The organism is Holzapfeliella saturejae, from assembly GCF_037546065.1.
GTDB classification, from domain to species: domain Bacteria; phylum Bacillota; class Bacilli; order Lactobacillales; family Lactobacillaceae; genus Holzapfeliella; species Holzapfeliella saturejae.
This window is the reverse complement of the sequence record NZ_JAWMWG010000001.1, coordinates 641,201-698,871: the sequence shown is the minus strand read 5'-3', so window position 1 is coordinate 698,871 and position 57,671 is coordinate 641,201. Positions and strand designations below refer to the sequence as shown.

At 34.9% G+C, this 57,671-nt stretch carries 57 protein-coding genes, 1 tRNA gene, 1 other RNA gene and 2 riboswitches (2 of these 61 running past the window's edge); of the genes, 9 read left to right on the top strand and 50 right to left on the bottom strand.

The features are described 5' to 3' along the window. On the bottom strand, nt 1-86 hold the beginning of the coding sequence (gene dapD, locus R4Y45_RS03410) for a 2,3,4,5-tetrahydropyridine-2,6-dicarboxylate N-acetyltransferase (protein ID WP_339969299.1). It extends 625 nt beyond the left edge of the window; 86 of the gene's 711 nt are visible here — the first part of the coding sequence; it begins with the start codon at nt 84-86; its stop codon lies off the left edge, out of view. 24 nt (nt 87-110) lie between these two features. Beyond that, nucleotides 111-1,415, bottom strand: a complete 1,305-nt coding sequence (lysA, locus tag R4Y45_RS03405) for a diaminopimelate decarboxylase (protein ID WP_339969296.1) — start codon at nt 1,413-1,415, stop codon at nt 111-113. Between the two features lie 98 nt (nt 1,416-1,513). Further along, nucleotides 1,514-1,689: riboswitch (Lysine riboswitch) on the bottom strand. A gap of 203 nt (nt 1,690-1,892) precedes the next feature. Here lysA and R4Y45_RS03400 point away from each other — a divergent pair. After that, nucleotides 1,893-3,245 carry an aspartate kinase gene (locus R4Y45_RS03400; RefSeq protein WP_339969295.1) on the top strand — a complete coding sequence of 451 codons (1,353 nt, stop codon included), beginning with the start codon at nt 1,893-1,895 and terminating at the stop codon, nt 3,243-3,245. A gap of 10 nt (nt 3,246-3,255) precedes the next feature. Beyond that, nucleotides 3,256-4,224 (top strand): diaminopimelate epimerase, encoded by a 969-nt coding sequence (gene dapF / locus R4Y45_RS03395; RefSeq protein WP_339969293.1) that lies wholly within the window; start codon nt 3,256-3,258, stop codon nt 4,222-4,224. Here the strand turns inward: dapF and R4Y45_RS03390 are convergent. From R4Y45_RS03390 to R4Y45_RS03355, 8 genes are all read right to left on the bottom strand, one after another. Further along, nucleotides 4,221-5,402 (bottom strand): cation:proton antiporter, encoded by a 1,182-nt coding sequence (locus tag R4Y45_RS03390; RefSeq protein WP_339969291.1) that lies wholly within the window; start codon nt 5,400-5,402, stop codon nt 4,221-4,223. The two genes, dapF and R4Y45_RS03390, sit on opposite strands and share 4 nt — an antisense overlap. 85 nt (nt 5,403-5,487) lie before the next feature. After that, nucleotides 5,488-5,964 carry a nucleoside deaminase gene (locus tag R4Y45_RS03385; RefSeq protein ID WP_339969289.1) on the bottom strand — a complete coding sequence of 159 codons (477 nt, stop codon included), beginning with the start codon at nt 5,962-5,964 and terminating at the stop codon, nt 5,488-5,490. Between the two features lie 108 nt (nt 5,965-6,072). Next, nucleotides 6,073-7,413: a glucose-6-phosphate isomerase gene (locus R4Y45_RS03380; RefSeq protein WP_339969287.1), complete on the bottom strand. Its 1,341-nt coding sequence runs from the start codon at nt 7,411-7,413 to the stop codon at nt 6,073-6,075. A 150-nt stretch (nt 7,414-7,563) separates the two neighbouring features. Next, a complete protein-coding gene (locus R4Y45_RS03375) occupies nt 7,564-8,433 on the bottom strand; it encodes a class II fructose-bisphosphate aldolase (protein ID WP_339969285.1) in 870 nt (289 codons plus the stop codon). A gap of 65 nt (nt 8,434-8,498) precedes the next feature. Then, the gene (locus R4Y45_RS03370; protein ID WP_339969283.1) at nt 8,499-9,128 is read right to left on the bottom strand and encodes a VanZ family protein; all 630 of its coding nucleotides are present in this window, start codon (nt 9,126-9,128) and stop codon (nt 8,499-8,501) included. Nucleotides 9,129-9,132: 4 nt separating this feature from the next. Next, on the bottom strand, nt 9,133-10,596 hold the full coding sequence (locus tag R4Y45_RS03365; RefSeq protein ID WP_339969281.1) for a HAMP domain-containing sensor histidine kinase: 1,464 nt from the start codon (nt 10,594-10,596) through the stop codon (nt 9,133-9,135). Next, nucleotides 10,596-11,303: a response regulator transcription factor gene (locus R4Y45_RS03360; protein WP_339969279.1), complete on the bottom strand. Its 708-nt coding sequence runs from the start codon at nt 11,301-11,303 to the stop codon at nt 10,596-10,598. The genes R4Y45_RS03365 and R4Y45_RS03360 overlap by 1 nt, the downstream gene beginning before the upstream one ends. Nucleotides 11,304-11,315: 12 nt before the next feature. After that, nucleotides 11,316-11,717 carry a hypothetical protein gene (locus R4Y45_RS03355; protein WP_339969277.1) on the bottom strand — a complete coding sequence of 134 codons (402 nt, stop codon included), beginning with the start codon at nt 11,715-11,717 and terminating at the stop codon, nt 11,316-11,318. A 234-nt stretch (nt 11,718-11,951) separates the two neighbouring features. Between R4Y45_RS03355 and R4Y45_RS03350 the strand changes: the two genes are divergently transcribed. Beyond that, nucleotides 11,952-12,836 carry a GRP family sugar transporter gene (locus R4Y45_RS03350; RefSeq protein WP_339969275.1) on the top strand — a complete coding sequence of 295 codons (885 nt, stop codon included), beginning with the start codon at nt 11,952-11,954 and terminating at the stop codon, nt 12,834-12,836. A 61-nt stretch (nt 12,837-12,897) separates the two neighbouring features. Here R4Y45_RS03350 and ssrA read toward each other — a convergent pair. The 11 genes from ssrA to R4Y45_RS03295 all read right to left on the bottom strand — a co-directional run bounded on the left by ssrA (nt 12,898) and on the right by R4Y45_RS03295 (nt 20,354). After that, nucleotides 12,898-13,263, bottom strand: a transfer-messenger RNA (tmRNA) gene (gene ssrA, locus R4Y45_RS03345). A 32-nt stretch (nt 13,264-13,295) separates the two neighbouring features. Then, nucleotides 13,296-13,718: a hypothetical protein gene (locus R4Y45_RS03340; protein WP_339969273.1), complete on the bottom strand. Its 423-nt coding sequence runs from the start codon at nt 13,716-13,718 to the stop codon at nt 13,296-13,298. 68 nt (nt 13,719-13,786) lie between these two features. Next, nucleotides 13,787-14,974 (bottom strand): acetate/propionate family kinase, encoded by a 1,188-nt coding sequence (locus tag R4Y45_RS03335; RefSeq protein WP_339969272.1) that lies wholly within the window; start codon nt 14,972-14,974, stop codon nt 13,787-13,789. A 13-nt stretch (nt 14,975-14,987) separates the two neighbouring features. Beyond that, nucleotides 14,988-15,992 (bottom strand): class I SAM-dependent methyltransferase, encoded by a 1,005-nt coding sequence (locus tag R4Y45_RS03330; protein ID WP_339969271.1) that lies wholly within the window; start codon nt 15,990-15,992, stop codon nt 14,988-14,990. A 216-nt stretch (nt 15,993-16,208) separates the two neighbouring features. After that, complete coding sequence (locus R4Y45_RS03325) at nt 16,209-16,649, bottom strand: competence type IV pilus minor pilin ComGF (protein WP_339969270.1); 441 nt, start codon at nt 16,647-16,649, stop codon at nt 16,209-16,211. Then, nucleotides 16,639-16,905 carry a hypothetical protein gene (locus tag R4Y45_RS03320; RefSeq protein ID WP_339969268.1) on the bottom strand — a complete coding sequence of 89 codons (267 nt, stop codon included), beginning with the start codon at nt 16,903-16,905 and terminating at the stop codon, nt 16,639-16,641. Before R4Y45_RS03320 ends, R4Y45_RS03325 begins: the two co-directional genes overlap by 11 nt. Next, nucleotides 16,895-17,296, bottom strand: a complete 402-nt coding sequence (locus tag R4Y45_RS03315; protein ID WP_339969266.1) for a hypothetical protein — start codon at nt 17,294-17,296, stop codon at nt 16,895-16,897. The genes R4Y45_RS03320 and R4Y45_RS03315 overlap by 11 nt, the downstream gene beginning before the upstream one ends. 7 nt (nt 17,297-17,303) lie before the next feature. Then, nucleotides 17,304-17,591 carry a competence type IV pilus major pilin ComGC gene (locus R4Y45_RS03310; protein WP_339969264.1) on the bottom strand — a complete coding sequence of 96 codons (288 nt, stop codon included), beginning with the start codon at nt 17,589-17,591 and terminating at the stop codon, nt 17,304-17,306. Further along, complete coding sequence (locus tag R4Y45_RS03305) at nt 17,591-18,595, bottom strand: type II secretion system F family protein (protein ID WP_339969262.1); 1,005 nt, start codon at nt 18,593-18,595, stop codon at nt 17,591-17,593. Before R4Y45_RS03305 ends, R4Y45_RS03310 begins: the two co-directional genes overlap by 1 nt. After that, entirely contained in the window at nt 18,561-19,529 is a 969-nt protein-coding gene (gene comGA / locus R4Y45_RS03300; protein WP_339969259.1) for a competence type IV pilus ATPase ComGA, read from the bottom strand. The genes R4Y45_RS03305 and comGA overlap by 35 nt, the downstream gene beginning before the upstream one ends. A gap of 90 nt (nt 19,530-19,619) precedes the next feature. Beyond that, the gene (locus R4Y45_RS03295; protein WP_339969257.1) at nt 19,620-20,354 is read right to left on the bottom strand and encodes a YebC/PmpR family DNA-binding transcriptional regulator; all 735 of its coding nucleotides are present in this window, start codon (nt 20,352-20,354) and stop codon (nt 19,620-19,622) included. Nucleotides 20,355-20,483: 129 nt separating this feature from the next. Beyond that, a riboswitch (PreQ1 riboswitch) is annotated at nt 20,484-20,528 on the top strand. An 8-nt stretch (nt 20,529-20,536) separates the two neighbouring features. Between R4Y45_RS03295 and R4Y45_RS03290 the strand changes: the two genes are divergently transcribed. Continuing rightward, nucleotides 20,537-21,049 carry a QueT transporter family protein gene (locus tag R4Y45_RS03290; RefSeq protein ID WP_339969255.1) on the top strand — a complete coding sequence of 171 codons (513 nt, stop codon included), beginning with the start codon at nt 20,537-20,539 and terminating at the stop codon, nt 21,047-21,049. A 53-nt stretch (nt 21,050-21,102) separates the two neighbouring features. On the opposite strand, the gene glmS is transcribed toward R4Y45_RS03290, so the two are convergent. The 9 genes from glmS to murB form a co-directional block, all read right to left on the bottom strand. Then, the gene (gene glmS / locus R4Y45_RS03285) at nt 21,103-22,917 is read right to left on the bottom strand and encodes a glutamine--fructose-6-phosphate transaminase (isomerizing) (RefSeq protein WP_339969253.1); all 1,815 of its coding nucleotides are present in this window, start codon (nt 22,915-22,917) and stop codon (nt 21,103-21,105) included. A gap of 190 nt (nt 22,918-23,107) precedes the next feature. Beyond that, nucleotides 23,108-24,463, bottom strand: a complete 1,356-nt coding sequence (gene glmM, locus R4Y45_RS03280) for a phosphoglucosamine mutase (RefSeq protein ID WP_339969251.1) — start codon at nt 24,461-24,463, stop codon at nt 23,108-23,110. A 47-nt stretch (nt 24,464-24,510) separates the two neighbouring features. Further along, nucleotides 24,511-25,464, bottom strand: a complete 954-nt coding sequence (locus R4Y45_RS03275; protein WP_339969249.1) for a CdaR family protein — start codon at nt 25,462-25,464, stop codon at nt 24,511-24,513. Next, the gene (cdaA, locus tag R4Y45_RS03270; RefSeq protein WP_339969246.1) at nt 25,464-26,306 is read right to left on the bottom strand and encodes a diadenylate cyclase CdaA; all 843 of its coding nucleotides are present in this window, start codon (nt 26,304-26,306) and stop codon (nt 25,464-25,466) included. Before cdaA ends, R4Y45_RS03275 begins: the two co-directional genes overlap by 1 nt. A gap of 49 nt (nt 26,307-26,355) precedes the next feature. Beyond that, nucleotides 26,356-27,426: an ABC transporter substrate-binding protein gene (locus tag R4Y45_RS03265; protein WP_339969244.1), complete on the bottom strand. Its 1,071-nt coding sequence runs from the start codon at nt 27,424-27,426 to the stop codon at nt 26,356-26,358. Beyond that, the gene (locus R4Y45_RS03260) at nt 27,423-28,217 is read right to left on the bottom strand and encodes an ABC transporter permease (protein ID WP_339969242.1); all 795 of its coding nucleotides are present in this window, start codon (nt 28,215-28,217) and stop codon (nt 27,423-27,425) included. Before R4Y45_RS03260 ends, R4Y45_RS03265 begins: the two co-directional genes overlap by 4 nt. A gap of 14 nt (nt 28,218-28,231) precedes the next feature. Further along, a complete protein-coding gene (locus tag R4Y45_RS03255; protein ID WP_339969240.1) occupies nt 28,232-29,023 on the bottom strand; it encodes an ABC transporter permease in 792 nt (263 codons plus the stop codon). Nucleotides 29,024-29,025: 2 nt separating this feature from the next. Then, nucleotides 29,026-30,111, bottom strand: a complete 1,086-nt coding sequence (locus R4Y45_RS03250; RefSeq protein WP_339969238.1) for an ABC transporter ATP-binding protein — start codon at nt 30,109-30,111, stop codon at nt 29,026-29,028. A gap of 10 nt (nt 30,112-30,121) precedes the next feature. Continuing rightward, complete coding sequence (gene murB, locus R4Y45_RS03245) at nt 30,122-31,021, bottom strand: UDP-N-acetylmuramate dehydrogenase (RefSeq protein ID WP_339969235.1); 900 nt, start codon at nt 31,019-31,021, stop codon at nt 30,122-30,124. Nucleotides 31,022-31,119: 98 nt separating this feature from the next. On the opposite strand from murB, the gene R4Y45_RS03240 reads away from it, so the two are divergent. Then, nucleotides 31,120-31,653: a 3'-5' exonuclease gene (locus R4Y45_RS03240; RefSeq protein ID WP_339969233.1), complete on the top strand. Its 534-nt coding sequence runs from the start codon at nt 31,120-31,122 to the stop codon at nt 31,651-31,653. On the opposite strand, the gene tsaE is transcribed toward R4Y45_RS03240, so the two are convergent. From tsaE to R4Y45_RS03225, 3 genes are read right to left on the bottom strand one after another with little or no spacing between them, the layout of a single operon-like run. Next, nucleotides 31,650-32,129, bottom strand: coding sequence for a tRNA (adenosine(37)-N6)-threonylcarbamoyltransferase complex ATPase subunit type 1 TsaE (gene tsaE / locus R4Y45_RS03235; protein ID WP_339969231.1), 480 nt, complete (start codon nt 32,127-32,129; stop codon nt 31,650-31,652). The genes R4Y45_RS03240 and tsaE overlap by 4 nt on opposite strands. A 13-nt stretch (nt 32,130-32,142) precedes the next feature. Next, entirely contained in the window at nt 32,143-33,111 is a 969-nt protein-coding gene (gene pta, locus R4Y45_RS03230) for a phosphate acetyltransferase (protein WP_339969229.1), read from the bottom strand. Between the two features lie 21 nt (nt 33,112-33,132). After that, nucleotides 33,133-33,810: a uracil-DNA glycosylase gene (locus tag R4Y45_RS03225; RefSeq protein WP_339969227.1), complete on the bottom strand. Its 678-nt coding sequence runs from the start codon at nt 33,808-33,810 to the stop codon at nt 33,133-33,135. 62 nt (nt 33,811-33,872) lie between these two features. On the opposite strand from R4Y45_RS03225, the gene R4Y45_RS03220 reads away from it, so the two are divergent. Continuing rightward, the gene (locus R4Y45_RS03220; RefSeq protein WP_412747364.1) at nt 33,873-34,748 is read left to right on the top strand and encodes a Cof-type HAD-IIB family hydrolase; all 876 of its coding nucleotides are present in this window, start codon (nt 33,873-33,875) and stop codon (nt 34,746-34,748) included. Between the two features lie 35 nt (nt 34,749-34,783). Here the strand turns inward: R4Y45_RS03220 and R4Y45_RS03215 are convergent, their stop codons facing one another. The 9 genes from R4Y45_RS03215 to R4Y45_RS03175 all read right to left on the bottom strand — a co-directional run bounded on the left by R4Y45_RS03215 (nt 34,784) and on the right by R4Y45_RS03175 (nt 44,277). Then, nucleotides 34,784-35,287: a hypothetical protein gene (locus R4Y45_RS03215; RefSeq protein ID WP_339969224.1), complete on the bottom strand. Its 504-nt coding sequence runs from the start codon at nt 35,285-35,287 to the stop codon at nt 34,784-34,786. Nucleotides 35,288-35,416: 129 nt separating this feature from the next. Next, a complete protein-coding gene (smpB, locus tag R4Y45_RS03210) occupies nt 35,417-35,881 on the bottom strand; it encodes an SsrA-binding protein SmpB (protein ID WP_339969222.1) in 465 nt (154 codons plus the stop codon). A gap of 22 nt (nt 35,882-35,903) precedes the next feature. Continuing rightward, nucleotides 35,904-38,288 (bottom strand): ribonuclease R, encoded by a 2,385-nt coding sequence (gene rnr, locus R4Y45_RS03205; protein WP_339969220.1) that lies wholly within the window; start codon nt 38,286-38,288, stop codon nt 35,904-35,906. Nucleotides 38,289-38,361: 73 nt separating this feature from the next. Next, nucleotides 38,362-38,598: a preprotein translocase subunit SecG gene (secG, locus tag R4Y45_RS03200; protein ID WP_339969217.1), complete on the bottom strand. Its 237-nt coding sequence runs from the start codon at nt 38,596-38,598 to the stop codon at nt 38,362-38,364. 130 nt (nt 38,599-38,728) lie between these two features. Further along, the gene (gene eno, locus R4Y45_RS03195) at nt 38,729-40,021 is read right to left on the bottom strand and encodes a phosphopyruvate hydratase (RefSeq protein WP_339969215.1); all 1,293 of its coding nucleotides are present in this window, start codon (nt 40,019-40,021) and stop codon (nt 38,729-38,731) included. 76 nt (nt 40,022-40,097) lie between these two features. After that, nucleotides 40,098-40,853, bottom strand: coding sequence for a triose-phosphate isomerase (gene tpiA, locus R4Y45_RS03190; RefSeq protein WP_339969211.1), 756 nt, complete (start codon nt 40,851-40,853; stop codon nt 40,098-40,100). A gap of 24 nt (nt 40,854-40,877) precedes the next feature. Beyond that, complete coding sequence (locus R4Y45_RS03185; RefSeq protein WP_339969209.1) at nt 40,878-42,089, bottom strand: phosphoglycerate kinase; 1,212 nt, start codon at nt 42,087-42,089, stop codon at nt 40,878-40,880. A gap of 94 nt (nt 42,090-42,183) precedes the next feature. Then, nucleotides 42,184-43,200 carry a type I glyceraldehyde-3-phosphate dehydrogenase gene (gene gap / locus R4Y45_RS03180; RefSeq protein WP_339969207.1) on the bottom strand — a complete coding sequence of 339 codons (1,017 nt, stop codon included), beginning with the start codon at nt 43,198-43,200 and terminating at the stop codon, nt 42,184-42,186. A gap of 45 nt (nt 43,201-43,245) precedes the next feature. Then, a complete protein-coding gene (locus R4Y45_RS03175; protein WP_339969205.1) occupies nt 43,246-44,277 on the bottom strand; it encodes a sugar-binding transcriptional regulator in 1,032 nt (343 codons plus the stop codon). A 206-nt stretch (nt 44,278-44,483) separates the two neighbouring features. Here R4Y45_RS03175 and R4Y45_RS03170 point away from each other — a divergent pair. Next, nucleotides 44,484-44,555 (top strand) — tRNA-Arg (locus R4Y45_RS03170). A 110-nt stretch (nt 44,556-44,665) separates the two neighbouring features. After that, nucleotides 44,666-46,477 (top strand): FAD/NAD(P)-binding protein, encoded by a 1,812-nt coding sequence (locus R4Y45_RS03165; RefSeq protein WP_339969202.1) that lies wholly within the window; start codon nt 44,666-44,668, stop codon nt 46,475-46,477. A gap of 44 nt (nt 46,478-46,521) precedes the next feature. On the opposite strand, the gene R4Y45_RS03160 is transcribed toward R4Y45_RS03165, so the two are convergent. Continuing rightward, nucleotides 46,522-47,265, bottom strand: coding sequence for an amino acid ABC transporter ATP-binding protein (locus tag R4Y45_RS03160; RefSeq protein WP_339969200.1), 744 nt, complete (start codon nt 47,263-47,265; stop codon nt 46,522-46,524). Then, entirely contained in the window at nt 47,265-48,725 is a 1,461-nt protein-coding gene (locus R4Y45_RS03155) for an ABC transporter substrate-binding protein/permease (RefSeq protein ID WP_412747363.1), read from the bottom strand. The genes R4Y45_RS03160 and R4Y45_RS03155 overlap by 1 nt, the downstream gene beginning before the upstream one ends. A gap of 213 nt (nt 48,726-48,938) precedes the next feature. Between R4Y45_RS03155 and clpP the strand changes: the two genes are divergently transcribed. Next, complete coding sequence (gene clpP / locus R4Y45_RS03150) at nt 48,939-49,520, top strand: ATP-dependent Clp endopeptidase proteolytic subunit ClpP (protein WP_339969197.1); 582 nt, start codon at nt 48,939-48,941, stop codon at nt 49,518-49,520. Nucleotides 49,521-49,571: 51 nt separating this feature from the next. On the opposite strand, the gene R4Y45_RS03145 is transcribed toward clpP, so the two are convergent. From R4Y45_RS03145 to uvrB, 6 genes are all read right to left on the bottom strand, one after another. Beyond that, nucleotides 49,572-50,015, bottom strand: coding sequence for a MarR family winged helix-turn-helix transcriptional regulator (locus R4Y45_RS03145; RefSeq protein ID WP_339969195.1), 444 nt, complete (start codon nt 50,013-50,015; stop codon nt 49,572-49,574). A gap of 17 nt (nt 50,016-50,032) precedes the next feature. Continuing rightward, complete coding sequence (gene whiA, locus R4Y45_RS03140; protein ID WP_339969193.1) at nt 50,033-50,974, bottom strand: DNA-binding protein WhiA; 942 nt, start codon at nt 50,972-50,974, stop codon at nt 50,033-50,035. 12 nt (nt 50,975-50,986) lie between these two features. Beyond that, nucleotides 50,987-51,952 (bottom strand): gluconeogenesis factor YvcK family protein, encoded by a 966-nt coding sequence (locus R4Y45_RS03135; RefSeq protein ID WP_339969191.1) that lies wholly within the window; start codon nt 51,950-51,952, stop codon nt 50,987-50,989. Further along, nucleotides 51,949-52,833 carry an RNase adapter RapZ gene (gene rapZ / locus R4Y45_RS03130; protein ID WP_339969188.1) on the bottom strand — a complete coding sequence of 295 codons (885 nt, stop codon included), beginning with the start codon at nt 52,831-52,833 and terminating at the stop codon, nt 51,949-51,951. The genes R4Y45_RS03135 and rapZ overlap by 4 nt, the downstream gene beginning before the upstream one ends. Nucleotides 52,834-52,905: 72 nt before the next feature. After that, entirely contained in the window at nt 52,906-55,734 is a 2,829-nt protein-coding gene (uvrA, locus tag R4Y45_RS03125; RefSeq protein ID WP_339969186.1) for an excinuclease ABC subunit UvrA, read from the bottom strand. Nucleotides 55,735-55,740: 6 nt separating this feature from the next. Beyond that, a protein-coding gene (gene uvrB, locus R4Y45_RS03120; RefSeq protein WP_339969183.1) for an excinuclease ABC subunit UvrB crosses the window boundary here: on the bottom strand, nt 55,741-57,671 show its 3' portion. The gene runs 70 nt beyond the window's last position; only the last 1,931 of its 2,001 coding nucleotides appear in the window; the start codon falls outside the window, past its right edge — the gene reads right to left on this strand; its stop codon occupies nt 55,741-55,743.

The window sequence follows — 57,671 nt, the reverse complement described above, 5'->3', positions numbered from 1 at the left end:
TGACCTTTGATATAAACCTTCACTGGGGTTTGTTTTTCAGCGTTTCCAATAAAATTAATGATTTCTTGTGCACTTTTTCTTTCCATTATATAGTCTCCTTTTTTACACTTTTAATATAATTGACTTTCTAATTCGATTAAATCTTGATAAGTTTGTCTTTTGATAGCCAGTTTATCTTGTCCATTTTCAACAAAAACAACAGCTGGTTTTAAATTACGATTATAATTTGATGCCATTGAATAACCATAAGCTCCGGTATTAAGCATCGCTATAATATCGCCAGATTGTGTTTTAGGGAGAGCTGCTTGTTGAATCAAAATATCACCTGACTCGCAGTATTTACCAGCGATACGAACTGTTTCAACGGGTTCTTGATTCATTTTGTTAGCAACAACCGCTTCATATTCTGCTTGATAAAGAGCAGGTCTAATATTATCTCCCATCCCGCCGTCAACACTGACATAGGCATTTTTTCCTGGTACTTCTTTTCTTGAACCGACTGTATAGAGGTTGTATCCCGCAGGTCCGACAATTGAACGACCAGGTTCAATCCAAATAGCAGGCATCTGCAATCCATATTCGGTAGTCTTTTCTTTTATTTTTTTAATAATAGCATCCACAAAAACTTCGGGAGCCAGTGGTTTATCTTCATTGGTGTAAGCAATTCCAAATCCACCACCAACATTGATAACTTCGGGTTGATAGTCATATTTTTGGTGCCAATCATGAGCTAAATCAACCAATTTTTCAGCAGCCATTTCAAACCCGTTAACTTCAAATATTTGTGATCCAATATGTGAATGGAAGCCTTTCATTATTAAATTTGGATTAGCTAAAACAATTTTTAATGCTTTTTCTGCTTGACCAGAATTTAAATCAAATCCAAATTTACTATCTTCTTGACCTGTTTGAATGTAATCATGCGTATGTGCTGATATTCCAGGTGTAATTCTCATCATCACATTAACTTGTTGATGTGTATCAGCTAGATAATTTGCTAGTAAATCAATTTCATCAAAATTATCTAAAACAATAACACCAACACCAGCTTCAACAGCCATTTCAATTTCAGCTAAAGATTTATTATTACCATGAAAACTCACTTTTGATAAATCAAATCCCGCTTGTTGTGCTGTAAAGAGTTCGCCACCTGAGACTACATCAAGATGCAAATTCTCTTTTTGCATTAACTGATATAACCCTAAACAAGAAAAAGCTTTACTAGCATAACTGATTTCATAATCAACATCATTTTGTTCAAAAACGGTTTTGAATCCGGAAATCTGCTGTTTAATTTTAGAAACATCGTAAACAACTAAGGGTGTTTGATATTTCTGCACTAATTCAACAGTATCTAATCCGCCAATTTCTAAATGATATCGATCATTAGTCACTAAATTAAAATTATGTTCCATAACGAAAATTCCTCCAAAGACTATATAAAAAAGGGTTTTTTTGCTATCTAAGTAACAAAAGAACCCTTTGAAAGTTTCACATTCATCATGATTGTTCGTTTGTCGATAGCTCTCCGCAATTACTGCGACAGTCCATGACTTATTCAATCATGTCCCAGCCAACACTTAGCTGTTTAAGTGCCAACTTCGGCAACTTCCCCTTTCAAAATAACGTCATGGTCTTAACAGCAGACTAGTTATTTTTATTGATGTCAGTTGCGACCTCTTCGATGTGATTAAAATATTATAATAAAGTCTGACAAAAGTCAAACCCTTAGTCTAATTATTTTTTCAAAAGTTTTTTATTTTTATTTATTTCCATATATTGACCACTAAAACGACACTTATCAATCGGTTTTGGGTATTGAATTTTAAAATAAGCATGTTAAATTTAATTTACTTATCATTTGAAAACAAATTTAAAGGGGAATGAATTTTATGAAAGTTGTTAAATTTGGTGGAAGTTCACTTGCTTCAGGCCAACAATTTGAAAAAGTAATTAACATTTTAAGACAAGATCCAAATCGAAAAGTTGTTGTTACTTCAGCTCCGGGAAAAAGAGATAAAAACGATACCAAAGTAACTGATTTACTCATCAACTATGCGACTCTAACAATTGAAAACAAGCCGACAAAACCAGTGACAGAGCAACTATTTAACCGTTATCTTGAAATCGCAAACCATTTTGGTTTAGAAGAAGGTAAATTGCAAACCATTAAAGAAAAAATCGAAAACCTTCAACATGAAAAATTCAAAAACAATGACTATCTAATGGCTTGTTTTAAAGCTCATGGTGAAAGACTAAACGCTAAATTAATGACGCTTATTTTAAATCATTTAGGGATTAGTGCCAGATTTTTGGATCCAGAAAAATTTGGATTTTATGTAAGTGATTCGGCCAATAATGCTCAAGTTTTAGATGAAACTTATGCAAATATTGAAGCTCTCAAGCTCACAAATGAATTACTAATCGTTCCTGGATTTTTCGGGATTACTAAAGACCATAAAATTACTACTTTTTCACGTGGTGGATCTGACATCACAGGTGCCATTTTATCAAAGGGATTTCATGCTAGTTGCTACGAAAACTTCACTGATGTTGATGCAATTTATGCAGCTAATCCTAACACGGTCAAAAATCCTTATGCTATTACTAAAATGACCTATCGTGAATTACGAGAATTATCATACGCTGGTTTTTCGGTTTTTCATGATGAAGCGATTATCCCAGCTATTGAAGCCAATATCACAATCAATGTCAAAAACACTAACCATCCTGAACTACCCGGAACTTTAATCGTTCCTGAAACCAATTTTGAACCTGAGAACTTAGTTACTGGTGTTGCGAGTTCAGACCGATTCGCTGCACTTTACTTGCACCGCTATCTTTTAAACAAAGAAGTTGGCTTCACATTAAAGCTACTCGAAATTCTTTATCGCTACAATGTCTCCTATGAACATATGCCATCAGGTATTGATGATTTGACTATTATTTTTGATAAAAGCCAACTGACCGACCTAAAAATTAAACAGCTCTGCCAAGATATTAAAGCTACACTGCAACCTGATGAAATGCAATGGATTAATGATTATGCCATTATTATGGTTGTTGGTGAGGGCATGCGTGATAATATCGGCGTTTTAGACCGTGTCATTTCACCTCTTGCCCAAAACAATATTGGCATTCACATGATCAACCAAGGTGCTTCTCGAATTTCTGTTATGCTCGGAACTCGACAGGCTGATGCTGATTTAGCTATTGAACATATTTATCATAATTTTTTTAGTTAGGAGTTTAATAATGATTACATTACAAAAAGTCCACGGTTCTTCAAACCAATTTTTTATCTTGGACTTAGACCAACTTTCTTTTACACCTTCAGATGAGCAAATTGTTGCTCTAACACAACAACTGACAGCGTCCTTTTTAGCAGGTGCTGATGGCTTACTTGTGGTTTCAAAATCCGATGCTACAGACTGCTTAGGCAAAATGCGTGTTATCAATGCTGATGGTAGTGAAGCCTCAATGTGTGGTAATGGTCTACGAACAGTTGCCCGTTACTTATCTGAAAAACATCAACAGTCAGAGTTTAAAGTCGAAACACTCAATGCTCATTTGACTGTTAAAAAACAAGCTGATTTAGCTCAAAACGTTCCTGCTTTTGGTGTTGAAATTTCACCGATACATTTTGACAATGAGTATTTTCCTTTCAACAATTTAAATACAAAAAAACTCATTAACTCACCCATCGAAGCATTTAGCGACCACCTCAATTTTTATGCTATTGCTGTCCCCAACCCCCATTTAATTAGCTTCGTAGAAAAAGATGATGATCTTAATGAAACATTGGAGACATTAGGCACTAAGTTGAATCAACCTAATGATTACTTCCCAGATGGTGTTAATGTTAACTTTGCTAAAATTTTAGGACAAAATGAACTGTTTGTTCGAACATTTGAACGTGGTGTTGGTTTTACTAATGCTTGTGGTACTGGTATGTCAGCTACTTCTTTAGCGTATACACTACACCAAAATCGCGGTACTTTTCCTTCAGATGAAATTACTGTTTATAATCCTGGCGGTGTCGTAAAAACGATTGTTCACGAAAATTGGATTGAACTCATCGGAAACGCTACACATACACATACGATTACTATTTCAGAAAGTCAACTATTCAACTACCAGTTTGACGAAGCAACGGTTGATCAAACTAATGAACAACAAAGTTACGAACACTTTATTGCCAATTTAAAAAAGCAAGCTGATTAATCAGCTTGCTTTTTTTGTGGATATATTTTCGAGAACAAGATAGGGTCGACAATCGTTGTAATAACCGCTGCCAAAATAAAAGCGCCACCTTGTTTAGCATCAATAATATTAGCACTTTGTCCTAACGTTACATTAGGCACAATTAAAGTAATCGTCGTAGTTGTTAACATCATCCCTGCTAATGCTTGTCTAAATGAATAACGTTGCATCAAAATTGGAACAACTAATAAACGCGTTAACATAAAGCCAAAGAAGAAAATTGGAATTAAAATTAGCGTATTAGGATCGCTAACTAAACTCTTTAAATCTAGCTTTAGTCCTGTCGAAATAAAAAAGATTGGAATAAAAAAACCATAACCAATAGAGGTTAACTTTTCTTTTGTTTCATCGCTTGGATTAAGTGATTTCATTACTAATCCTGCCAAGAAACATCCCAGAATATTTTCAACACCTGTTTTTTCAGCAATTGTTACTAAAACAATGATCAAGAAGAAAGCTAGTCGAATATCAAGTTGTGTCGTTGATTTATCAATTTTTTCAAAGAATTGATGAATCTTTTTGACATTCAGCAATAATAAAGCCACGATAAACACTAACGGGAATAGCCAAAGAACTGCACCTCTAGCTCCTTTAAATGTCATATAAAACGTGATTTCAATTAATGGAACCACCACACCTAAAATCGCAATTAAAAGAATCGTTTGCCCATACTTTGTATATTCAATCTTCTTATCTTTCAAAGCCACCAACATCATCCCAATAGTCATTGTACTGAATAAGATGGTTGCAAATAAAACTTCAGAAAAAATATTAAAGTAGCTTAAAATCAAGCTATAACCAAAAGCGAGTAAACTAATTGAAATCATTACCATCAACGCCATCCCAAGTGGCATCTTAAAAAATGATTCCTCTTTTTTTTCAATTTTTGTACGTCTTTTAAAAATGGATAAATCGACTTCCATCCCACTCAAGAACAGTAATATCATCAAACCTAGAGATGATAACTGGTTTAAAGTCGGTGTCATCTGGACAATATTTAATAATCCTTTACCAAGAACGATTCCTATCAGTATTTCAGCAACAGGAACGGGAACATTATGAATTTTGAATCTTCCCATAAGAATGGGAACAATCAGTGCCATCGATAAAACAATTAGTAATTCTAAATTAGTATGCATATTTATTTCCTAACTATAAAAATTCTCGATAAAGTTTACCACAATTTTGAATCTAAAAAAACAATAAATTTAAAATTAGTTAAATTTAATAGATTGTTTTATCTTGATTGGCCGCAAATTCCTCAAAACTTTTAATAGTTAAGTCCCTATCATGTTGTTGTAAATCCATCACGCTTTTATCCGTTGTTCCACCCTCAATAAACTTGTAGATATAATCGTCACGGAATCCAATATTAGCTGCATCTACTGCTGTATTACCATAGTAAACCGTTTTAATATTAGCCCAAATAATTGCACTTAAACACATTGGACAAGGCTCACTAGATGTATACAACTCACAGCCACTTAAATCAAAAGTACCTAATTCTTGGCCCGCATTACGAATAGCAGTTACTTCACCATGAGCTGTTGGATCATTATTAATTAAAACTTTATTGTGTCCTGTTGCTACAATTTTGTCATCTTTGACAATGACACATCCAAAGGGACCACCTTCATTTGTTTGATTATTTGAATGAGCTTCTTTCGCTGCTAATTCCATATATTTTTTGTTATAAGACATTTAATATTCTCCTTTTGTTTTTTTATAACTTAATCATACACTAAAAAAACAATATAAAAAAGGATTTCACGAACATTACGCAAAATCCTTTTTTCTTCGTCAAAAATATTATAGACGTTTGTTTAATTCTTCTGTTAATTCTTCAAAACCAGGTTTACCTAGTAAAGCAAACATGTTTTTCTTGTAAGCTTCAACACCAGGTTGGTTAAATGGATTAATACCATTTAGGTAACCTGAGATTCCAACTGCGATTTCAAAGAAGTAAATCATGTAACCTAATGTGTATTCTGTTTGATCTGCAATAGAAACAGTCATAACTGGAACACCACCGTCAGTATGAGCTAAAACAACACCTTCGTATGCTTTTTCATTAGCATGGTTCATTGTTTTACCTTCTAAGAATGAAAGACCGTCTAAGTTTTGTTCGTCGCTTGGAACAGCAACATCAAAACGAGGTTTTTCAACTTTAATAACAGTTTCCATTAAATCACGACGACCTTCTTGAATGTATTGTCCAAGTGAGTGCAAGTCTGTTGAGAAGTTGGCTGATGAAGGGTAAATACCTTTTTGATCTTTACCTTCTGATTCACCCATTAATTGTTTCCACCATTCACCAAAGTATTGTAGTGTTGGTTCATAGTTTTCAAGCAATTCAACAGTGTAACCTTTACGGTATAAGATGTTTCTTAATGCCGCATATTTGTAGGCTTCATTTTTGTTAAGGTCTGTTTCTGTATATTCTGAACGAGCATCTGCTGCACCTTTCATCAATTGATCGATGTCAGCACCTGCTACAGCAATTGGTAATAAACCAACAGCAGATAGTACAGAGAAACGTCCACCAATGTCATCAGGAACAACGAATGTTTCGTATCCTTCTGCATCAGCTTCTGATTTTAGCGCACCTTTTTCACGGTCAGTTGTTGCGTAAATACGTTTTGCAGCTTCTTCTTTACCGTATTTTTTAACTAATTTGTCTTTCAAAACACGGAAAGCAATAGAAGGTTCCATTGTTGTTCCTGATTTTGAAATCACGTTTAAACTAAAGTCACGATCACCGATTTGTTCGATTAGGTCGTGTAAGTAACTACCACTGATTGAGTTACCTGCAAAGTAGATTTCAGGAACTTTACGATCAGGTGCGTAGTTATAAAACGCATTATTTAAGAAATCAATTGCTGCACGTGCACCTAAGTATGAACCACCAATTCCGATAGCTACGAAAACTTCTGAATCTGATTGAACTTTTTTAGCCACGTCTTTAATACGTGCAAACTCATCTTTGTCATAGTCAACAGGTAGGTCAATGAAACCTCTGAAATCGCTTCCAGCACCTGTTCCTTTTCTTAATTGTTCGTCTGCAGTATTCACCATTGCCTGCATTTCGTTTAACTCATTGTCTTGAACAAATGGAGTTAATTTTGAAGCATCAAACTTAACTTGTGCCATTGTTTGCCTCCTATAATCTATTTATCTACCCTACTTACTTTAAGCGTATTTAACTAAAAAAGCAAGATTAAAAACGGGATAATTCTTATTTTGATATTAAAAAAAGTCACGACCAAATGGCGTGACTTTTTTGTGAAAGGAAACTAATAATTAGTTGTTACCTTTTTGTGAACCAAACCAGTCGATACGTTCTTCAACTGTTTCTTGGATAGCTTGTGTACCTGGTGCAAGAACTTTACGAGGGTCAAATCCTTTTTCTGCTTCATCTTTGTTAGCAGCGTAGTAAGCTTTAACAGCTTTTGACCAAGCGATTTGTTGTTCTGTGTTAACGTTAATTTTAGCAACACCTAAGTCGATAGCTTTTTGAATTTGGTCTTTAGGAATCCCTGAACCACCGTGTAATACTAATGGTGTGTCAACTGCATCAGCAATTTCTGAAAGACGGTCATAGTTAAGACCTTCCCAGTTTTCAGGGTATACACCGTGAATGTTACCGATACCAGCAGCTAAGAAGTCGATACCTGTTGCAGCTAATTGTTTAGCTTCTTCAACTGATGCAAGTTCACCTGCACCAACAACACCGTCTTCTTCACCACCAATTGAACCAACTTCAGCTTCAACTGAAATACCTTTAGGGTGAGCTAAAGCAACGATTTCTTTTGTTTTAGCTAAGTTTTCTTCGAAAGGTAAGTCGTGACCATCGAACATAACTGATGAGTAACCAGCTTCGATAGCTTCTTTAGCAGCTTCAAAGTTACCGTGGTCTAAGTGCATTACAACTGGAACTGTGATGTTCATTGATTCAACTAATCCTTCAACTAGTTGACGAACAACTTTGTATCCACCCATGTACTTAGCAGCACCCATTGAGCTTTGCACGATTGCTGGAACACCTTTAGCTTGGGCAGCGGCTAAAATAGCTTTTGTCCATTCTAAGTTGTTTGTGTTGTAAGCACCGTGTGCGTATCCGCCTTTACGGGCAGCTTGCATAATTTCTGTACCGTGAATAAATGATGACATGAGTCATTCCTCCTAAAATTTCTTTTAAAAAATTCAACAATGTGATTTTAACATATTTTTGTGTATTAGTCAGACCTTTTGGTAAAATTATTAAATATTTGTTGAAATATCAACCCTAAAATAGCTCCTAAAAAGCCACCTATCGTATTGAATATGACATCATCAATATCTGCAACACCCGTCCACAAAATAAACTGCATCCCTTCAATACTCATTGAAAATAAAATAGAAATTAACGTAATCGTTAATATCGATAGTCTTTTTTTGGATAATAATTTTGCAATGAACCCTAATGGCATAAACCACAAAATATTTCCAAAAGAATTATAAAAGAAGTCTAATCGTGACTTGGCAAACGACAATTTCATTGTCTCATCAAGAATCTGCAAATTTATTTGGTTGACTGGTCGGTTGAAGTAGAACTTAATATCGCTTGGAAAATAAATCCCTCTAAATACTGTTAATGATAGTAACAAAATAAGATAGAAGACTAATACCAAAATAAGCGTGATATGCCGTTTAGTCTGCTTTTTTTTAAATAATTTTAAGTAACCTAGATAAAGAACTGTAAAAATCAAAAAATAAAAAATAGTTTTATCTAAACTATAAAACACGAGTTCAACTAAAGGAAAATGATTAATCTTATCAGCAAAATGATTAACTATAAATTGATATATCGGATTTAAAAAGATCATCTAACTACTCACTATCTACTTCTTTTTCTGGTTTAGGGTCAAAGAAAGTCAATGTAAATGTTGTCCCTTTGTTTTCTTGACTATCGACTTCGATTTTACCGTGATGCTGATTAACTAGAGAATAAACGATAGCTAATCCGAGTCCCGATTCACCTGTTCCGACGTTATTACGAGAAGGATCTGCTTTGTAAAAACGTTCAAAAATAAATCGTTTTTGTTCATCACTCATACCTATACCAGTATCCTTTATTTTAACACGTGTCGCATGATCTACACGATAAATTGTTAAATCAACATTACCATTTTCAGTGAATTGAATGGCATTTTGTGTAATATTAAAAATAATTTGAGTAAATCGATCGTGATCAGCATAAATTGAGACAGGTTCTTGGGATAAAAGTTTCAATTTATTATTTTTCTTTTTAGCATTGTTAGATAACTGCTCCACGACATTTTCAAGTACAAGAGTCCCGTTAAATTCTGTTTTAAACAATTTAATTTGGTTATTTCGAATCTTTTCATAGTCTAAGTTTTCATTGACCAGTCTGATTAAACGATTCGTTTCACTTTGCATCAACTGGATACTTTTATCTTTTGAATCAATTGGGATGGCATCATATCTTAGACCTTCAAGAATCCCATTAATAGTCGTTAAAGGGGTTCGCATTTCATGAGCAACATCGGCCATAAATTGATTTCGTCTAGCTTCTTGGCGCTTGATTTCTTCATCTGATAGCTTTAATGATTCAACCATCTTATTGAAATCGCTAGCTAAGTCATCAATTTCATCATTGTCTTTATGCTCAATTCTGACAGAAAAATCACCTTCACCAACTTTTTTAGTTGCTCGTGATAGTTTTTTGATTCTTGATAAGTTGAACCAAACAATAATCAAACTAATAACCATCCCAGCAAATACACTAGCTAAAAGTGCCACAATAGAGTTTCTTTGAGCTTGCTTAATTGTTGTTTCAACTGAAGACACTTTAGATCCTAACCAAACAACTGCTTTCAATTTTGATCCATCAAACCAAGGAACCATAATTGAAGAATAAGGCTCTTTAGCTGATAATTTTGGTTGGTTATTCATAAAATCATTTTGTATTCGAAAGCTCTTACCCGATTGTAACTCCTGCCAAACATCTTCTCTCAAGGAGTAAGGGGTCAAAGAGGCATCTGGATAAATTTGTTCATTATCTTCATCAAATACACGTATCGTCACATTTTGTGCCTGCATTACTTGTTGAAATTCATCCAAAAAAGCGGGTTTAATTTGCTGATATCTTCCTGTTATAGGATCTTTTTTTAGTGCAATGTGACCCATCGAATCAGCATACCCTTCTAACTGGGAAAATGTATTATCATAAGTTTGTTTTGTGATGAAGTTCATCATGGAAAATCCAATAATTGACAGTGTAATTACAATAACTAATAAAAAAGATAGCACTTGTTGATAAAATAACTTCATTATTTACCCACATCCGAATCATCAAATTTGTAGCCCACACCCCAGACAGTTTGAATAATTTGAGGAGCCAGTTTTTCAATTTTTTGACGTAGTTTTTTGATGTGAGCATCCACTGTTCGCTCTTCACCGAAGTATTCATAGCCCCAAACAATCTCAAGTAACTTCTCTCTTGAAAACACTTGTTTTGGATTTTTAGCCATAGTTAGTAATAAATCAAACTCCTTAGGTGTTAAGCCTTGAACTTTTTGATCATCAATATAAACTTCTCGGGTTTTTTCATTAATTTTAAGATGGGGTGTTTCAACCATATCTTTTGAATCTTCAGGTCGAGACGTTTGATTCATTAATGATCGACGATGCAACGCTTTAATTCTAGCAATTAATGTCAGTGGACTAAATGGTTTAGTGACATAATCATCAGCTCCAAGCTCAAGTCCTAAAACTTGATCAGATTCTGAATCACGTGCTGTTAACATGATAATTGGTACATCAGATATCGTTCTAATTTCTCGAGCCACTTCCATCCCATCTTTTCCGGGCAAGTTCAAATCTAATGTAACAATATCATAATACTCTTGATTGGCTTTAAACTTTTCAACGGCTTCATTTCCATCTACAGCTAAATCCATTACCCATTGTTCTTTTTCAAAAAACATTTCCATCATTTGAGCGACTGAAACATTATCCTCTACCATTAATAATCTCATTATAAAATCCTCCTAAAGGTCTTTAAATCCTTTGACCTTTTCTTTGGTTTGGTGGGTATTATCGTATTTTTTAATCTCTTCCTTACTTACAATACCATTCTTAACTAAAAGTTTTCTTAAACGTGTTTCAGTTATGGCATACACGAAGATAATTGATAAATAAAAAGTTAATAGCCAAATTAAGAAATAATGATCCCAATTCAACCATTTAATTACACTACCCAAAACGATTTGAATCGATCCAACTATTAAACACGTTCTTCGATAAATCGTTTGTGCCTTTTGTTCAAATTTATCATTCATTTTAGAGAAATACGACCGATAGCCAAATAAAAATCCTGGTTTTTGATACCTCATTAAGAAACTAATCAAACTCATTAATACGAGTAAACAGCCCATGTAAATATAAATCACAATCTAGCTCTCCTAACCCTTTTTTTCTAAGTTTAACACGAATTATTTTATCTCCATAAAAAAAGTAATATTAGATTGAAAAAAGAAAAAAGAAAGCGTTTACATTTTTTTGTTGCTTTTTTGATTTGGACTTGTTATATTATGAATGTAAACGTTTTCTTTTTTGAAAAGAAGACTTCTGATTTTTAAATATTTCAAATATAGACTATGATTATCACGAGAGGTGGATATAAAATGAATTTACTTATTGCAGTATTACCAGCTATACTTTGGGGCTGTATGCCAATCTTCACATCAAAAATTGGTGGACGTACAGTTAACCAAATTCTTGGAACAACTTTTGGGGCTTTATTAACAGCTATCGTGCTGTTTATTGCTATGAGACCTACTATGACAACTGAAATTTTCTTATTTAGTTTCCTAAGTGGGCTATCTTGGTCATTAGGACAAGTTCTACAATATGAATCATTTAAAGCAATTGGTGTATCAAAAGCAATGCCAATTTCTACTGGACTTCAAATTGTAGGAACTTCTTTCAGTGGTGTGTTGTTATTTAGCGAATGGGCTTCAGCAACAGCAAAAATTGCAGGAATCATCGCTATTGTAATCATTATCGGTGGAATTTACTTAACAACAGTTAGTGAAAAAACTGCCGAAAGTGCTTCAAATGCTCCTAAAGTTAAAACTTCAACTATCTTTTGGATTTTCTTCTTCTCAACAATTGGTTATGTTGGATTTTCAATCTTCCCAAGATATGCTGATGTACAAGGATTTGATGGTTTCTTACCTCAAACAATTGGTATGGTATTAGGTGCTTTGATTTGCATGTTCCTACCACAAAACAAAGATGTTCGCCCATTAAAAGAAGCTGTAACTTACAAAAACATGCTTGTTGGTGTGATTTTTGCTGGTGGTTCATTGAGCTACTTGATTTCAGCTGGCTTAAATGGTGTGGCAACAGGGTTTACAATTTCACAAATGAACGTTGTATTCTCAACACTTGGCGGTGTTTACATTCTTAAAGAAGCTAAAACTAAAAAAGAATTAACCTTCACTTTAATTGGATTACTACTCGTTATTGCTGGTGGAATTATGATTAGCTTTATGACAGGTGCTTAATTCAAGTTAAACTATAAACAAAAAAGAACTGGATAACTCAAGTTATCCAGTTCTTTTTTGTTTATGGAGGTGAGGGGATTTGAACCCCTGTCCATACACGTTTCATCATAAACTTCTACAATCATAGTTATATTATTTAATTGTACTCTTTCAAGAACGCCATATAACAGGGCTAGCCTTCAAAGAGTTATCTGATTATCTCTTTTTAATTATTCAGATGGCATAATTAAACGTAACCCGTTAGAGTTGAGACCTAATAGAAACCCGGGTCAGTTTCAATCAGATCACGCGAGCTGTTTTTTAGGCAGCTACTGCGTAAGAATTTTCGTTGTTTGCAGTTATATTTAAACTGTACGTTTTTACGTAGACGTTACCTACGAATTGCCATTTATGCAAAATCATGCATGTCGAATTCCAAAACACCCCCGACATCGCTATAATTTTAACATAAAAACTGGTTTAAACAAAATATTTGTTTAAAAATTGTGATACAGCATTCACATTTCCTCTAACATACATCGTCAGTCTCACTTGATCGCGTGCATAAAACGCTACTTTTGTCTCATAATCATTAATCTGCTTGGTGTTAAAACTTGTGAATTCTTTATAAGATCTAATGCGATAATTCTTAAACACAATTGAACCTAATCCCGGTCGGAAAAAGATTAAGACGATACAAAATATACCCAAAAGTAATAAAACAGACCATCTAATCGCTTCTGCTTGTGTCATTGCTGTCACAAGGAGTACCAGCAAAATAACAAAAGCGGCAAATTTAACTATAATCCCTCGCTTTTGTTCAACAAATTTAACATTAAGTCTTTGCCAAACTAAGAAATAACACAATAATAGCGAAACAACGAGATACAATATATCAATCATTTAAACTGATTCACCTTTCTAAAAAACATCCTTTACCATAAAAGATAAAGGATGTTTTATATTTTACGCTAAAGCTTAGCGATTTCAACCAAATCACGAATAATCATAATTTCTTCATTAGTTGGCACTAGCATTAGCTTAATTGTTGAATCTTCAGCACTAAAAATTGTTTCTTGTCTTCTAACTTCTACTTTTTCAGGGTCTACCTTAGCACCTAAATAAGCAAACTTGTTAGAGATACGGTCTAATAACCATGGATTGTTTTCACCAATACCAGCTGTAAAGACAATACCATCTACCCCGCCCATTTCAGTAATATATTGTGAAATATATTTGACGATGCGGTTAACAAAAATATCGACTGTTAATTTAACTTGTGGGTTTTCAATATTATTTTCTAAATCACGCATATCTGATGATAAACCTGAAAGTCCTAATAATCCTGATTTCCCATTCAAAATGCTAATCATTTCTTGTGGATTTTCAATTTCAAGTTTTTCCATTAAATAAGCCATCAATGACGCATCAATATCACCTGAACGCGTACTCATAGTTACACCAGCAAGTGGTGAGAAGCCCATAGAAGTGTCGATTGATTGTCCATTTTCAACAGCTGTTAGTGAAATACCATTTCCCATGTGAACTGTGATTAAACGTAAGTTTTTGATATCTTGACCTAACACATCAGCCGCTCTTTGAGAAACATAACGGTGGCTAGTTCCATGCGCACCATATTTTCTAGCACCATATTTTTCATAGTATTCCATTGGAATGGAATATAAATAATTTTCTTTTGGCATCGTTTTATGGAAAGAAGTATCGAAAACCGCCACTTGTGGGATATCTGGCAATACTTTTTCGAATGCTTCGATACAACGTGCTTCAACAGGATTGTGCAGTGGCGCAAATTCAGAAAGGTCATAAATCTTATTTAAGACGTCTTCTGTAATTAAAGTACTTTGAGCAAAATGCTCTCCTCCAGCCACAATACGGTGTCCAATTCCTTTAATTTCATCATATGAAGCAACAATACCTAGTTCAATCATTGCTTTTAAGATAATAGAAACAGCTTGTTCTTGATCTTTAATTTCAATTGTTTCTTCTATTTTTTTGCCATCATATTTAATTTGGTAATTAGAACCCTTAATACCGATTCTTTCTGCAGCACCTTCTGCTATAACTTCTTCATTTTGTGCGTTAAACATCTTCCATTTAACTGAAGAACTTCCGGCGTTAATTGCTAAAACTTTAGTCATAGTTGTCTATCCTCTACTTTAAATTTTTGATGTACCAATCTTTTAAATTATAATTGAAAGTTTCAAGTACACTTCTATCATTTAAGCTTGGGAGTTGTCCCAACAAAATATTATTGGCTTGTTTAGTTTTAGTACCACGATTTTGAACTACCAAAATTGCTTTTTGATATTTTTCATCATTAAATGAATCTTCAGGTAATATTAGAAAAGCTTGGATATGTGCTTTTTTAGCTAACCATTTTGTCAATTCTGAAGCATTGGCATCTTGTAGCATCATTGCAGGAACAACAAAAATACCCAATCCACCTTCAGACAGGTGTGAAATTGCCTGTTCTAACATCAAATAATGAGAAAATGAATGTCCAGATTTGGCTCTCAATTCATAATTTTCAGCTCGGGAGTCAATTGGATAGTATCCCACTGGTAATTCTGAAACAATTAAATCTAAGTCGTTAATCAACCACGTATCTAATGAATCTTGATGGAATAACTCAGCCTGAATACCTAATGATTCAGCATATAGACTGGATAATGCTAAAGAAATTTCATTATTATCCATACCATAAACGTCAAAATCAATTTGATCAGTTTGTTTTAACTGGTCAACTGTATTCAATAATAAACTACCAAATCCACTACTTAAATCGAGCACTTTGGCTGATTTTTTACCTTGTAATAACTGATGAGCAATCATTGCGACTACAACAGAAATTGACTTAGGTGTCATTTGTAAATTAGTTTCAAGTTTATCTTCTTTAATTCCAGCAAGAATTAACAAATAAATTAATTCACTTTTTTCTTTAGATGATTGATTATTAAAATCGATTTGTTCAGCAATTTCAGTCAAACGTTCAACTGTTTGGGCACCAGGGGCACCATTTTCTACTTTAACTTGTTGATCAATTAAGTTTTCAATCGTTTCTATCAAAGCATCTAGATAAGACGTTTTAAGTTCTTTTTTCAGACGCTGAACCGCTTCGTCAATTAAAGCATAGCGTTCTTGTATTGATAATGCCAATGAAAATCTCTCCTCAAAACAGTTAAAATACTCCTACTTCTATCATCACTTATCCTTGATAGGCTTGCAAGTTATTACGGTGAATTTAAAATTTCTTTTAAATTTACTAAAACTAAGTCTTTTTGTGTCATCTCAATTCGGAAGATTTCCAGTTTAAAGTATAGGGTTACTAGCGAAATGCCTACCAAAAAAACAATACTTAACAAAATACTTGCTTTAACTTTTAAGCGTGAATAATAACTGTGATTTTCTTTTCTTGGAATCTTCCACATCTAAACTAAAACCCCTCTCAATATTATAACAAAAATTTGCCTGATGTACCTCCGTCAAAACAGGAACGTATCCTGCATCGTTAGTTTTCAAAATAATCGTTTTATCCTTTATGGTTAATGATAAACGACTTATTTGATTGTCCTTTTCAGCTATCAAATAAATTTGATTAGCTTTGCTTTTAATCTGATCAATCTTAATGCAATCATAATCATTAAAAGTTTGATTCATTTTTAAATAAAAATAAGCATTATCAATTTTTTGATGATTGCCATGATGAGTAAAACGATAGTTCAAATCAACAACCTGTGCAACTAACTGTAACGTTAACAAAATAATCGCTATTGAAATAACCGCTTCAATTAAAGTAAACGCTTTAAATTTCATAAATTATCTTCTGTGTTACATTTTGTATTTTTGTCGGACTAACCAATACGAACCAATCGTTTTCAATCTGACAACTCGTTTTTGTTGAATTTTTCAACATAACGGCTGCTAAATGAGCATTGACTACTAGACTTTTTTGAACTTCAAGTTGCTTAACATAACGCATTGTTCCAGCAAAAGTCATTAGCAAACTGACCATCAATAAAAACGACACCATATTTTCTAACAAAATAAACGCTGGTTGTTTAATTTTCATAAATTTCTCCCCAGGCCATCTGCACCCTAAAATCATATTTAAAGCCATTAGGTCCTCTGATAATAATGGTCTTGGGTGCGACATACCCTCTTTGATTAATCATTAATTCATTTCCCGGTATTTCTAAATAATAACCAGTTGGAACTTTTAATTGCTCTCGAAAAGTAGCACCTGATTTAAGAATTAATAGTTGCTGGCTACGACTATATTGAATAAAAACTGTTTTACGCGACAAAAAAGCTGTTTTTATTCCCCATTTCAAATGTGTTCGAACTTGAGTGATGAACTGTTCTTGTTGTAATTTCGGTGATGGTGTGGGTTGAACGACTATTTTCATTAAGACAATTAAAGTACAAATAATCAGCAGACAAATAATCGTTTCCAGTAACATGAACCCTCTAGCTTTGGCCTTTAACACGTTTTTTTACCAAGCCATTAACCACTTCGTAATCTTTAGCTTTTTCTTTTTGACTCGGTGATAGTTCAAGATCTAACAAGTTGGTTATAGATTTATCTTGCAATTCTAATTGTGTCTGCAGTGTCGTTTGAAAAGCTTCTTCAATTTTTTGTTCTGCTTTTTGTTTTTGTTGCGTGATATTAGGCACAATCAATAAAACTAAAATCGCAATAATTGCAATTACCAAACACATTTCAATTAATGTAAAGCCCTTAACTTTGTTTTTCATTATAATCCCCTTAATGTGCCATATAATGGCATCAATATCTTCAAATAAAGCCCTAATACAAACAGGCCAATCAATATAAAACAAATAGGTTGTATCTTTAATGTGACTCGCTTCAGTTGAAAAAGTAGCTCTTCATAAATAATTTGATTGAGTACTTTGACTTGTTGACTCTTAGTTTGACGGCTTTTTCCTGATTCGATGATTGGAATTAACCGGTTAGGCAAAAAAGCTTCCTTCTCAACGAAGGTTTTCAAAGATAGGCCTTTTTTTAAATGCTGATCCAACTTTATCGCTATTTTTTGTTGTAAAGATTCTTTTTGATTTTGCTGACTTAAAAAACGACATATTTCATTCACTTGATAATCATTACCAACCAAATAGGAAAGATTAAATGTAATAACATAATGACTATATAATTCGATAATTTTGCCAATAACTGGCCACTTTAACAAAAATTTCAATTGCTTTTGTTTTTGTTGCCGCTGGACAATGACTAAATAACCAATCAGCGCTAAGATAACTGAAACGACCACTATCACGACATAGCCAACAATACTTTCAATAATTGAGGGCTGTGAATCTAAAAAACCTGAATTGAGAGTTTGTTGAATAAAAAAGAATCCAACAACTGTTAATCCAAATAACATTATTGGATAAGATAACTGACTTTTTATTTTCTTCATTTGCTTATGCTGTAACTCTGTTAACGTAATCAATTGTGTTAAACAAGCAATTAATGTTCCTTGTTTTAGGGCTAGTTGAATTTGAAAACTCATCATTTTATTAAAGTTGGCTTTTAGTAGTGATTGGTGAATATCACGACCCGATTTCAAGTCTGAACTTAAGGTATCAAACCACAGTATGCCTTGCTTTGGCCAAATAAGTGCCATAAACCCGATTGCCTCACTAAAAGAAAAATGACTTTCTAAGTACATCTTTAAATACTTCATAAACAATAGTTGTTGAGAACTATCCTTCTTGATAGTGATTAAGTGTTTTTTCATCTATTTGCCCCTGATTATAAATAGTCTGAAGTTTCTTCCGCCATGACTGATACTTTCCCTGAGTATCTTGTTGATTATTTATCGCCTCGGGTTTTAGCACATCAATCAAACAAGCTAATTGTCCCGTAGTCGAAAGTAATAAGCGTTGATAACAAAGACAGTTAACAACACTTTGAAGTCTAGCGCTATCAACGCCTAACTGATTAAAACGCTCAATAATACCGTGAGCTGTCTTGGCGTGTATGGTTGTCATGACTAAATGACCACTTAATGCAGCTTCAACAGCCACCTGAGCTGTTTTTTTATCTCTAATCTCACCAATAATCAAAACATCTGGTCGATGTCTTAAAGCAGCTTTCAACAAATCAAGATAAGACATTTCTATTTGCTCATTAACTTGAACTTGAAAAAAATGACTACTTTTAATTTCAACAGGATCTTCAATGGTCATCACCATTTTTTCTGCTGAAAGCGTTTTTGCAATGGCATACATGGTTGAGGTTTTACCTGAACCAACAGGTCCTGCAAATACCATCAGCCCTCTACTATTAGCATTAGCTTGCAACTCATTCAGTTGTTCTGGCAAAAAGTAGTTTTGTTTAGTTTTAGCATTAATTATTCTCATAACCATTGATTCTTGATTTTGATAGTTCGATAAAGTGGACAGTCGAAAATTAGTTGCCGGATATTCCACTAAATCAAAGCTCCCATTTTGTGGTCGTCGATGTTCAGCAATATCTAAATTAGCTGCATACTTTAGTTGATTAATCATAAGCTGTGCTTTTTCTGTTGTTATTTTATCTAACAATTCAAAGTCATTATTGTGTTTAAGGTAAACTTGATAATTCTTATTTCTTGGTAACAGATATAAATCTTGTGCACCTTGTTTAATGGCCTCTGCTATTAAATGTGACGATTCTTTAGATAAACCCATATGTTATTCCTTTCAAGTTAGTTACTAGCTAAGTACGCTAACTTTTTTAAATTACATTTAGGCAAAAAAAATAAGCCTTTCGGCTTATTTTTAATCGTTATCTTCATCTTCTGCAGCAGTGTAAACATTTTGAACATCATCATTGTCTTCTAAAGCATCAATCATACGTTCAAATTGTTCTTGTTTATCTTCTGGAACTGCCATTTTATTTTGTGGAATCATTGTCAATTCAGAGTTTGCCAATTCATATCCTGCAGCTTCTAAAGCATCACGAACTTCTGTAAATTCTTTTGCACCTGTATAGATTTCAAATGCTTCATCACTTGTTTGTAAGTCTTCAGCACCTGCATCCATAATTTCAAGTAACAAATCATCTTCTTCAACATCAGTAGTTGAACGGTCGATTGCAATGTAACCTTTACGATCAAACATATATGCAACTGATCCTGGTTCACCCAAAGTTCCACCGTTACGTGAGAAGTTTAAACGAACAGATGTCGCTGTACGGTTTTTGTTATCTGTTAGTGTTTCAACAAATACCGCTACACCACCTGGTCCGTATCCTTCATAAGTTACTTCATCATAACTTTCACCGTCTCCACCTTGAGCTTTTTTGATGGCACGTTGAATATTATCTTTAGGCATGTTAGCTGAACGAGCCTTATCCATTACCAGACGTAGTGCTGGATTATTAGCTGGATCCGTATCCCCATTACGAGCTGCCATGTAAATTTCTTTTGAAAGTTTTTGGAAAATTTTTCCACGTTTAGCATCTTGTGCGTTTTTACGACCTTGAATGTTATGCCATTTTGAATGTCCTGACATGTTTTATCCCTCTTTCAGAATGATAGATTTAACCTACCCAAGAATAGCAAAACATTACTTTAAGGGCAAGGCATTACACAATATATTTGTCAAAATTTTGAAAATCCTGTATATTATATTATTGTTTTGAATTTTGTGGTTCGAAACCATCCCACATAAAAAAACTAGGAGTGACTATACAAATGAATCAAAACGTTGTTAACTTAACTAAAACAGCACTCGTTGCTGCACTTTATCTTGTGCTAGGCTTTTTATTTCAGCCTGTCTCTTTTGGACCGTTACAATTCAGAGTTGCTGAAATTACTAATCCCATTGCTGTTTTTAATAAAAGATATATTTGGGGAATTACCATCGGTTGTTTCTTATTCAACTTATTTTCAAGTCCCAATGCCCTTATCGATATGGGAATCGGAACAGCTAACACCTTAGTAATGACCGCTGGTAGTTACTATATTGCTAAACATGTCAAAAACTATTGGACTAAATTATTGATTTCTCCTTTTATCGGAGCAATTAGTATGTTCATGATTGCAGCCGAACTATACTGGTTCGCAGCCGCACCATTTTGGATTACTTATGGCACATTGATGGTAACACAATTTGCAATGATGCTAATTGGTGCAGTGATTTTTGGAATTATTGAAGAAAAAACTCATTTCTTTAGAGATGAAAGTAAAAACACTTCTTCAAATTAAAAATAGATGCAAAAAAGCAAAGCCTCTTAAACAGAGTGCTTTGCTTTTTATTTTTATTCAACCGTAACTGATTTAGCTAAGTTACGTGGCTGGTCAACATCATGACCACGATTCAAACTAGTGTAATAGGCAATAAGTTGAGCTGGGATAACACTTAATAATGGTGTTAACAGTTCATCAACATCTGGTAAAACAATTCCGTCAGTTTCATTAGCTACACGTTTCATTGAAATAGTAAACACTTCAGCTCCACGAGATAGTACCTCTTGTAGATTACTTCTTGTGTGTCCTGCACTCAATTTGTCTGTGATAAAACCAATAACAGGTGTGCCTTCTTCAATTAACGCAATTGTCCCGTGTTTTAATTCACCAGCAGCGAATCCTTCAGTATGGATGTATGAAATTTCTTTTAACTTCAATGCTGCTTCAAGGGCAACATTATAATCAATTCCACGACCAATATAAAAGGCATTGTCAGCATCGGTTAAAATACGACGGCTCATATCATCTAACAATTGTTTTTCATCAACAATTTCTTGCATCCCATTAGCCACTAAAGCTAACTGAGTTTGCAAATCAAATTCTTTACCACTTTCATAATTTGATTGTTCACTCAATGCTTTAGCTAACACAGCTTGCACAGCAATTTGTGCTGTATAAGCTTTGGTAGAAGCAACTGAAATTTCAGGGCCTGCATGAAGTAACATTGTATACGTTGCTTCACGAGATAAGGTTGAACGGTCAACGTTTGTAATCGTCAAACTTGGATATCCTTGTTTATTCACTTCTGATAGTACTTGACGACTGTCAGCTGTTTCACCTGATTGAGATAAGAAAATAAAGAATGGCTTTTGAGATAAAATTGGTGGGTAATAACCAAATTCACTAGCTACATGAACTTCAACTGGAATGCCAGCTAGTTTTTCAATGATTTTTTGACCAACAAGTCCCGCATGATAACTAGTACCAGCAGCTACAATGTAAATTCTATCGCTATCTAAAATACTATTTACAATATTTTGATTAACTTCAACATCACCCTTAGATGAGAAATATTCTTGACTAATTCTTCTCATTACAGAAGGTTGTTCGTCAATTTCTTTTAACATAAAGTGAGGGTATGTTCCTTTTGAAACCGCTTCGGAATCAACAGATAAGTGATAAGAATCACGTTCAACTTTTTGGTTGTTTTCATCAAAAATTTGGTAGCTATCTTTAGTTAAAATAACTACTTCACCATCATTTAATTCAACAAAATCTTTAGTTTGATCAAGCATAGCCATAGCATCACTTGTCACAACATTATAACCTTCAGCAAGTCCTAATAACAAAGGACTTTTTCTTTTAGCAACAAATAATGTTTCAGGATTTTCACGGTCCACTAGCAAGAAAGCATATGAACCATCAATTAAATGAAGTACTTTTTGAAATGCAGTAAAAGTATCTAAACCTTCGTCGACTACAAAACGATCGACCAATTGAACTACTACTTCGGTATCTGTTTGACTACGGAACTGAACATCAGCTAAGTAGTCATCTTTTAGTTCTTGATAATTATTAATCACACCATTGTGTACTAAATAAAAGCGGTCATCATTTGATAAGTGAGGATGCGCATTTTCAATAGTTGGAATACCATGTGTCGCCCAACGTGTATGCCCAATTCCAATAGACCCTTTAACTTCTGGGGTGATTTTGTCTTTTAATTCTTTAATTTTTCCAGTTGCTTTAACTAGAAAGTCTTGATTATTTTGATTATTAACGTAAATACCAGCTGAATCATAGCCTCGGTATTCTAATTTAGTTAAACCATTAACTAAAATGTCTGTGGCGTTTTCATTCCCAACGACTCCCACGATTCCACACATAATATTGAACTCCTCTAAATTGGTATATATCGATTATACCACTTGTTTTTGTTATTAATACTTTATAAAAGTACGTTACAATAACAATTGTAGTTATTGTCATATTAAAAGTCAATAAATTATTTTTAAATTGGTATAGATTAAATAAATTTTAAACAAAAAAAGAACTAGCGAAAGCTAGTTCTTTTTTTTATAAGCCGATTTCTTCTTCTACAACATCTACAATTCGATCAACATAACTATGAACTAATTCTTCAGTTGGTGCTTCAGTCATTACACGAAGTAATGATTCTGTTCCACTAGGGCGCACAAGAACACGACCATTTGAACCCATTTCAGATTCAACTTCTGAAATAATTGCTTGAATTTTATCATTATCTTGCCAAGCATTTTTATCAGTTACTTTAACATTAACTAATTTTTGTGGGTAAATTTTAACAGGTGCAGCTAATTCACTTAGGCTCTTACCTGTTGCTTTCATGACATAAAGCAATTGTAGACCAGTTAACATTCCATCACCGGTGTTGTGGTAATCAAATAAAACAACGTGACCTGATTGTTCGCCACCAATATTGTAGCCATGTTCTCTGATTTCTTCTACAACATGACGGTCACCAACAGCTGTTTTAACATAATCAATATCTAATTCATCAAAAGCTTTGTATAACCCAATATTACTCATTACTGTAGTTACGACTGTATCTTTTTTAAGACGACCACGTTCTTTCATAAATGCGGCAATAATATACATGATTTTATCACCATCAACCAAATCACCGTTTTCATCAACTGCAATACAACGGTCGCCATCACCATCAAAGGCCAATCCAGCTTGGGCTTTATTTTCTAAAACAGCTTCTTTTAACAGTTCAGGATGAGTAGATCCCGCATTTTTATTAATGTTGATACCATCAGGATTAGCATTAATTGCCACAAAATCTGCATCAACATCAGCAAACAGACGGTTAACTAATGCACTTGTTGAACCATTTGCACCATCAACTACTACTTTTAAACCATCCAAATCTTCTGGAATGGTTTGTTCAATAAATTGTAAGTACTTAGCTGCACCTTCAGGATAATCTTCTAAGTGACCTAGCTTTTCTGCAGAAGGTCTTGGTAAATCATCAATAAGATTATCTAAGTAAGCTTCAATTTCAGCTTCGGTAGCATCGGATAATTTATAGCCATCGCCACCAAAGAACTTAATCCCATTATCTTGGGCAGGGTTATGAGATGCTGAAATCATAATTCCTGCATCCGCTTCTTGAACTTTAACTAAGTAAGCAATAGCTGGTGTTGTTACCACACCTAATTCTAGAACTTCAATTCCTACAGATAAAAGGCCTGAAATTAAGGCGTACTGTAACATTTCTCCTGAAATTCTAGTATCACGTCCTACTAAAACCTTAGGACGTTGTGCACCTTCGGCTTTATGTTTAGTTAGCACGTACCCGCCGGCTCTTCCGAGTTTAAAAGCTAGTTCAGGTGTGAGTTCTTTGTTAGCTACACCTCTTACACCGTCTGTTCCAAAATATTTAGTCATTGATTAACAACCTTTCTTCCCTGATGCTTAAACTATTAGCATCTCTTTTATGATTCTTTATTTGTTGGTTTTATTTTGATGTGAGTAGTATCTGGGGTTACTCCCATGATACCTGTCGGTAATTCAATTTTCAAATCTTGTTCTGTAACGTCTTTGATCGCCGAAACATCTACTGATAAGTCAATTTCATCTAGTCCATCCAAGGCTGTTTGGGGCGCAAACACTTTTACTTTTTGCGTATTTGAAGTAACTTCATAGTTCAACTTATCAGATGGATTTTTTAAATTGAATTTCAAATTAACTTCTTTGCTAGGCAAAGTTACTGGCAATTGAACATGCGTCGTTTCTGGATTCAATACCACGTTAACTTGGTTACCGTTAGCATCAAGCGCTTGCAACATTACTTGTTGTTCAACCGTTTCTTTAACATTAGGTGACAAGTTTAAATGGGCTTCAATTCTTGAAATTTTAGCAATTTCAGATTGGGGTCCTGTCACACTAACCGTATCTGGCGAAAGTTGTGGAATACCAACATTATACCCTTGCGCAATACTTGCTTTATTATAGGATGATTGAATTGGTAATGTTACTGCACCTCTTGGTTGAATGTTAACTGTGATAGTTTCAGGCGAAATTTTGGTTGTAATCTGATTATTGATACCTGATTGTTGTAGTTTAACTTGATGTGTTCCGACACCCAATGAACTCAAATCAGCAAAAACTTTAAAATTATTATTATTCAATAAAACAGTCACCACGGCTGCTGGACCATCCAAATCAATATTAACTTTTTCAGGGTATCCTGTTACAAAGTATTTGTCTGAGTCAAATTCAAGTTGTAGCGGCACACTAGTCGATCTCATAGTGTTAGCTACTTGAGAATTTTCATTGCTATTTCTTGAGATACCTAGATTATTATCATGTACATAAAAATAGAGACCTACAGCAAAAAGTAATGCTAAAATTTTATAAACAATAGGTCGATTCAAAAAATTACGCATTATTTGTTTGACCCCCATTTCCAAAAACGATCAATCATACGATCCCACCAAGATGTTTTTTGGTCACCTTCTGGAACAAATTGTGCTTTTAAATATTTCAAGTAGTCTTCACGTGTTAAGTCAACCATCAATTGACTGTTGCGTGTAATAGTTACACCACCTGTTTCTTCAGAAACAACAATTGTAATCGCATCTGTTACTTCTGATATCCCCACCGCAGCTCGGTGACGTGTTCCTAATTTTTTAGGAATAATATTACTATCAGAAAGTGGCAGATAAGCCGCCGCAACAGCCAGTTTGCCATCTTTAACAATAACTGCTCCATCATGAAGCGGTGTATTGGGAATAAAGATATTAATCAATAATTCACCCGTGATATCAGCATCTAACGGGATACCTGTTTCAATATAATCATCTAACCCTGTATTTTGCTGGATACTAATTAGTGCACCAATACGTCTTTTAGACATATATTGAATTGACTTATCTAATTCCTTGACGAACTTTTCGCCTGTTTCTTGGGCAGTTTGCGTGCGCGATCCCAAAATTGGTGTTCTTCCTAAATGCTCTAACCCTCTTCTAATTTCAGGTTGAAAAATAATGATAATGCCAATTACACCCCAAATCATAATCTGATTAACAATGTAATTGACCGTGTCCAATTTTAAAAGCGAACTAGCTAACTGTACGACAACAATAACGGCTAATCCTTTAACCAATTGAACGGCTTTAGTTCCTTTAACTAACATAATCAATCGATATAAAACATACCAGACGATAAAAATATCAACCAAGCCTAAAAAGTTATGCCAGGTAATGATATTACCCCAATCTAAACTCACAAAAATCCCTCCATACTTCTTTATATTATATCACGCTTTTATATGCATTTTAATTTCGGTACATTTTAAACTCTAAAAATAAGTCATTATAGGTTTGGACAACATCTTGACCGAGATCTTTAAATACCTCTAGATGTTTCATTTGGTCAGCTGTTGGATAAAATGAAAGTACAGGATCTTGCGTTTTTTCTAGTTCTTGTTTAGCTAATATATTAGGCGTTGAGTAACCAAGATAAACTGAATTTCGAGCCGCATTTTCCGGTTTCATCATAAAGTTCATAAAAGCATAAGCAGCATCCAGGTGTTGAGCTGATTTTGGAATGACAAAGTTATCAACCCATAGATTGCTACCTTCTTTTGGAATAACATAATGTAAATGCTCATTATTCTTCAACATTTCTGCCGCTTCTCCAGACCAAGTTACGCCAATAGCTGCTTCATTTTGAATCATATACATTTTCATTTCATCTGCCACAATTGCTTTTACATTTGGCGCTAATTTATCTAATTTTTCTTTTGCCTGATTCAACTGACTACTATCAGTTGTATTCAAACTGTGTCCTTGTGAAATTAAAGATAAGCCCATAATATCACGCGCACTATCAACTAGCATCATACTTTGTCGGTAATCCGGACGCCACAAATCATTAAACGACTTTAAATTTTCTCCTTTAACATATTGGTCATTATAAACAATGCCTAAAGTTCCATAGAAATAAGGAATCGAGTAATCATTTTGACTGTCATAAGATAGACCCATAATATTAGCATCCATTTGATTGAGAAAATCGAGCTTGCTTTTATCAATCGTTTGAATCAAGTCATCTTTTTTCATTTTTTCAACCATATAATCCGATGGGATTGTTAAGTCATAGTGATTTGATCCTTGTTTGATTTTAGTATACATCGATTCATTGCTATCGAAAGTTTCATAAACCACCTGATAGCCCGTTTCTTCTTCAAATTTTGACAATAATTCTGGATCAATATAATCGCCCCAATTGTATAAATTCAAAACTTTACCGGCTTCTTTTGGCTGCTGATTTAACGCACTTGAACCCATCGCTAGAAGCAGACAAAATGCTAAAATCACGCCACCTAATAGTGTTAATTTTTTCATCTTGTCACCTTCTTCTTTTGACTATATTGGCTAAGGAAATAATAGCCAATCACAAGTAATAATGAGAATAGGAACATTAAGGTACTCAACGCATTAATTTCTAAACTAATACCTCGACGAGCCCGTGAAAAAATCTCAACAGATAATGTGGTAAATCCTTGTCCCGTTAGGAAAAAGGTTACCGCAAAATCATCTAAGGAATAGGTCAATGCCATGAAAAATCCAGATAAAATACCTGGTGTAATTAATGGCAAAATGATTGCTGATAATACCTTATACTTACTAGCACCTAAATCATAAGCAGCATCAATTAATGTTGGATTAATTTCTTTGAGCTTAGGTAGCACCATCAAAACCACAATTGGAACAGAAAAAGCGATATGACTCAATAAGACTGAATAAAACCCTAAGCTAAAGCCAGCAAATGTAAATAATATCAAAAAGCTGGCACCAATAATCACATCGGGTGATACCAGTAAAATATTATTTAGTGACAACAACCCATTTCTGACTGATTTCTTTTTGACTTGATGAATGTAAAGGGCTCCTAAAGTCCCGATAATTGTTGCAAATAAACTAGATAATAATGCTAGCAGAATTGTATCCAGTACAATTCTAATTAATCGTGGATCATTTAACAGCGCCTGATAATGATCAAATGTGAAACTTTCAAAGTAATTCATTGAATCGCCACTTGAAAACGAAAAGTAGATTAAATAGAAAATAGGAAAGTATAACACAACCATAACTAGCGTTAAGTAAATGAGTTCAAATTTTGATTTTTTCTTCATGTGCCATACTCCTTCTATTTTGATCCATTCGTCAATTTCATTGAGGCAATCATAATTACCATCAATATCACCCCGATAGTTGATCCCATGCCCCAGTTCATAGTTGTTAAAAAGTGTTGCTCAATGGCTGTCCCTAGTGTAATTACACGATTACCACCAATTAAACGTGTGATCATAAACAGCGATAGAGTCGGAATAAAGATAGACTGAATACCAGATTTAACCCCATCTAAACTGAGCGGCCAAATAACTTTGGTAAACGTTTGAAAACGTGTTGCCCCTAAATCATTAGCAGCATGAATATATTCCCCATTGATTGTTTTAAGTGAATTAAAAATAGGTAAAATCATAAACGGAATTTCAATATAAGAAGCTACAAAAATAAAAGCAAAATCCGTAAAAAGCAATTGTGTTGGCCCAATACCAAAAACTCCTAAAAATTGATTAACCCAGCCACTTTGGCTAAACAACCCAATAAAAGCATAAGCCTTCAATAAAACATTAATCCAAGTTGGCAAGATAATTAATAATAAGAAAAACTGTGAATGCTTTAATTTGGTTAAAATATACGCAACAGGATAGCTAATCACTAAGGTAATGACCGTTACGATCAATGCATAAATAAATGAATTTACTGTCATTGATAAATAAGTTCCACTCGTAAAAAAGCTGACAAAGTTAGTTAAGGTGAACTGTCCGTCTGTTCCAAATAAAGATTGAACGACAATTAAAATTAACGGCAAAATGACAAATAGGAGTATCCAAAATAAGTAAGGCAGCATAAAAAGATTTTTTCTTAACTTCATCACTAATCTCCGTATTCTTCAATTCGATTATGAAAATCAACTTGTGATTCCCCAATTCTCATAACATGGATATCTTCTGGGTCAAAATAAACGCCAACTTTTTGTCCAACGGAAACAGAATTAGTCGCATGAATAAGCCATTGGTTCCCATCTTCATCAACTGCATTCACTTCAAAATGATTACCCAAAAACATTTGTGACACAATCGTTACAGTTAATTTACCTTCGTCAACTGTCGTAATATCTAAGTCTTCAGGGCGTAAAACAACGTGAACAGGTTCATTTTGTTGCATCCCTGCATCCACACAGTCAAATACCTTCCCAACAAATTCAACAGAGTAATCAGCCTTCATCACACCATCAACGATATTAGATTCACCAATAAATTCAGCAACAAATCGGTTAACAGGTTCATCATAAATATCCGTAGCCGTTCCATTTTGAACGATTTTACCTTCATTCATGATAAAAATCTCATCACTCAAAGCTAAAGCTTCTTCTTGGTCATGTGTAACAAAAATAAAGGTGATGCCTAAATCTTTTTGCAAACGACGTAATTGATATTGCATGTCTTTTCGTAATTTTTTATCTAAAGCCGATAGTGATTCATCTAATAACAAAACCTTTGGCTCATTCACAATCGCGCGCGCAATCGCAATCCGTTGCTTTTGACCACCACTTAATTCTGATATTTCACGATTGGCATGTTGAGGTAACCTTACTTTTTCCAGAGCATTCGCAACTTTTTCTTTAATTTCTTCTTTTGGTCGCTTTTTGAGCTTAAGTCCAAAAGCAATATTGTCAAAAACATTCAAATGAGGAAACAACGCATAGTCTTGAAATACCGTATTAACTTTTCGTTGATTAGCGGGTGTATCTGTAATATCTTGATTATCAAAATACAACTTACCGCTTGTAATATCACTAAACCCGGCAATAATTCGTAGTACGGTTGTTTTCCCCGAACCAGAAGGCCCTAAAATTGAATAAAATTTACCACTTTCAATTTTTAAGTTTAAATTGGTTAATGCTTCAAAGCCATCATCATATCGTTTTGAAACATTTTTCATTTCTATAATGGATGCCATGGCAACCTCCTTATTTGGCTTTTTCGCCAATAATTCTAACCTCTGGGACTAACCTGATTTGGTTCTTTTCCCAAATTGTTTGTTGAATGAGCTCAATTAAGTCAAGATAATCAGTTGCTGTTGCATGGTTAATATTCACGATAAATCCGGCATGTTTGGTCGATACTTGAGCACCACCAATTATTTTACCTTGTAGGCCTGCTTCAATAATTAACGGTCCAGTAAAATGACCTTCGGGTCTTTTGAAGACGCTACCACAAGATGGATATTCTAATGGTTGTTTGCTGGCACGACGTTCATTGAAATCATCCATCATAGCTCTAATTTTGGTAGTTTCATCTGGTTTTAATTCAAACGTGGCTGACAGCACAATTTCATCATTATCTTGTAATAAGCTATGACGATATGAAAACTGAAGATCTTGATTGTGATAAGTCTTTAACTCACCTTGACGCGTAATGGCTGTGACTGATTTTAAAACATCTTTGACTTCACCACCATAAGCCCCAGCGTTCATAAATACAGCACCACCAACACTACCTGGTATACCTGCCGCAAATTCTAAGCCACTAAGGCTGTGTTCATAAGCCATTTCAGATGTATCAATAATCTTGGCTCCGGCTTGAGCTGTAATCTTGTTACCTGTAACTTCAATTTCTTTCATTTCAGTTAAAATCAAAACTAGCCCCTGAATCCCACCTTCGCGGATAATTAAGTTGCTAGCATTACCAATAATTGTAATTGGCAAATTTTCCTTGCGAGCAATCTGTAATAACTGCTCAATTTGTGTTATATTTTTGGGAAATGCTAAAAACTCAGCAGGACCACCTGTTTTAGTATATGTAAAACGATCTAATGATACATTTTGATTAATTAAAAAACCTTGTTCTTTTAATTCGTTAATATCCATACTTCCTACACCTCTTTGCTATTCCTATTCATTTTACCAAAAAAACAACTAGACTAAAATTAAACGTTATTCAGATTTATAAAATAAAGGAGTTTTTTATGAACTTTATTGCTTTTGACTTTGAAACAGCTAACCAAAAACGAAGTAGCGCTTGTTCTCTTGCTATTGTCATGGTTAGAGATAACAAGATTATTGATTCATTTTATTCTTTAATCAATCCACATGATAACTTTCACTATCGCAACACACAAATCCATCATATTACAGCCGAACAAGTGCAAGATGCCCCAACATTTGCTGAAATATGGCCACACATTAAACCTTTATTCAATCAAAATTCACTAGTAGTTGCTCATAATGCACCTTTTGATAATAGTGTTTTAAAGGCTTGTCTCAAAAAGTATGAATTAGATGTTCCTAACTTTTTATCACTAGATACGGTCAAAACCAGTCGAAATTTCTACCCTGATTTGCCTAATCATAAACTGAACACCGTTTCTGATTATCTTGAAATTGAACTGGATAATCATCACAATGCTTTAGCTGATAGCTTGGCTTGTGCGAATATTTTAATTAATCAACAACAGCAATTTGGAAATTCGCCATTAAAAAAACTAGTTAAACAGGTTTAACCTGCAAAACTAGTTTTTTTTAATTCTTCAATTAGCTGATTATTCTTGTCACCGACTGCTTCTAATGTAAATTGACGTTTAGTTGAATCAATTTCATTATCTAAACGTTCAATTTTGATTCGCAAATAATCATCAGGTAGCTGGTCTAAAATATTAACTGACCATTCCATGACAATCACTGAGCCTTGATCAAAATAAGCGGGTAGATCAATACTACTCATATCGCCGTCTTCTAAACGGTACATATCCATATGAAATAAAGGCAATCTTCCCTTTAAATACTCGCGTACAATCGTAAAAGTAGGACTTTTAATAGGACGTTTAATCCCTAAAGCACTAGCAATACCTTTGGTCAAAGTTGTTTTACCAGCTCCCAAATCACCATCTAATAAAATAAGTGTTTTAGGTGTAACAAGTTTACCTAGTTGTTTGCCAAAAGCCATTGTTTGGGATTCATCTTGTGTCACAAATTGCATCATACTCACCTCTTTATAGTGACTGTGCAGCAGTTAATATGGCCGTCTTGTAAACATCTTCTTCATTAGCACCACGAGATAAATCTGAAATTGGTTGGTTAAGACCTTGTAAAATTGGACCAACCGCTTCATAACCACCCATACGTTGTGCAATTTTGTATCCAATATTTCCGGATTGCAATTCTGGGAAAACAAAGACGTTCACGTGACCCGCCACTTTTGACCCTTTTGCTTTTGATTCTCCAACAGAAGGCACAAAAGCAGCATCAAATTGGAATTCACCGTCAATATCTAAGTCCGGTGCCATTTCTTGTGCGATTTTGGTTGCACGTTGCACTTTTTGAACTTCTTCACTATTAGCTGATCCTTTAGTTGAAAAGCTTAGCATTCCTACTTTAGGTTCCAACCCAGCCATTTTAGCTGTTTCAGCAGATAAAACAGCCACTTCAGCTAGTTCTTTATCAGTTGGATTGATACTAATAGCACTATCTGCAAAAATGTATCTTTCATCGCCTTTTTGCATAATAAATGCCCCGCTAATACGGCTGATACCTGGTCGAGTTTTGACGATTTGCAAAGCACTACGAACAGTTTCAGCAGTAGAATGAACGGCACCTGATACCATAATATCAACTTTGTTCATATACACTAGCATTGTTCCAAAATAACTCACTGTTTTGAGCATTTCTTCTGCTTGTTCACGTGTTTCTTTACCTTTACGGCGTTCTAAAAATGCTTCGACCATTGCTTCAAATTCATCATAATTTTGTGGGTCTAAAATTGAAAGTCCTTCAAGAGACAATGATAGTTCAGTTGCTTTATTTTCAATTTCTGCTTGGTTGCCAAGTAAAACTGGATTTAACAGATTATCTGCTTTCAAACGCACAGCAGCTCTTAAAATTCGGTCATCATTTCCCTCAGGGAAAACAACACTAATGTTTTTTCCAGTAATTTGTTCTTTAAATAACTTAAATAAATCCATAATCAATTCTCCTTGATAGTTTTAAGGGGTTTCGGGAAGTTGCCAGTTGATGGGAGCTTCTCCGAATTGTTCCAGAGCCGCATTGGTCTGTGAGAATGGTTTTGAACCAAAAAATCCTCGATAAGCAGACAATGGACTCGGATGGGGTGATTTAATCATGACATTTTTTGTTGAATCAATCAACTTACTTTTTTTCTGAGCATAGGCTCCCCATAGAATAAAAACAACATTTCCACGGGTACTTAATGCCTTAATAGCAGCATCTGTTAATTGCTCCCAACCCTTGCCAGCATGGGAATTAGGGTGATGATATTGAACTGTTAAAACCGCATTTAACATTAAGACTCCTTGGTCTGCCCATGACTTCAAATAACCGTGATTAACGGGGTCAATTCCTAAATCTTCTTTTAATTCTTTATAAATATTTTTTAAAGATGGTGGTAATTTTGATCCAGGTAACACACTAAAACTTAGTCCATGTGCTTGGTTAGGATTATGATAAGGATCTTGTCCTAAAATCACGACTTTTGTTTGGTTAAAGGGTGTTAATTTAAAGGCTTCATAAATATGATACATCTCGGGGTATACGGTTTGCTCACGATATTCAGATTTTAAAAACTGACGTAATTCTTGATAGGATTCTGATTCAAAACTCGGTTTTAAAACGGTATCCCAATCATTTCCAATAAGTTGTTTCATTATTAAACCTACTTTACTAATTAAGATTATTTTATGTTAAAATTTAAGTATAACTTTAGGAGGTGGCTCTTTTGATTAAATTAATTGCATCCGATATGGATGGAACATTATTGAATGACAAATTAGAATTATCACAAGAAAATGCACGAATTATTAAAAAAGCTCAAGATAAGGGTGTTGAATTTATCGTAGCCACAGGACGTAGCTTAACTGAAGCTCGTCCATTGGTTGAAGGTGCTGGATTAAAAGCCAGCTACGTTACTTTAAACGGTGCGATGGTTTTTGACCCTGATGGTAATGTGGCAGTTGAAATTCCACTTGAAAAAGAACGTACACAAGATTTAATGACTTTACTAAATGAACACGGTTTTTACTTTGAACTAGTTACTAACAAAGGACTAGTTTCAAACAGCCGTGTAGGTCGTATCAAAAACGTAGCAGACTTAATCGTTTCACTAAATCCAGGGACGGATTTTAAAACAGGTATCGAATTAGCCTCAGCTCGTGCCGAACTAATGGATATCCTTTACGTTGATGATTATAACAAAATTTTGAATGATGATTCTTTCAAAGTGATGAAAATTGTTGTATTTGATGAAAATGGTCCTGATGTTTTCAAAGATTTACGTCAAACTTTAGACCAAAAAGATGACTTGATTATCACTTCTTCATCCCCTAATAACGTTGAAATCAATCATAAAGATGCCCAAAAAGGTATTGCTTTGGCACGTTATGCCGAAGAAAAAAACATTGATATTGCAGACGTTATGGCAATCGGTGATAACTACAACGATGAATCAATGATTCGTACTGCTGGTTTGCCTGTTGCTATGGAAAATGCAGTGCCTGAAATTAAAGAATTATCAAAATACATCACCGATACTAACAAAAATAATGGTGTTGCTAAAGCAATCGAACACTTTATTGATCTAGATTAATAAAAAAGCCTTATCTAATAGATAAGGCTTTTTTATTAGGCTAATTTTTCAAGTAGACGCAATGCAAAAATCAAATCATAAACAACTTTTTCATGACTTTCATCAAAGTCTAAACTCATCCATTGAACCAATCGCGTCGCATTTGATCTTGAAACCAATTCATATATCCGATTACTTTTCAAAACCGGATAATCATGCTTAGTTAAAAAGTGAATCATCAAGCGATTTAATGTTTCTAACTGTAAATCAACAGCAATTCGCTTTTGTAATTGACTAAATAATAGCTTTTCAGTCTGCAAAAGTAAGACTAAATTTTTAAACCTCATATCTAGTGAATGAGACTTTCTATTAAAAATTCGTCGAACCTCTTCTGTAAAAATATGCAAATAGGCTTGCTTCAAGCCACGACTAAAATATCGATAAAACGTTGAGCGATGAACATTTGCTAACTTGCAAATTGACGTCACAGTTATTTTGGGTGATTCTTTAATTAGCTCACTTTTAATCTGATTACAAATTGTCACTAAATGATTAGCCATGGTTTTTACCATCCTTAATTTTTGTCTTATTATTTAATTATATACGTTTGTTATTAAAAAAGACATTTATTTTTCATCAAAAACTTATTTATGATGCAAAAAAAGCTAATTGTTAGGATACAATTAGCTTTATCTGACTTTTAATAGTCGTTGCATATCACGTTCTTGGTCACGACGACGAATAGTCTCACGTTTATCGTAATTCTTTTTACCTCGCCCTACTCCAATGAGGACTTTTGCCACGCCTCGTTTTAGGTAAATTTTCAAAGGAACAATTGTTAACCCTTTTTCTTGTTGAATACCTAAAAGGTGAGCAATTTGCTTTTTGTGAAGTAATAATTTGCGATTACGTGTGGGTTCTTGATTAAATTGGTTACCTTCTTTATATTCACTGATATGAACATTTTCTAACCATGCTTCTCCCCGACGAACTCTAACGTAACCATCTTTGATATTAACACGACGATTTCGAATGGATTTAATCTCAGTTCCTGTTAGAACCATTCCCGCTTCCAGCGTTTCTTCAATAAAATAATTATGATTTGCTTTACGATTTTGTGCAATTAAATTATCTGTATTTTGTTGTTTTTTCACGGTTTATCACCCCATGACTAAATTATCTCGATTTTTTAGCACGTTTAAAGTCTTGACGATTTTTGTTGCCACCACGTTCAAAATGCTTACCATCTTGACGTTTATTATCATTACGACGACGCTTAAATGGGCGTTTTTTACGACGACCATTGTCTTTGTCGTCTTTTTCACTTTTTGGCATTACAACTTCAGCTTTACCATCAGTACGTTTAACTTGACGTTTTTCTTGTTCAGCTTTTTCATCAAAAATTTCAAAGTCAATTTGACGTTGTTCAAGGTCTGCACGGATTAAAGTCACTTTAATTGGTTGACCAATCTTGAATTGACGGTTAGTTTTCTTACCAACTAATGTTAGTTGTTTTTCATCGAATGAATAGAAATCATCTTTCAAATTGGTAATATGAATAAGACCTTCTACTGTATTTTCAAGCGCAACAAACATCCCAAAACTCGTCACAGAACTAATCACTGCATCAAAACTATCGCCAACTTTATCAATCATGTATTCTGTTTTCTTCAAATCATTAACGGCACGTTCTGCATCAATAGACTTTCTTTCTTGTTGTGAAGAATGTTCAGCGATAACCGGTAATTCTGATTCAAAATGTTGTTTTGCTTTTTCAGTTGCACCTTTTTCAATATATTGATGAATTAAACGGTGAACAATCAAATCAGGATAACGACGAATCGGTGATGTAAAGTGTGTGTAGTAAGGCGCAGCTAGCCCAAAGTGACCTAACTGATCTTCGCTATAACGTGCTTGTTTCAAACTTCTTAACATCATTGTTTGAACAACAGGTTCTTCGGGTGTACCTTGTGTCTTGGCTAAGATTTTTTGTAGTGTTTTAGGTTCTAAATCATTAGGATCAGCTTTAATATTTAACCCAAATGCTGAAATAAATTCAAAGAAGTTCGTTACACGTTCACCTTCTGGTGTTTCATGGACACGGTATAAGAATGGCACGTGCTTTTTGTTAAAGTGTTCAGCGACTGTTTCATTAGCCATTAACATAAATGATTCAATCATTTTTTCAGCTGTACCACGTTGTCTTAATTGAATATCAACAGCATGACCTTCTTGATCAACAATGATTTTAGCTTCATTTTCTTCGAAATCGATTGCCCCACGTTGATGACGTTTATTAAACAATGCGTGATGCAAGTCTGACATTTGATGAAGCATTTCTTCAGATTGATGATACTTATCTTCTAATCCTGCCATATCATTATCTAAAACAGCATTAACATTATTATAAGTCAAACGACCATGTGAACGAATGACACTAGCATAAATATCATAATCAACACGTTCACCTTCTGGAGTCAGTTCAATATCACAAGATAATGCCAAACGGTCTTCGTCTGGGTTCAATGAACAGATACCATTAGATAGGCGGAATGGTAACATTGGGATAACACGATCAACTAAATAAGTACTGTTACCGCGTTCAAAAGCTTCTTTATCAAGCGGTGAATTTTCAGTAACATAGTGACTAACATCGGCGATATGAACACCTAAGTGATAATTACCATTGTCTTTTTTCCAAACTACAACAGCATCATCAAAGTCTTTTGAATCATCGCCATCAATGGTTACCACGGCTTGATCTCGAATATCACGACGATTTGCCATATCAGATTTTTGAATATGATCTGGTATAGCATTTGACTGCTCTAAAGAATCCTCTTCAAAATCAGTTTTAATATCGTTGTCATAAACCAATGACATAATATCAACACCCGGATCATTTTTATTTCCAATAGTTAATAAAGCATTTCCTAACATACGTGTTGGAAACTCTTCTGAAGGATATTCTGTAATTTCAACTTTAACCATATCACCCATTTGAGGATGTAGGCCTGTTTTAGAAATATAAGCAGAATAAGCACTTAACTTGCGGTTTTTACTCTTAACATAGCCATAAAAACCTGTTTTATTAACCATCACATCACTATAGGGCATGAATTCGCCAACCATTGTTTTCAATCCACGTTCAAGAATTTGATTAACTTGACCTTCTGGCCCTTTATTATTCCAAGGATTTTCACCCTTGATAATTTTAACTTCAACAGTATCACCATCTAATGCAAAATTAGTATTAGGTTTTGCGATAAAAATATCATCTTCGTCTTCATCATCTACACGAACGAATCCAAATCCTTTGTCATTAGCACGAAAAACACCTTCAACTAGACGATCTTCTTGTACAAGTTGAAATTGACCTAGTTCATTAGAAAAAATTTTATTTTCATTTTCCAAGAAAGTTAAAGTTTTAACTAAATCACTAAATTCAACCGCATTACGACCGCGTCTTTTTCTACTAATTTGGTCTACTGTATATTTAAAAGTCGGTTTCTGTCTGAATATTTCAAGAATATCAGCAATCATTTGCTCATTTTGAGCCATTAAAACACCTCATTATTTGTTATTATTTTTTGTTAAACTAAATAAAACCTCCCAATAAATTAGGAGGCTTTGATTATTTTGTAAGCATAGCTAAGATAATTGCAAGAATGAAGAATAATGCGAGAAGAACAGATGTTAATCGTTCCATAAACGCTTCAAATCCACGCTTTTTAGTACGGCCACTAAAAAGTTCTCCTGCTCCTCCTGAAAGTGCATTCAATGCATCCTGCTGTTTAGATGGTTGCACCATAACGGCAATAATCGCTAATACCGAAACAATCACCAACAAAACTAAAACAATATTATACAAGATTTTCCCTCCATTACTTAGAGACTTCACACTAATTACTATTACAACTTTAACATATATCGCGTTTTATTGCTACAAAAAAGCAGGCTTGATAAATCAAGCCTGCTTTTTAATTAAACAGATAAATTAATTATTTGTTTAAGTTGTAGAAACTGTTGATACCTTTGTATTTTGAAGTATCGCCAAGTTGTTCTTCGATTCTCATCAATTGGTTGTATTTAGCAATACGGTCTGTACGGCTTAATGAACCTGTCTTGATTTGACCAGCGTTTGTAGCAACAACTAGGTCAGCGATTGTTGTATCTTCTGTTTCACCTGAACGGTGAGATACGATAGCTGTGTAACCAGCTTCTTTAGCCATTTCGATAGCGTCAAATGTTTCTGTTAGAGTACCGATTTGGTTAACTTTGATAAGGATTGAGTTTGCAACACCCATTTCAATACCTTTTTCTAGGTATGAAGTGTTTGTAACAAATAGGTCGTCACCAACGATTTGAACTTTTTTAGCTAGACGATCTGTAAGTGTTTTCCAGTCGTCCCATTCGTTTTCATCCAATGGATCTTCGATTGAGATAAGTGGGTATTTTTCAACAAGTGATTCAAGCAATGAAGTGAATTCTTCAGCTGTGTATTCTTTGTTGTCAGCTACTGTAACATATCTACGTTTTTCTGCATCGTAGAATTCTGAAGCAGCAACGTCACATGCGATAGCAATTTGTTCACCTGGTTTGTAGCCAGCACGTTGGATAGCTTCAACGAGGATTTCAAATGGCGCTTCGTTGTTTTCTAGGTTAGGAGCAAATCCACCTTCGTCACCAACAGCTGTACTGTCGCCACGTTCTTTCAAGATAGCTTGTAGTGAATGGAATGTTTCTGCACCCATACGAACAGCTTCGTGAATGCTTTTAGCACCAACAGGCATAATCATGAATTCTTGGAAGTCAACGTTGTTGTCAGCGTGTTCCCCACCGTTAATAACGTTCATCATAGGTGTTGGCATAACGTATGAGTTTGGTCCACCTAAGTATTCGTAAAGAGGTAAGCCAAGTTCATCAGCAGCAGCGTGAGCAGCAGCTAGTGAAACACCTAAAATAGCGTTAGCTCCTAATTTACTTTTTGTTTCTGTACCATCTAGTTCGATCATTGTTTTGTCGATTCCACGTTGGTCAGTAACATCTAAACCAATAACTGCTTTAGCGATTTGTGTATTTACGTTTTCTACAGCTTTCAATACACCTTTACCACCAAAACGTGATTTATCACCATCACGTAATTCTACAGCTTCGTGTTCACCTGTAGAAGCACCTGATGGAACGATTGCGCGACCGAAGCCACCCATTTCTGTGTAAACTTCAACTTCAACAGTTGGGTTTCCACGTGAATCTAAAACTTCGCGACCTAAAATATCAGTAATTACAGACATTTCATTATCTCCTTTAATCTTTATTATACAAGTATATTTTATACTATTTCGATGAATTATTAAACCTTTTGTTTAATTAATCTTGGTAGTTTACTAATGCTAAGAATGATTCTGGATCTAAACTAGCACCACCAACAAGACCACCATCGATATCTGGTTGAGCCATTAATTCTTTGATGCTATCTGGTTTTACAGAACCACCATATTGTAAACGAACTTTGTCAGCAGCTTCGTCACCGAATTCTGCACGAATAGTTTCACGGATTGCGTGAACTGTTTCTTGAGCTTGTTCGCTTGTAGCAGTTTTACCTGTACCGATTGCCCAGATTGGTTCGTAAGCAACAACTAGACTAGCAACTTGGTCAGCTGATAGTCCTTTAAGAGCTGCTTTAACTTGACCACCAACAAATGCATCTGTTTCACCAGCTTCACGCTGTTCTAATGTTTCACCAACAGCAATGATAGGTGTCATGTTGTTTCTGAAAATAGCGTGAGCTTTTTTGTTTACGTCTTCATCTGTTTCGTGGAAGTATTCACGACGTTCTGAGTGTCCGATAACAACGTATGAAATTCCCATTTCTGAAAGAACTTTAGGACTTGTTTCACCTGTGAAAGCACCTGCATCTTCAAAGTATGCATTTTCTGCTGCTGCTTTAAGGTTTGAACCTTTTGCTGCTGCAAGTAATACTGAAAGGTCTACTGCTGGTGCAGCAATAACTGATTCAACTTTATCTGAAGCAGGTAGTTGATCTTTAACAGCTTCAACAAATTTGGTTGTTTCTTCTGGGTTGTTATTTAATTTCCAGTTTCCTGCGATAATTGGTGTACGCATATCTTAAAAACCTCCGAATTGATATTATTTATCAGAAATTGAAGCAATTCCTGGTAATTCTTGTCCTTCTAAGTATTCTAGAGAAGCACCACCACCAGTAGAAATGTGAGTGATTTGGTCAGCAATACCTAATTGAATAGCTGCTGCTGCTGAATCACCACCACCGATGATTGTAGTTGCATCTTTCAATGCACCTAGAGCACGACCTACTTCTAGAGTACCTTCAGCAAAGTTACTCATTTCAAATGCACCCATTGGTCCATTCCAAACAACTGTTTTAGCATCTGCTAATTTATCTTTAAATAGTGCAATTGTTTTTGGTCCAATGTCAAGACCCATTTGGCCATCAGGAATGTCTTCCCCAACAACTTCGTGAGCTGCATCATTTGAGAATTCTGCTGCGGCAATGTTATCAACTGGTAATACCAATTTGTCGCCTGCTTTTTCAATTAGTTCTTTTGCAAGTTCTAATTTGTCTTCTTCAAATAATGATTTTCCAATATTGTAACCTTTAGCAGCTAAGAATGTGTAAGCCATTCCACCACCAATTAAAATATGGTCTGATTTTGGAATTAAGTTTTCAATAACACCGATCTTATCTGAAACTTTCGCACCACCTAAGATAGTTACGAATGGGTGAACTGGGTTATCAACAGCTTCACCTAAGAATTTGATTTCTTTTTCCATTAAGAAACCAGCAGCAACTGGTTTGCCAGCAGCTTTCATAGCTTCAGAAATACCAACGTTAGATGCGTGAGCACGGTGGGCTGTACCGAAAGCGTCGTTTACGAATACATCACCTAATGATGCCCAATATTCACCTAATTTTGGATCGTTTTTACTTTCACGTTTACCAAAGTCGTTATCGATATCTTGGAAACGTGTGTTTTCCATTAATAGAACTTGGCCGTCACCTAAGTTGTTAACAGCATCTTCTAGTTCTTTACCTTCATTTGAAGGAACAAATGTTACATCTTGTTCAAGTAATTCACTTAAACGTTCTGCAACAGGTTTTAATGTTAAAGCTTTTTTATCTTCGTCAGATTTAATACGACCTAAGTGAGAAAGTAAAATAACTTTTCCACCATTTTCTAAAACGTATTTAATTGTTGGAAGTGCTGCAACGATACGGTTATCGTTTCCGATAACACCATCTTTAATAGGAACATTAAAGTCAGCACGAATAAGAACTTTTTTGTCTTTTACATTAACATCAGAAATCGTTAATTTAGCCATGATTTACCTCCAAAATTTCTTGAAAAAAGGCGGAAGGAGTTAACCTCCCTCCGCCTTTAACTCCAAACTAGTTATTTAAAGTTGGAATATCTAATTAAAGAGCTGCGAATTTCAATAGAGTACGAACCATTTGACATGTGAATCCGTATTCATTGTCGTACCAAGCAACTGTTTTAACTAGTTGTTTGTCACCAGCAGTTGTAACTTCTGTTTGAGTTGGGTCGAAAACAGAACCTGCAGTTGTACCAATGATGTCACTTGATACTACTGAGTCTTCGTTCCAAGCAAAACTTGGGTTGTTTTCTGTGTGTTTCTTCATTGCTTCGTTAACTTCGTCAGCAGTAACTTTTTTATCTAAAATTGTTACTAACTCTGTTAATGAACCATCTACAACTGGTACACGTTGTGCGTGTCCTTGTAATTTACCGTTCACGTTAGGAACAACTAAACCAATAGCTTTAGCAGCACCTGTTGAGTGAGGGATTGTATTTGCAGCAGCTGAACGAGCACCACGAGGGTCTCCACCGCGAACTGGACCATCAAGAAGCATTTGTGTTGATGTGTAAGCGTGAACTGTTGTCATTGTACCAACTTCAATACCGAACTCTTTATCAAGAGCATCAGCCATTGGAGCTAAACAGTTTGTTGTACATGAACCAGCTGATACGATTGTATCTTCTGATGTCAATGTGTCATCGTTTACGTTGTAAACGATTGTTTTTAGATCGCTTCCAGCTGGAGCTGAAACTAATACACGTTTAACACCTGCATCCAAGTGAGCTTGTGATTTTGCTTTTGATGTGTAGAAACCTGTACATTCTAGTACGAAGTCAACACCATCGTTTTTAACCCAAGGAATGTTTTGTGCTTGAGGTTCTGCATATACGTGGTATTCTTTACCGTCAACCACGATTGCGTTTTCTGTAGCACTAACTTCATGGTTTAATGTACCATGTGTTGAGTCATATTTTAATAAGTGAGCTAATAGTGATGGACTTGTTAAGTCATTGATTGCAACAACTTCGATATCACTTGAGTTTAATTCAAGAATACGACGAAATGCTAAACGACCAATACGTCCAAATCCGTTAATACCAATTTTTACTGTCATAACAGTTCCTCCTTAGGAATTATGTAAAATTATTTTAAAGGGGCATTATTTCCCTTTTAAAATCGAGTTAGCGGCACCTTCGTCAGTGATTAACCACGACTGACTAGGTGCATGTTTCATGTATGCTTCGATAGCTAAAGCCTTACTTTGGCCAGCAGCTACGGCAAACACACGGGGTATTCGATTAAGATCCTCTAATTGCAAACCAATTCTTGGTATCTTGTAAATCATTTGACTTTGCTGATTGAAGAAATACCCAAAGCATTCAGCAACGGCTTTTTTATCTGTCAGCATTGACCTTGTCTCTAGACTAAGTCCTCGACGTTTAGCCATAATCTGAGCATCACCAATACTATGAATCACAGCATCACTATTTGAAATAAAGTCTAACACATCTCCGATATTTTCATCTTTAATTAAAGACTTCATTGCCTCTGAACTTACGTTTTCTGGTAAGTACAAAGTCCGGTAATGTGAATGTGTACTATTTGCCATCATTTGACAAACGGTATTACTTTGAATTTCAACTGATTCACCTAAGCCCCCTCTTCCAGGAACAAAAAGCAAATCACGATGTCGATTCAATGTTGGGGAAAGTTGAGAAGCGACACTCGACATTGTTACACCGCCAAAAACAGTGATAATGTTACGACCTAGTGGCAGTAACAGCTTCAATGCGTCGTTTAAAGCATCTCCTAGTGACTTAGATAGATGCGGTTGAACATCAGTGTTACCTGGTACAATTACCGCTCGAGCTATCTGAAGATGGGCAGCTAAATCAGACTCAATTTGACTCACGTTATAGACTTTTGCAATAACTGGTGCCAACTGTTCTAATGTCTGCTCACCTTTTTCAGTCAGAGTCATTCCACGACGTCCAATATCAATCAAACCAACTTGCTTTAAGTATTCGGTTTCCGTTCGCATACTGCGTTCGGATAGCCCAAGTTTAATTGCTAAAGATCGTCTACCAACTGGTGAAAGCCATGAAATTTGTTGTAAAATTTCATATCGCTGTCGAATGACTTTTAAGAAATCCGGAGCGATATTCTCTATCCACGATAAATTATTTAACATGAATGACACTCCTTTTGGGTCTCAAAACGTCCCTTTAATGTCGTTAAGTGACCCATCAATTTCAAAAAATTAAGAAGTAGCTTTTTTGCTATCTCCCTCATTCGACAAATAAAGTATACCAACTATAAATTTTGTTTTCAAGTGAAAACTTTATTTTTTAATTTGTTGGCTATTTATAATTTTATTGTTATAATTCTCATTGTGTCGCACCTTTAGTGTAATGGATCGCACGCAAGATTCCGGTTCTTGAAATCTGGGTTCGACTCCCAGGAGGTGCATCTTCAAACCATAAAGCATTGTAAATTGAATGCTTTATGGTTTTTTATTTACCCAAAAATGTTACGATAAAAATGATTATTACTTAGGATATTAGAAAGTAGGTTTAATTATGAAAATTGCAATTGTTGGGGCTGGCCCTCGAGGGATTTCAACACTTGACCAACTCAATTTAACTAGTCATCGTTTTGCTAGCAAGTCTTTAGATATCATTGTCTTTGACTCCTTTGATATCGGTGGAAGTGTTTGGATTGATAAGCAAAACCCCTTATTAATCATGAATACTCCTTGTGGGCAAGCAACTTTATTTAGTGAAAACACATCCAATACCCCTAGTTTTTTTGATTGGATTAAATCAACTCATAGTTCGCTTGCTATAAAAAACAGTGCACTGTCAAACACACATACTGATATACTCTTAAAAGAGATAACACATTTGACGCCTACTGATTATGCATCCAGAAGTTTATTTGGTGTCTACATTAATTGGGCCTTTCACCAATTAGTAGACTTACTCGCAAAAAAAGATATCTCTGTTAATTTTATTAATCAAGAAGTTACGCGTGTTACACCAATTGATTTTCATCAATTTGAAGTCCAAACTTCTAGTTTTACAGATACATTCTCTGCAGTCTTTATGGCAACAGGATTTCCTTTAAACACATTAACTCAATCAGAAAGTCGCCTGACTGAATTCGCAACTGAAAATGATTTAACTTATATCCCTGCTAAAAACCCTAGTTTAGCTAATTTAGACACGATCAAACCAAATGAGACTGTTATTCTTCGCGGACTCGGTCTCACATTTTATGATTATGTCACATTGCTTACTCAAGATAGAGGCGGTCATTTTTCAAAAACTGATTCAGGACGCTATATTTATCACAAAAGCGGTCAAGAACCTATCATGTATGGCTTTTCTAGAAGAGGTTATCCCTCACACGCAAAAGGCAATTACGAAAAAGATTTAAATGAATCCATGACACCACAATTCTTAACTTTATCGTATTTAAAAACACTTAGTCCTCATACCCTATCATATAAAAGTTTTATTAATCGAGTAATCAAAGACTTAGCCTATATTTACTATAGTAAAAGCTTCCCTGAATTAGATAAAGCTGATTTGTTAGCACAATTAACAAATGGTCATCTCGATGATAATCTTAAAAGAAAACTTTTACCTGATAATGACTTTGATTTCAGCCGTTTGATGCAACCGGAATCTGAAGTTAAGCCAAAAGACTTAGATGATTTTACAACAACAATTGGTAATTTCTTACTTTCAGATGCTACCCAAGCACTTGAAGGCAATCAAACTAGTCCGCTTGCAACAACGCTTGAAATGATTCGTGATCTTAGACAAAGTATTCGCTTTATCATCGAACATAATCTTTTTGAACCTGCAGACTATGTTAATCAATTTCTAGGTAGCTTTAAATCTCTTAACAATTTTCTGGCTGCGGGTCCTGCTGTAACACGATTACTTGAATTAGAAGCACTCGTTAAAGCAGGTATTGTGCACTTTATTGCACCACCTGTTCAATTTAAAACTTTTGATAACCAATTCATGATTCAAAACCATTGGCATTCAATTAAAGCAACCACTTTAATTGAAAGTCGTTTGCCAAAAGAATCCGTACTAAGTGCTCACGATAGTGTTTATCAACAGCTACTTGAGGACACCATAAAACCACATACACTTGGAGAGAATAACTTACAAACAGGGGCTGTTGCTGTTGATCGCAAAACTAACCAGGTTATAGACCAAAAAGATGAACTCATTGAAAACTTATTTATTTGGGGACTACCAACAGAAGGGCTTCATTTCCAAACGACAACTGTTGCCCAGACTACACCTCATAATTTCTTCCTCAATGAAAGCCGAGAAATGATTAAAGCACTTATTACCAACATCAATTATTAGTCACTAAAAAAAGCTAACGCATCTTTTGCGTTAGCTTTTTTTAATTATAGTACTTTTGATAAAAAGTCTTGTGTTCGTTTGTGTTGTGGATGGTCAAAGATTTGTTCAGGTGTTCCCTGCTCAATAATATGTCCCTGATCAAAGAATAACACATGATCTGCCACTTCTTTAGCAAATCCCATCTCGTGAGTAACCACAAGCATGGTCATGCCTTCTTTAGCCACATCTTTCATCACGCCTAAAACGTCGCCAACCATTTCAGGATCTAATGCACTCGTTGGTTCGTCAAAAAGCATCACATCTGGATTCATCACAAGTGAACGAGCAATCGCCACACGTTGTTTTTGTCCACCTGATAAAGAATCTACCTTAACTTCTGCTTTATCACTTAATCCAACACGTTTTAAGTATTGACGCGCTTTCTTTTCAGCTTCTTCTTGACTCATTAAGCCAAGTTCTCTTGGTGCTAAAGTTAAGTTGTCAATCACGTTTAGGTTGTTAAATAAGTTAAAGTGTTGAAATACCATTCCGATTTTTTCACGGACTTTATTGATGTCAGTTTCTTTACTGTTTAAATCATGACCATCAATGTTAATATTGCCACCAGTTGGTTCTTCTAAATGGTTTAACATTCTTAAAAAGGTACTCTTACCCGATCCAGAAGGTCCAATAATAACCACAACTTGGTTACGTTTAACGTCTAAATCAACGCCTTTAATGACGTGATTGTCACCGTAACTTTTTTGTAAGTCACGAACTTTAATAATATTTTCGCTTGATTTAACCATTATTTGTTCAACCTTCTTTCCATATAGTTAGAAGCCCATGTTAACAAGGTAATAATCACTAAGTAAATGAGTGCAATGATTGCCCAAACTTTGAATCCTTCAAGGTTTCTGGCAATAATGATTTTACCTGTTTGGGTTAATTCAACTAATCCAATAATTGATAAAATTGACGTATCTTTCAATGTGATAATAAATTGGTTAATAAATGATGGAATAATCAATTTAATTCCTTGTGGTAAAACAACTCGTCTCATGGCTTTACCAAATGGCAATCCAAGTGAACGTGCCGCTTCCATTTGTCCCTTATCAACAGATTTAATTCCTCCTGCAATAAAGGCTGCAGTATAAGCCCCTTCATTAAACATTAAGGTAATAATTCCGGCAACAACAGCGGGAATTCTAACCCCTGTTAAACTTGGAATACCTGTATAAATGAATAACGCTAAAACTAGCAATGGTAAACCACGGAAAATGTAAATCACTGTTGTTGAAATTCCGTTTAAAATTTTACTTGGAACAACGCCCATTAAACCAAAGATAATACCAAAGATGGTCGCAAAGAAAATTGCCATTACCGTTAAAATCATGGTTTCTTTCAGTCCATCAAGCAAAGCTGAGCCATTAACTTTAAGTAATCCACCAAAAGTACTTTCACTTTCTTTTTGTTGTTTTTGTAGGGCCAAGGCATCATTTCCTAAGTAACGTGAAATGATTTGATCATATTCACCGCTTTGTTTGATTTTTTCAAGTCCACGGTTAAAGGCTGCTAGTAATTCAGGATTTTCACCCTTTTTAACTGAAAATCCATATTGGCCAGTCGTATTAGCTTCTGAAGAAACTTTCAATGCTGTTCCTTGATTGATAGCATAAGTAATAACTGGCATATCTTCAAATAATCCAGCTGAATTTCCCGTCAAAACATCTTGATACATGGAATTAGTATCATCGAATGTCACAACTGTAAATCCATACTTTTTAGCTTGTTCCATACCATAGTTTGCTGCAGCTGTACCCGTTTTAACAGCTACACGCTTACCTCTAGCATCTTCCATAGATTTAATGGCATCATTGCTTTGGGCAGTTACAAAAACAGCCCCCGTATTAAAATACGGTGTCCCAAAATCCATTTTCTTTTCGCGATCAGCTGTAATTGTTGTTCCTGCAATCAAGCCATCTACTTGACCAGTATCAAGCGCTTGAACTGCTGCACTAAATCCGAGTGGTAAAATTTTAACTTCAAAATTTTCAGCTTTCGCCACAGCTTTTATAATGTCAATATCGATTCCTATGTATTCTGTGTTATTTGAATTTGAAAATTCAAAAGGTGGATAGGTGACATCCGTTCCGATTTGGTAAACTTTTTTTTCTTCGGCTTTGACAGTTTCTTGATGACTGGTCATAAAAAGACCACTCACTAAGAGTGCCAAGCTCATCACAACTAGCATAATTTTGCTTTTCATTGTAAACCCTCTCACACAAATAATGTTTTTAGTATAATACTTAATATAATTTTAAGATATCATATTTTAGTATTAAAACGCCAGTTTAATTTGGGTATGCGCCCTTTTGCCTATGCAAAGTTACGCTTTTCATATTGACCTTATGCTTATTTTATGATTAAATTAGCACAGTACTTAAAAGAGTGCTAATTACTAAAAGGAGGCACTTAAAATATGCTTATACCAACAGTTATTGAACAAACTTCTCGTGGTGAACGTTCTTACGATATTTATTCTCGTTTACTAAAAGATCGCATTATCATGCTATCTGGAGAAGTTAACGACCAAATGGCTAACTCAATTATTTCACAATTACTTTTCTTAGATGCACAAGATTCAGAAAAAGATATTTCTATCTATATTAACTCACCTGGTGGGGTGATTACATCTGGATTAGCTATCTTAGATACCATGAACTTTATTAAATCTGATGTTCAAACAATTGCAACAGGTATGGCTGCATCAATGGCCAGTGTCCTACTTGCAGGTGGAACAAAAGGTAAACGTTTTGCTTTACCTAACTCAACAGTTTTAATTCACCAACCTCTTGGTGGTGCGCAAGGACAAGCTACTGAAATTGAAATTGCCGCTGAAGAAATTTTAAAAACACGTAAAAAAATGAACAAAATTTTAGCTGATGCGACTGGACAAGATATTGAAACTATCCAAAAAGATACTGAACGTGATCATTATCTAACTGCTCCAGAAGCAAAAGAATACGGTTTAATTGATGAAATCATGACTAACAAACGTTAGTTAAGTTAACCAAACTCAAAAAAATACGCCTCATTAAATGAGGCGTATTTTTTATATCTCAAAACTAATTGAAGACAGCTTTGACCCTAATTGTGTCATTGTCTCTCTTAATGTCTTGTATTGTTCAGGTGTTAAATCTAACTTACTCAAACAAAAGTTAAGATGATCATATAGTTCCTGACGTTTTTCAACAGCTGAATCTGTCGGGGTTAAGACCAAACGACGTTCATCTTCTGCAGAATGTCGACGCTTAACCCAATCTAGTTTTTCAAGTCTTCTTAATAACGGCGTTAAAGTCCCACTGTCAAGACCGACATTCTCGCCTAATTCTTTCACAGACATCGATTCATGCTCGTATAAAGCAAGCATAACAATGTATTGTGCATAAGTTAAATTAAAAGGCTCTAGTGCCTTTGAATAAAATCGTTTAAAAAATTTATCAGCTTGATAAATTGAAAAGCATAATTGCTCTCCTAGAATAATTTCATTGTCCATATTTGATTCTCCAATTTTTATTCTGTTCTTATCTTGTCCGCAATATCATTCAATTTTTTAAATCGATGATTGATTCCAGATTTTGAAATTGGACCGTCTGGAATTTTTGCGGCTAATTCTTTTAATGACATCTCCTGATTTTTCATCCTAAATGAAGCCAAAACTTGTAATTTTTCTGGCAACATTTCTAATCCATATGTTTCTTCAATTAAAGTGATATTTTCAACTTGTCTAGCAGCAGCATTAGCTGTCTTTTTAAGATTAGCAGTATCACAATTAACTAAACGATTAACTGAATTTCTCATATCTCGCATAATTCTCAAATCTTCAAAAGCTAACATAGCGCTCGTTGCTCCTGTAATATTTAAAAACTCAGCAATTTGCTCAGCGCCTTTTAGATAAGTGATATAACCACTACGTCTTTGAGTCGTTTTAGCATTAAGATGAAATTGATTCATAATTTTAGCAATGGCTTCATTGTGGTCTTGATGATTAGAATAAATTTCTAAATGATAACGACTAGTTTCCGGGTTATTGATACTACCCCCTGTTAAAAAAGCGCCTCTTAAATAACAAATACTGTCTTGTTGACTCTCCATCACACGCTGTGGAATTGTTGTACTAATGTCAAAGGAATTAGGTTTCATAATTTTTAAATCATCTAAAATATCTGACACTTTTTCTTTGATTCGCACAACATATTGGTTGTTTTTTTTCAATTTCATTTTTCTTGAAACAATAATTTCAGGTTCAATATTATATACTTTTTTCATCAAGGAAAATAAGCGTCGAGCTGTGGCTGGATGTTCAGTTATAACATTAAGTTGTAGCCGACTATGACCAATTGAAATTGAACCGCTCATTCGAATAAATGCAGCTAATTCAGACTTGGCATGTTCATAGTTAACCTCTAGTGACGCAAGCTCTTTTTTTACTTGGCTTGCATAAGATGCTACCATACGCTTCTCCTTCTATAATAAATCTAATATTGCATTTCTAACTTTTACCCCATCGTGATAAATATTTTTATTTTTAATATCTAAAAAATCCCCCGAAATAATCTTAACACCGCTGTTAAGCAGTGATATTTCATCATGTTCAACGGGTTTTAGATAGCCTTTAGGCGAGTTTTGATGAACAACATTAGGTGAAATTTGACGGTTATTAACGAGTACAGTGTCAACTGTTCTTGTTTTTAAATGACGATTGATAATTTCAAGATGATTATAATCTGTTAAACATTCGGTTTCGCCAGCTTGTGTCATAATATTGCAAATGTAAGTAATATTAGCTTTTGTTTCAGCCAAAGCCTGTCGAACATTTGGAATCACAACATTAGGTAAAATACTGGTAAACAAACTACCTGGACCTAAAATCACCATATCTGCCTCATGTATAGCGTCAACGACTTCTGATACTGCTTTAGGCTGTTCATTTTTTTGCGTAGGGTCTGTCACCCAAACCGTTTTAATTTGCTTATCAAAAGTCACAATATGACTTTCGCCGCTTTCAACTGTACCATCTTCAAATTGTGCATTTAAAATCAATGGACTATTAGAAACAGGATAAACGTTGCCATCAACCTTCATTAAATGAGAGAGATATTGAATTGCTTCAAACATATCGTTCGTCATTTCTGAAAGCGCAGCTATAATCAAATTACCTAAAGCATGACCTGAAAAAAAGTCATCTTGACTTTTAAATCGGTATTGAAACAGCTCAAGCTGATCCTGAGGTAGTGTTGACAATGCCACCATCACATTACGAATGTCACCAGGTGGCACAACGTTAATATAATCTCGAATAATCCCTGAAGATCCACCATCATCAGAAACCGTTACAACTGCTGTTAATTCAACGTCTGAATCTTTTAATGAGTTCAAAATAACTGATAATCCTGTTCCCCCGCCGATGACAACAACCTTTTTTGCACTCATAATTGATCTCCTTGATAACGCCAAATTTCTCGATGGGTAATATCTGTTGGATAGTCTTTCATTAAGTTTTGCCCTAGCTTTTCAGCTAATGCGACTGATCGATGTTGACCACCTGTACAGCCAATTGCAATTGTTAAATTAGTTTTACCTTCTTTGATATATCCCGGAATTATCGTCACTAATAATTCCCATAATTTATCATAAAACTCAGTTGTCATCTGTTGGGTTAAGACATACTCTGAGACTGGTTTTTGCAAACCTGTCAGAGGCTTCATTTCTGGAATGTAGTAAGGGTTGGGCAAAAAGCGCACATCAAAAACCAGGTCAGCATCAATAGGTAACCCGTACTTGAATCCAAAGCTCATAACTTCGATATGAAAAACATCAGATAAGTCCTCACCTTTTGTTTGTTCAATTAATCGTTGTCTGAGTTGTTTGGGTTTAATGTTAGAAGTATCTATAATCAAGTCGGCGTGTTGCATAACAGGCGTCAATAATTGACGTTCTTTATTAATACCATCCAAAAGTCGGCCAGACATTGCTAAAGGATGACTACGTCTAGTTTGGTTATAACGTTTTACCAAAACTTCATTTGAAGCATTGAGATAAATAATTTTAGATTGAACCTCTTCTTTGGTTTCAAGAATAGAAACCGCTTCGAGTAACTCGTTATCTAAGTCTCGCGATCTTAAATCAATCACCACAGCTACTTTATCCATATGCCCTGACTCAAACATTAAATTCCAGAATTTACGTAAAAGTTTGGGCGGTAAATTGTCAACGACAAAGTACCCCATATCTTCAAAACTTTGGATGGCAACTGTTTTTCCAGCACCTGACATCCCTGTGATAATGACCAACTGTTTTTTACTATTAACCATTGCAACCCCTCCTAAATAGACTAAAATAGTATAACACATCCGGGCGTTTCTTTTGAAGCAACTAACCAAAAATTAGTTTTTTGCCAGATATTTTTTTAGATAAAATCCAGTATAACTTTCGGCGTTTTGAGCAACTTCTTCAGGTGTTCCTACCGCAATTATTGTGCCGCCACCTGCACCACCTTCTGGTCCTAAATCAACTAACTGGTCGGCGTTTTTGATAACATCAAGATTATGTTCAATTACGATAACTGTATTCCCTTGATCAACTAAACGCTGTAAAACAGCCAATAGTCGATTGATATCGTCTGTGTGAAGACCTGTTGTGGGTTCATCTAAAATGTAAAGATTCTTTCCACTTGATTTTTTATATAGCTCAGAAGCTAACTTCATACGCTGAGCTTCCCCACCTGAAAGTGTTGTTGCTGATTGACCAAGTTTGACATAGCCTAAGCCAACATCTTCAATGGTTTGTAATTTGCGTTTAATTTTTGGAATGTTGTCAAAGAATGCTAGTGATTCTTTGATAGTCATCTCTAAAACTTCAGAGATATTTTTATCCTTATACTTAACTTCTAGCGTTTCGGAATTGTATCGGGTTCCGTGGCAAACTTCACAAGGCACATACACATCAGGCAAGAAGTTCATCTCGATTCTGATAATACCGTCACCACGACAGTTTTCACAGCGACCGCCTTTAACATTGAATGAAAAACGGCCTTTTTGATAGCCACGAAGTTTGGCTTCATTTGTTTTAGCAAATAAATCGCGAATATCATCAAATACACTAGTATAGGTTGCCGGATTACTTCTAGGTGTTCGTCCAATTGGGCTTTGATCAATATTAATTAATTTTTCAATATGGTCATAACCTGTAATTTCCTTAAATTTACCTGGTTTTTCATGGTTATTATTCAATTTTTGCGCCAAGGCACGTTTTAAAATCGTGTTAACTAAGGTTGATTTACCTGAACCTGAAACCCCTGTAACTGCCGTCAATGTCCCAAGTTTAAACGCAACGTTTACATCTTTTAAATTATTTTCACTAGCTCCTTTAATACTAATTGTTTCACCATTTCCCTGGCGACGTTCTTTAGGAACTGCGATTTGCTTTTGTCCGGATAAATATTGTCCAGTTAAAGAATTTGGATTCTTGGAAACTTCTTCTGGCGTCCCTGCTGCGGTAACATAACCACCATCAATTCCTGCTGCAGGACCCATATCAATTAAGTAATCAGCTGCATTCATCGTATCTTCATCGTGTTCAACCACGATTAATGTGTTACCTAAGTCTCGCATTTGTTTAAGAGATTCAATCAAACGATCATTATCACGTTGATGTAATCCAATAGAGGGTTCATCTAAAATGTAGAGTACACCAGATAAATTTGAACCAATTTGAGTAGCCAAACGAATACGTTGTGCTTCCCCTCCTGAAAGTGTTCCTGCTGAACGAGACAATGTTAAATAATCTAGCCCAACATTAATTAGAAAGTCTAGTCGGTCTTTAACTTCTTTCAAAATTGGTTTAGCAATGGTCATTTCTTTTTTAGGTAACGTCACTTGATTGAAGAATTCAAATGTATTAAAAATTGAATAGTCTGAAACTTCAGCAATGTTTTTTCCATCTATTTTGACACTCAAAGCTTGGCGGTTTAAACGAGAACCGTGACAAGTTTGACAAGTCAGTTCTGTCATGTATTTACGCATTTGTTCACGCGTAAATTCACTGTTAGTTTCATGGTAACGACGTTTGATATTGGTCATTACCCCTTCAAAAACAGTTTCAACGTCCTTAACGCGACCAAAATCACTTTCATAGTGAAAATGGAAGGGTTTATCAGCACCATTCAAGACTAAGTCTTGTTGTCTTTTGGTCAATTTTTTGAAAGGTTTGTCCATTGAAATCTTAAATTGCTCGGCAAATTGACGTAGCATTTCGGGATAATAATTGGAACTAATCGGATTCCAAGGTTCAATGGCTCCTTCTGCTAGGGTCTTGGTATCATCAGGAACCACTAAATCATAATCCACTTCAAGTTTTGACCCTAAACCATCACAATCTTCACATGCACCAAAAGGGGCATTAAATGAAAACAAACGTGGTTCTAGCTCACCGACAGTAAACCCACAGATTGGACACGCATTATGTTCTGAAAAAATTAACATTTCTTTGCCAATAACATCAATATTAACGTAACCTTCAGACATCTTAAGTGCTGTTTCAATTGAATCAAATAAACGAGAACGAATACCGTCTTTAATAACTAGACGGTCAACAATAATGCTGACGTCATGTTTCTTATTCTTGTCAAGTTCTAGTTCTAAAGCATCGGCAATATCATATTGCTCACCGTCAACTAACAATCGTACATATCCTTGTTTTTGAATATGTTCAAATGCTTTTTTATGTTGTCCTTTCTTTTGTTTAATAATTGGAGCCACAATTTGCAATTTGGTACGCTCTGGTAATTCAAGGACTTGGTCGGTGATTTGGTCGACAGATTGGCTTGTAATTTTAGTGCCATCATTAGGACAAATCGGTTCTCCTGCACGAGCCCACAATAATCTTAAGTAGTCATTAATTTCTGTGACGGTCCCTACTGTTGATCTTGGATTTTTAGAAGTTGTCTTTTGATCAATTGAAATAGCTGGACTTAACCCATCAATCGAATCAACATCTGGCTTGTCCATTTGTCCTAAAAATTGTCTTGCATAACTAGATAAGGATTCAACATAACGTCTTTGACCTTCAGCGTAAAGGGTATTAAAAGCTAGCGAACTTTTTCCTGAACCTGAAAGTCCTGTCACAACGACTAATTGATTTTTAGGTATTGTTAAATCAATATTCTTTAGGTTATGTTCACGAGCACCATGAATAATAATTTTATCGTTTAACATTTAATCTCATTCTCCTTGTAATTCTAAAATAGCATCCCTCAAGTTAGCAGCGGTTTCAAAATCAAGTTTTTGAGCTGCTGCTTCCATTTGTGTCGTCAAATCGCCAACTAAGGCTTGTTTTTGGTCTTTTGTTAATTCAGAAAAGTCAAAGTCAGTTAATTTCTTATTATCATCAGAATCGTCTGATGCTTTCTCGTTAACCGAAATAACATCACGAATCGGTTTAATAATTGTTTTAGGAGTAATCCCATGTTTTTCATTATATTGCTCTTGAATTTCACGACGACGATGCGTTTCATCAATCGCAATTTTCATTGATTTGGTGATTTTATCAGCATACATAATCACTTCACCATTTTGATTACGTGCAGCACGACCAATGGTTTGAATAAGTGGTCGTTCTGATCTTAAAAATCCTTCTTTATCAGCATCCAAAATAGCCACTAACGAGACTTCGGGTACATCTAGCCCTTCTCTAAGTAGGTTGATACCAATTAAGACATCAAAGTCACCTTTTCTTAGGTCATGAATAATTTGGGTTCGTTCTAAGGACTTAATCTCACTATGCAAGTATTTCACCCGAATACCTAAGTCTTTAAGATAATCGGTTAAATCTTCAGACATTTTCTTCGTTAATGTGGTAATAAAGACTCTTTCATTCTTTTCTACACGTTGATTAATTTCACTCACTAAATCATCAATTTGTCCCATAATTGGACGAACCTGAACAATAGGATCTAGTAACCCAGTTGGTCTAATAATTTGTTCGACAATATCATGTGTACGATTTAATTCATAATCACCAGGTGTTGCTGAGACATAAAGAATTTGGTTAACATGCTCTTCAAATTCTTCAAGTGTTAATGGGCGATTATCTAATGCACTAGGCAATCTAAAACCATGATCAATTAACATTTGCTTTCTTGCACGGTCACCATTATGCATCCCTCTAATTTGTGGCATGGTAACGTGTGACTCATCAACCATAATTAAGAAGTCATCCGGGAAGAAGTCCAGTAAAGTGTAGGGAGGCTCTCCTTCTGCACGTCCTTCCATATGACGAGAATAGTTCTCAATCCCATTGGTGTATCCCATTTCTTTCATCATTTCAATATCGTAATGGGTACGTTGTGCTAGTCGTTGTGCTTCTAAAAGTTTATTGTCACTTTTTAATTCAGCTAAACAATCATTCAATTCTTTTTCAATACGTGCAATTGCTTTTTCCATTTGTTCATCATTAGTTGTAAAGTGAGTTGCTGGAAAAAGAGTCACAATTTTCTTTTCAGCTATCTTTTCCCCTGTCAAGGCATCCACTTCAACAATTCGATCAATTTCATCACCAAAAAATTCCACACGATAAATATTTTGCGTAAATCCTGCAGGAAAAATTTCGACAATATCTCCTCGAACACGAAAACGACCACGCTGAAAATCAATATCATTACGATCATACTGGTTTTCAACTAACAATCGCAGTAAGTCATTACGGTCCATTTCAGCACCTGTTGAAAGTGAGATAATATGTTTAGCATATTCTTTAGGATCACCTAGTCCAAAAATACTGGAAACACTTGCCACAATAATGGTGTCGTTTCGTTGCAGTAAAGCACTTGTTGCCGCATGACGTAATTGATCAATTTCATCATTAATGGCGGAGTCTTTTTCAATATAAGTATCAGAAGAAGGCACATAGGCTTCTGGTTGATAGTAATCATAATAAGAAACAAAATATTCAACGGCATTATCAGGGAAAAATTCTTTGAATTCACTATATAACTGACCAGCTAAGGTTTTATTATGTGACAAAATTAAGGTTGGCTTATTCACTTGTTCGATAATATTAGCCATTGTAAATGTCTTACCGGTCCCGGTTGCCCCTTGTAAAATCTGTTCTTTTTTGCAGTCTTCAAAACCCATTACCAATTTTTTAATTGCCT

What these genes read in the sequence shown, in the direction of transcription:
- pta (WP_339969229.1), bottom strand. Translation starts at nt 33,111, where the DNA reads ATGGATTTATTTAAGTTATTTAAAGAACAAATTACTGGAAAAAACATT.
- R4Y45_RS03295 (WP_339969257.1), bottom strand. Translation starts at nt 20,354, where the DNA reads ATGTCAGGACATTCAAAATGGCATAACATTCAAGGTCGTAAAAACGCA.
- R4Y45_RS03375 (WP_339969285.1), bottom strand. Translation starts at nt 8,433, where the DNA reads ATGTCATCATTTATTCACGGTACAGAAATTATGCAAGCTGCCCGTAAA.
- murB (WP_339969235.1), bottom strand. Translation starts at nt 31,021, where the DNA reads ATGGATATTAACGAATTAAAAGAACAAGGTTTTTTAATTAATCAAAAT.
- R4Y45_RS03335 (WP_339969272.1), bottom strand. Translation starts at nt 14,974, where the DNA reads ATGACTAAAGTTTTAGCAATTAACGCCGGAAGTTCTTCAGTTAAATGG.
- R4Y45_RS03310 (WP_339969264.1), bottom strand. Translation starts at nt 17,591, where the DNA reads ATGAAAAACAAAGTTAAGGGCTTTACATTAATTGAAATGTGTTTGGTA.
- uvrA (WP_339969186.1), bottom strand. Translation starts at nt 55,734, where the DNA reads ATGTTAAACGATAAAATTATTATTCATGGTGCTCGTGAACATAACCTA.
- R4Y45_RS03350 (WP_339969275.1), top strand. Translation starts at nt 11,952, where the DNA reads ATGAATTTACTTATTGCAGTATTACCAGCTATACTTTGGGGCTGTATG.
- eno (WP_339969215.1), bottom strand. Translation starts at nt 40,021, where the DNA reads ATGTCTGTAATTACTGATATTTTAGGTCGCGAAGTTTTAGATTCACGT.
- R4Y45_RS03135 (WP_339969191.1), bottom strand. Translation starts at nt 51,952, where the DNA reads ATGAGTGCAAAAAAGGTTGTTGTCATCGGCGGGGGAACAGGATTATCA.
- R4Y45_RS03145 (WP_339969195.1), bottom strand. Translation starts at nt 50,015, where the DNA reads ATGGACAATGAAATTATTCTAGGAGAGCAATTATGCTTTTCAATTTAT.
- R4Y45_RS03320 (WP_339969268.1), bottom strand. Translation starts at nt 16,905, where the DNA reads ATGAAAATTAAACAACCAGCGTTTATTTTGTTAGAAAATATGGTGTCG.
- R4Y45_RS03165 (WP_339969202.1), top strand. Translation starts at nt 44,666, where the DNA reads ATGAAAATTGCAATTGTTGGGGCTGGCCCTCGAGGGATTTCAACACTT.
- R4Y45_RS03250 (WP_339969238.1), bottom strand. Translation starts at nt 30,111, where the DNA reads ATGGCATCCATTATAGAAATGAAAAATGTTTCAAAACGATATGATGAT.
- gap (WP_339969207.1), bottom strand. Translation starts at nt 43,200, where the DNA reads ATGACAGTAAAAATTGGTATTAACGGATTTGGACGTATTGGTCGTTTA.
- R4Y45_RS03160 (WP_339969200.1), bottom strand. Translation starts at nt 47,265, where the DNA reads ATGGTTAAATCAAGCGAAAATATTATTAAAGTTCGTGACTTACAAAAA.
- R4Y45_RS03175 (WP_339969205.1), bottom strand. Translation starts at nt 44,277, where the DNA reads ATGTTAAATAATTTATCGTGGATAGAGAATATCGCTCCGGATTTCTTA.
- R4Y45_RS03380 (WP_339969287.1), bottom strand. Translation starts at nt 7,413, where the DNA reads ATGGCACAAGTTAAGTTTGATGCTTCAAAATTAACTCCATTTGTTCAA.
- R4Y45_RS03240 (WP_339969233.1), top strand. Translation starts at nt 31,120, where the DNA reads ATGAACTTTATTGCTTTTGACTTTGAAACAGCTAACCAAAAACGAAGT.
- R4Y45_RS03370 (WP_339969283.1), bottom strand. Translation starts at nt 9,128, where the DNA reads ATGATCTTTTTAAATCCGATATATCAATTTATAGTTAATCATTTTGCT.
- R4Y45_RS03185 (WP_339969209.1), bottom strand. Translation starts at nt 42,089, where the DNA reads ATGGCTAAATTAACGATTTCTGATGTTAATGTAAAAGACAAAAAAGTT.
- R4Y45_RS03275 (WP_339969249.1), bottom strand. Translation starts at nt 25,464, where the DNA reads ATGCGTAATTTTTTGAATCGACCTATTGTTTATAAAATTTTAGCATTA.
- R4Y45_RS03155 (WP_412747363.1), bottom strand. Translation starts at nt 48,725, where the DNA reads ATGAAAAGCAAAATTATGCTAGTTGTGATGAGCTTGGCACTCTTAGTG.
- R4Y45_RS03255 (WP_339969240.1), bottom strand. Translation starts at nt 29,023, where the DNA reads ATGAAGTTAAGAAAAAATCTTTTTATGCTGCCTTACTTATTTTGGATA.
- R4Y45_RS03340 (WP_339969273.1), bottom strand. Translation starts at nt 13,718, where the DNA reads ATGATTGATATATTGTATCTCGTTGTTTCGCTATTATTGTGTTATTTC.
- R4Y45_RS03360 (WP_339969279.1), bottom strand. Translation starts at nt 11,303, where the DNA reads ATGAGATTATTAATGGTAGAGGATAATGTTTCAGTCGCTCAAATGATG.
- glmM (WP_339969251.1), bottom strand. Translation starts at nt 24,463, where the DNA reads ATGACTAAATATTTTGGAACAGACGGTGTAAGAGGTGTAGCTAACAAA.
- R4Y45_RS03315 (WP_339969266.1), bottom strand. Translation starts at nt 17,296, where the DNA reads ATGTTACTGGAAACGATTATTTGTCTGCTGATTATTTGTACTTTAATT.
- whiA (WP_339969193.1), bottom strand. Translation starts at nt 50,974, where the DNA reads ATGGTAGCATCTTATGCAAGCCAAGTAAAAAAAGAGCTTGCGTCACTA.
- rapZ (WP_339969188.1), bottom strand. Translation starts at nt 52,833, where the DNA reads ATGGTTAATAGTAAAAAACAGTTGGTCATTATCACAGGGATGTCAGGT.
- R4Y45_RS03260 (WP_339969242.1), bottom strand. Translation starts at nt 28,217, where the DNA reads ATGAAGAAAAAATCAAAATTTGAACTCATTTACTTAACGCTAGTTATG.
- tsaE (WP_339969231.1), bottom strand. Translation starts at nt 32,129, where the DNA reads ATGCAATTTGTGACACAAGATGAATCCCAAACAATGGCTTTTGGCAAA.
- rnr (WP_339969220.1), bottom strand. Translation starts at nt 38,288, where the DNA reads ATGGCTCAAAATGAGCAAATGATTGCTGATATTCTTGAAATATTCAGA.
- comGA (WP_339969259.1), bottom strand. Translation starts at nt 19,529, where the DNA reads ATGGGTTTATCTAAAGAATCGTCACATTTAATAGCAGAGGCCATTAAA.
- R4Y45_RS03215 (WP_339969224.1), bottom strand. Translation starts at nt 35,287, where the DNA reads ATGGCTAATCATTTAGTGACAATTTGTAATCAGATTAAAAGTGAGCTA.
- dapF (WP_339969293.1), top strand. Translation starts at nt 3,256, where the DNA reads ATGATTACATTACAAAAAGTCCACGGTTCTTCAAACCAATTTTTTATC.
- R4Y45_RS03400 (WP_339969295.1), top strand. Translation starts at nt 1,893, where the DNA reads ATGAAAGTTGTTAAATTTGGTGGAAGTTCACTTGCTTCAGGCCAACAA.
- R4Y45_RS03365 (WP_339969281.1), bottom strand. Translation starts at nt 10,596, where the DNA reads ATGAAGTTATTTTATCAACAAGTGCTATCTTTTTTATTAGTTATTGTA.
- R4Y45_RS03225 (WP_339969227.1), bottom strand. Translation starts at nt 33,810, where the DNA reads ATGAAACAACTTATTGGAAATGATTGGGATACCGTTTTAAAACCGAGT.
- R4Y45_RS03385 (WP_339969289.1), bottom strand. Translation starts at nt 5,964, where the DNA reads ATGTCTTATAACAAAAAATATATGGAATTAGCAGCGAAAGAAGCTCAT.
- R4Y45_RS03325 (WP_339969270.1), bottom strand. Translation starts at nt 16,649, where the DNA reads ATGAAATTTAAAGCGTTTACTTTAATTGAAGCGGTTATTTCAATAGCG.
- clpP (WP_339969197.1), top strand. Translation starts at nt 48,939, where the DNA reads ATGCTTATACCAACAGTTATTGAACAAACTTCTCGTGGTGAACGTTCT.
- glmS (WP_339969253.1), bottom strand. Translation starts at nt 22,917, where the DNA reads ATGTGTGGAATCGTGGGAGTCGTTGGGAATGAAAACGCCACAGACATT.
- R4Y45_RS03290 (WP_339969255.1), top strand. Translation starts at nt 20,537, where the DNA reads ATGAATCAAAACGTTGTTAACTTAACTAAAACAGCACTCGTTGCTGCA.
- lysA (WP_339969296.1), bottom strand. Translation starts at nt 1,415, where the DNA reads ATGGAACATAATTTTAATTTAGTGACTAATGATCGATATCATTTAGAA.
- R4Y45_RS03390 (WP_339969291.1), bottom strand. Translation starts at nt 5,402, where the DNA reads ATGCATACTAATTTAGAATTACTAATTGTTTTATCGATGGCACTGATT.
- tpiA (WP_339969211.1), bottom strand. Translation starts at nt 40,853, where the DNA reads ATGCGTACACCAATTATCGCAGGAAACTGGAAATTAAATAACAACCCA.
- R4Y45_RS03305 (WP_339969262.1), bottom strand. Translation starts at nt 18,595, where the DNA reads ATGAAAAAACACTTAATCACTATCAAGAAGGATAGTTCTCAACAACTA.
- R4Y45_RS03265 (WP_339969244.1), bottom strand. Translation starts at nt 27,426, where the DNA reads ATGAAAAAATTAACACTATTAGGTGGCGTGATTTTAGCATTTTGTCTG.